Origin of the sequence: Nocardia takedensis NBRC 100417, from assembly GCF_000308695.1 — a bacterium.
In the GTDB taxonomy this organism is placed as follows: domain Bacteria; phylum Actinomycetota; class Actinomycetes; order Mycobacteriales; family Mycobacteriaceae; genus Nocardia; species Nocardia takedensis.
The window spans coordinates 1-55712 of record NZ_BAGG01000064.1 but is presented as its reverse complement, the minus strand read 5'-3'; the positions used below and the strand labels follow the sequence as shown (position 1 = coordinate 55712).

Genomic DNA, 55712 nt, shown 5'->3' with positions numbered 1-55712 from the left:
CTGAGCGCAAACCTGGCGCCACGGCGCGAAAGTCCGCACCATGCACGGATGCTCGAAACGCGGGACACGGCGACGACCGAGCGGCGAACCCCGCTCTACCGTCGCCCGGGGCTGCTGCGCGCCCTCGCCCCCATCGCCCTGTTGCTGATCTGGCAGATCGCCAGCACCAGCGGCTGGATCTCGGCCAAGAAACTGCCCGCCCCGTCGGTGGTGCTCGACGCGGGCCTCGAGATCCACCGCTCCGGACAACTCGGGGAGGCCCTGCTCGTCTCCGGGCAGCGCGCCCTGCTCGGATTCGCGCTCGGCGCGGGACTCGCGTTGATCCTGGCCACCGTCGCCGCGCTCGGCAAGGTCGGCGAATACGCGCTGGACCCGCCGTTGCAGATGATCCGCACCATCCCGCTGTTCGGGCTGATCCCGCTGTTCATCATCTGGTTCGGCATCGGCGAGGAACCCAAGATCTATCTGATCGCGCTGGGCGTGTTCTTCCCCCTCTACCTCAACACCTACGCCGGAATACGCCAGCTCGACCCCAAACTCCTCGAACTGGGCCGCACACTGCAGCTGAGCCTGGTCGAACGCCTGCGTCTGCTGATCGTGCCGGGCGCGCTGCCGCAGATCCTGGTCGGTGTGCGACAGAGCCTGGGCATCGCCTGGCTCTCGCTGGTGGTCGCCGAACAGATCAACGCCAGCGCGGGCCTGGGCTTCGTGGTCAACAACGCCCGCGAGTTCCTGCGCACCGACATCGTCATCTTCGGCCTGCTGATCTACAGCCTGCTCGGACTGCTCACCGACGCGATCGTCCGCGCGCTCGAACTCCGCGCCCTGCGCCGGCGCACCGCCGTCGACCGAAGGACCAGCCGATGACGACCACCACCGAGCAGACCGCCACCCGCGCGTTCGCCGCGCGCATCACCGGACTCGGCAAGAGCTTCGGCCCGAATACCGTGCTGGAGGGCATCGACCTCGACATCGCCGCGGGCGAGATCGTGGCGATGGTGGGCCGCTCCGGCTCCGGCAAGTCGACGCTGCTGCGCATCCTCGGCGGTCTGGCGAGCGCCGACCGCGGCACCGTCACCGTGGACGATCAGCCCACCCTGGTCTTCCAGGAGGCCCGGCTGATCCCGTGGCTGCCGGTGGTGCGCAATGTGGCGCTGGGCCGTCCGCGACCGCGCAGTCGCCGTCGCGACGAAGAAGTGGCGCGCGGCCTGCTCGAGCAGGTCGGTCTGCGCGAGCGCGCCGACGCCTGGCCGCTGACCTTGTCCGGCGGCGAAGCCCAGCGCGTGGCACTGGCCAGGGCACTGGTCGCGCACCCGAGCCTGCTGTTGCTCGACGAACCGTTCGGCGCGCTCGACGCGCTGACCCGGCTGTCCATGCACGACCTGCTGCTCGGCCTGCACGCCGAACACGGCTTCGGCGTGCTGCTGGTCACCCACGACGTCGCCGAAGCGGTCACCCTCGCCGACCGCGTCCTCGTCCTCGACGGCGGCCGCATCGCCGAGGAGGTACGCGTGGAAACCTCGCGGCCTCGCGCGCATGCCGCGCCCGAAGCGGCCGAATACACCACCCGCCTTCTGGCGCTGCTCGGCGTCCGCGCCTGAAACCTCTCCCGTTCCGTTCGACGCAGGAAAGCAGTACTCGTGAAACGATTCTCGATATCCCGACTCGCCGGCGCGGCCGTGGTGGCCGCCGCTCTGTTCGCCACCGCGGCCTGCGGCGGCGACTCCGAGCCCGCCGCGGACGGCGGCCCGGTGGATCTCAGCACCGTGACGCTGAAAGTCGGTGACCAGAAGGCGATTTCGATCGAGGTGTTGCTGCGGGCGTCGGGGCAGTTGGAGAACCTGCCGTACAAGATCGAGTTCTCCACCTTCACCGCGGGCCCGCCGCTGGTCGAGGCCGCCGGTGCGGGCGGCATCGACCTGGCCCAGGTCGGCAACACCCCGGTGATCTTCGGCGCGGCGGCCAACGCCGACATCAAGATCGTCGGCGCGCTGTCCGCGACCGGCAAGGGCGACGCGATCCTGGTCGGCAAGGATTCCGCGGTCGCCTCGGTCGCCGACCTGAAGGGCAAGAAAGTCGCGGTCACCAAGGGCAGTTCCGCGAACGCGAACCTGCTGCTGCAATTGCAGAAGGCCGGACTCGGTCTCGAGGACGTCGAACCGGTCTACCTCGCCCCCGCAGACGGCTACGCCGCGCTGACCAGGGGCGATGTCCAAGCCTGGGCCGTGTGGGACCCCTACACCGCGATCGCGGAGAAGGAGGTCGGCGCCAAGACCATCGCGACCGCCGACCAGGCCGCCAACGGCTACAACTTCTGGGTCGCCTCGAACAAGGCGGTCGGGGACGCGGGCAAGTCCGCCGCCATCCGGGACTTCTTCACCCGCTACGCCGCCGCCACCAAGTGGTCCTCGGACAACCTGGACCTGTGGTCGACCAAGTACGCCGAACTCACCTCGATCCCGATCGACGCCTCCCGCATCACCTGGACCCGCTCCATCAAGGAGCCGATCCCGCTCGACAGCAAGGTGATCGACTCCGAACAGCAGATCGCCGACGCCTTCACCAAGGCCAAGGCCATCCCCGGCAAGGTCACCTTCGCCGACTTCGTGGACACCCGTTTCGACCAGAAGTAACGTCCCCGCGCCCGAGCGGCCCCGCTTCCCTGGGAGGTGGGGCCGCTCCGCGTCCGGGACCCGGGCTCATGGGTGTCGCGGGTCTCGCGTCGGCGAGCCGGAAGTCGGTGCGGCTCAGGCGTTGCCGGAGCAGGCCACGCCCGCGCCGAGTCCGATGATCAGCGCGCCGCCGGTGCCGCCCACGGCTTCGAGGCGGCGCGGGGAGCGGGCGAACCAACCGCGGGCGGTGGCGGCGGCCACCGCCCAGACGCTGTCCGACAGCAGTTGGATGCCGAGGAAGATCGCGCCCAGGATCAGCAGTTGCAGCGGCAGCGGGCCGGCGTCGGAGGCGGTGAACTGCGGAAGTACGGCGGCGAAGAAGACGGCGGTCTTCGGGTTGGTGGCGCCCACGACGAATCCCTGGCCGAAGGACCGTCGCCCGGGAACGTCCGGGATCGCCGCGAGCGAGAGGTGCCTGCGGTCGCGAATCGCGGTGACACCCAGATAGATCAGGTAGAGCGCGCCGACGATCTTGACGATCGTGAACAGCAGCGTCGAGGTCATCAGCAGAGCGCCCAGGCCCACGGCCACCGCGAGCAACGGCACGGTCGACCCGGCGACGCCGCCGAGCACCGACAGCAGCGCCGAGCGGCGGCCCAGTGTCAGCGCCCGCCCGATCGCGAACAGCACGTTCGGCCCCGGGATGACGATGATGACCAACGCCGCCAAGGCGAACGCGGCGGCGTGCGGAAGAAGCGTCATCCCCGGAACCTAGCAAGGATCGCGCGCGTTTGGGATGGACCGCGTGGGCTACCCGGGCGGCGACGCGCTCGTTCCAGTGGTGGAGATGTCCCGATGACCCGAAACGCGAATCCCGTGGCCGACGACGATGTCGTGGCGATCCCCGTCGCGACCGCCGTGCTCACCGAGGAGGAGGGGACGATGTCCGGCGAACTGGACGTCACGGTCGGCGCCGAGGGTCGGGGTCTGGTGCGGTACCGCGACACCGAGGACTGGTTCACCATCGGCAATCTCGAGGGCGATCCGCCGCGCGCGTGGACGTCGGTCACCGAACTCGCGGCGGCCGTGGAAGCCGACGCGGGCAAGCGCGACGCCGCGGGGAACACCGTGCCGTTCGCGGCGTGAGCCGCGCTCAGTAGTAGTGGCGACGGCCGCCGACCGCGCGGCCCATCGAGCCCAGGAGCATCAGCACCAAGCCGACGACCAGGACGACCAATCCGATGGTCCACAGGATCGGGATACCGAAGATCAATCCCACGACTAGCAAAATGAGTCCGATGATGATCATGACCGCTTCTTGACTTCGAAGGTTGTCCGAGGCATCCGGCCTCGGCGCTCGTCCCCGACAGCGCGCGGCGCCGGCCGCCCGCGATATCGCCCGAGGCCGTGCGTCGTACCGTCCGACCTGCGGGTTCGATCCAGTCAACTCCGCCTGCCGTGGCGCTGTCAACGTCGGTGCCCTCACCACGCTTGGATCAGCGGGACGTCGGGGCGCTGTCGCAGCCACGCGTCGGTGAGACGCGCGAGCCGCTGCGGACTGGAGACGCCGTGCACGGCGGCGATCCGGTCCTCGCGCGTCTGCAGGATCACCGCGCCCAGGACACGGCCGTCCAGGACGGCGAGCATGGCCGGACACCCGTTGACGACGGCGGCGTGCAGGGCGGGTGAACCGCCCAGCAGGCGACGTTTCGTCGCCGTCATGGTGAAGCCGACCCGCAGCGCGGCCGCGATCCGCTCGGGCGATTCGTGGTGGATCAGCTTCTTGGCGGGGCGCAGTCCCGCGCCGTCGGAGACGCTGGTCGCGTCGACGGTCAGCAGCGCCACCAACTCCTCGACACGTCCCGAGGAGGCCGCCGCCACGAACGCCTCGACCACCCGCCGCGCGGCCGCCTGATCGATGACCGCGCCGCGGCCGTTCGCGGTCACCCGGCGACGGGCCCGGTGCAGATGCTGCTGACTGGCCGCCTCGGAGATGTCGAGGATCCCGGCGATCTCGGCGTGGCTGTGCGCGAACGCCTCCCGCAGCACGTAGACGGCCCGTTCGACCGGCGAGAGCCGTTCCATCAGCGTCAACACGGCCATGGTCACCGATTCGCGCTGCTCGACGGTGTCGGCGGGCCCCAGCATCGGGTCGCCGTCGAGCAGCGGTTCGGGCATCCACGCCCCCGCGGCGCGCTCGTGGCGCACCTTGGCCGACCGCAACCGGTCCAGGGCCAGATTCGTGACGATCTTGGTCAACCACGCCTCGGGCACCTCGACGTAGGCGCGATCGGCGGCCTCCCACCGCAGGAACGCGTCCTGCACGGTGTCCTCGGCGTCGGCCGCCGAACCGAGCAGGCGGTAGGCCAACGAGGCCAGCCTGGGGCGGCCGGCCTCGAACAGCGCCACGGAGGCAGCGTCCATGCGCACGACTCTAGGCGGCGACCGACTGTTTCCCGCCGGCGACGGCCCGGTACCGGCGGGTGGGCCGCCCGAAGCTCGGGTGGCTCAGATTCCAAGCGGCCGAGGCGAGAATCGCGGACTTCACCCGGGCGGCTGCGCGGCCGCGCAGCGCCCACGACTTCGACCGGGCGTCACCGTCGACCACCTGGAAGATGGCGTCGTCGCGGCCGAGGCTGATGTGGTTGCCGACGTAGGCCAGCGCGGTCTTCGAGATCGCGCGCCCGGTGCGGTCGCCGATGATGGCGGCCGTGGCCTGCATCGCCGTGAACCCGGCCGACGCACAGGACATCGGCAGCGGACGACCGTTGTCCCCGAGGACGAAAACGCTGTCACCGGCGACGTAGACGTCCGGATGCGACACCGAGCGCATCTGCCGGTCGACGGCGATCCGTCCCTCCTCGGTCACCGCGAGGCCGCTCGCGGCCGCGATCGGGTGCACGGCGAAACCGGCCGCCCAGACGATCGCGTCCGCCGCGAGCGCGGCGCCGCCCGCGAGCGCGCCCGTCGCCTCGACCCGCTCGACGGTCGTGTGCTCGCGGACGGCGATGCCCAACCGGTCGAAGGCCCGCAGCAGATGACGACGAGCCCCTTCCCCGAGCCATCCGCCCAGTTCGCCGCTGGTGGCCAACTCGACGCGCAACTCCGGCCGGGAGTCGGCGATCTCGGTGGCCGCCTCGATCGCGGTCAGATTGCCGCCGACGACCAGTACCTTCCCGCTGTCGCCCAGTTCGTCCAGGCGTGCGCGCAGACGCAACGCGGCAGGGCGGGCGGCGACGTGGAAGGCGTACTCGGCGACCCCCGGAACGCCGTGGTCGGCGGCAGTGCTCCCGAGCGCGTAGAGCAGCGTGTCGTAGGTCAGGCGGTCGAGGCCAGCGGCCTCGGTGATCGTGACGGTCCGACTGTCCGGGTCGACCTCGGTCACCCGCGCGACCCGCACTCGGATGCCGGTGCCCGCGAAGATCTCCGTCAGCGGACGGTGGCGCAGATCCCGACCGGCCGCCAGTTGATGCAGGCGCAACCGCTCCACGAAATCGGATTCGCCGTTGATCACGGTGATCTCGAAATCGTCCGGATGCAGTCGACGGGCCAGGAGACCGGCGGAGAAGGCGCCGGCGTATCCGGCCCCGAGGACGACGATGCGGTGCGGCATGGTTCGCTCCTGTCTGTTCGCGTGCTCCTTGAACGAGACAGACCCCGCATCCCTGACACCCTCGCGAGTGAGCCGGGTCACATATCGCTTCGGTGGGCCGGGACCGCACGGAAAGAAGGGTCGGCCGTCGGCACGCTACTTGTCCGGCTTGCGCGGCTTGTTCTTGTCGTTGCCGTTCCCCGGATGGCCGTCGCCGGAATTGCCGGTGGCGTTCCCGTTGCCGGAATTGCTGTGCTTCGGACTGTTCCCCGGCCCCGAACCGCTGCCGTCACGCCCCACGCGCACCTCCCCCGGAACAGCCGCGACCGGCTGTGCCGGAATCCGCGCCCACACCGCGCCGTCGCCGAATCCGGTGCACCGCAGCGAGACTCCGTCGTCCGAGAAGCCCGCGCCGTTGACCGCCGGATCGCAGGGCTGACCGAGCACCGGCGCGATCGGCGCGGGCCGCCGCGCGATCGGCGCCGCCGTCGGCACGGTCGTGATCGGCGCGAACTGCGTCGTCGGCGTGACGGATTCGGCCTCAACGGACTCCGGTTCACCGACCCACAGCGCCCCGGCGATCACCGCGACGAGCCCGCCCGAGGCGGCCAACGCGAGTCGCGACCGATTCGACGGCCCCCGCCCACCGTCGAAAGGCCGTGTCGGTGCGGGGCCCCGCAACGATTCCCGGAACCCGGCGCGACCGGTCCCGCGCGTCGGGCCTGGTCGGCCTGCCACCTGCGCGGCAGCCGCCGCCGTGCCTGCGGCCCGAACGATCGCCGCCGGGTCTTCGGCCGGCCACGCAGCGGAAACCGGTGCCGTCGACGCGAACGACGTCCCGGCGGGATCGCCGTCGAGCACCGTTCCCTTCGGCGCGAGGTCGACGGTCGGCATCTCCTGTCCGCGCACGGCGCGATAGGCGGCGGCCGCGAAATCGCCGGCGCCGGCCCAGCGGTGGGTGGGGTCTTTGGCCATGGCTCGGATGATCGCGGCGTCGAGGTCGGCGGGCACCTCGGGGGCGAGCGCGCTCGCGGCGGGCGGCGCGGTCATCAGGTGGGCGCGCATCTGCTGCGGCGAGTCGCCGTCGCCGAACGGCCGACGGCCGGTGAGCAGTTCGTACAGCACGCACCCGAGCGAGTACTGATCCGAGCGAGCGTCGGCGGTTCCGGCGAACCGCTCGGGAGCCATGTAGCCGAGCGTGCCGACCACGTGCCCGGTGGCGGTGATCGAGGGCTGCCCCGCGTGTCCGGCGATGCCGAAATCGATCAGTCGGACACCGCCGTCGGGTGTCACCATGAGATTGGACGGCTTCACGTCCCGGTGCACCACCCCGGCGCGGTGCGCGGCGTCCAAGGCGGTGGCGGCCTGCACGACCAGACGGACCGCCGCCTCGGGGGCGAGTCGTCCCTCCCGCCGCAGCAACTCGGCGCCGTCGACGCCGTCGACGAATTCCATGTCCAGATAGAGCCGACCGTCCAACTCGCCGAAACCGTGCACCCGCACCGTGTGCGGCCCGCGCAGTCGGGCGGCCGCGCGAGCCTCCCGGAGGAAACGCTGCCGGTAGGCGGGGTCGGCGTCCGCCTCCGCCGTGAGTACCTTCAAAGCCACCCGGCGACCGGCGCGGGTGTCGTAGGCGAGCCGGACCCGGCCCGTCGCGCCGCTGCCGAGTAGTCGCTCCAGGCGGTAGTGACCGAACCACATCTCGCCCATGCGCGAACCCTCCCGCCAACCGCTGTCCCTGAGCATCTACCCAGACCGCGCCCCGCTACGCAATCCGCTAATCGTGCGAGCGCTGCGAAGTCCCCCGCCGCGACAGCGTGATCTGCCTGCGGGGAGCGCGTTCTCAGATATGGAGGTCCTCGGCCAGGAAGGGTGTGAGGATCGCCAGGAGTTCGTCGGGTCGGTCGAGCGGGATGATGTGGCCGCAGTCGGACAGGAGGTGGGCGGTGAGGCCCGATCCGGCCTCCGCGACGTGTACGCGGATGCCGTTGCTGTTGACCTCGCGCAGTGTCACGGACGGGCCGAGGGTCGACATGGCGATACCTTTCGGGATGATGGTCACCAATGGTTACCGCCCGACCGTAGGCGGCGACCGACGACCGGCCAAGACGGCACTTTCCGAACAGGTGGTGAGCTCCAGGTGACCGCGACACCGCATCCCGACCGCGCCCGCGGCGACCTCTTCTCTCCCGACTGTCCCACCCGGCGCCTACTGGACCGCATCGGCTCCAAATGGGTGTCGATGGCGATCCGGGTGCTCGCCGCGGCCTCCCCGGCGGAGATCCGCTTCGCCGAACTCCGCCGCCGCATCCCCGGGATCTCGCAGAAGATGCTCTCGGTCACCCTGCGCGACCTGGTCGCCGACGGCTTGGTGGCGCGCCGCGTCGAGCCCACCGTCCCGCCGCGGGTGCACTACCGCCTCACCGACCTCGGGATGTCGCTGGAAATCCCGCTCGCGGCCCTGCGGAACTGGGCCGAAGAACACATCGTCGAGATGACGGCGTCCCGGTCCGGGGACCGGTGATCAGTCGGCGACCGGGACGACGCGCCGGGCTCGGCGCAGCAGATGGGGGTCGTGGGCGTTGATCAGCAGGAGTTCCGGCCCGCTCGCGGCGAGCAGTTCGGCCAGGCGTTCGTGGTTGGCGCGGACCCGACGATAGTCGTGGGCGATGAAGCGTTCCATGGCGGTCAGCGTCCGGGGCGGACGGCCACCGGGCCGCAGTTGGGTCTCGCGGTAGAAGGCGTCGCCCGCGTGCAGGATCCATCGGTCCCCGAGGTCGACCGCGACGGCGGCGTGGCCACGACTGTGGCCGGGCAGACTGATCAGCGCGAGGCCGGGCGCGACGTCGCCGAGGTCGGTGACGGCGGTGAAACCGCGCCACGGTTCGCCTTCCTCGACGGGATGACGGACCAGGATCGGGTCGTGGTCGCGCTGACTCGGCAGATAGCGCCCACGCTCGCCGAAGCCGCGGGGATGCAGGGCAGCGTCGGCTTCGTTCGAGGTGAGATGCACTCGCGCCCAGGGAAAGTCGGCGATGCCGCCGGTGTGATCGGCATCGAAGTGGGTGAGCACGATGTCTCGGACGTCGCGCGGGTCGTGACCGAGGCTTGTCAGTCGGCTGACGGCGGCTTCGGCAGGATCGAAGACCGGGCGCACGAAATGGCGCGCCGGGCCGAATCGGGTCGCGGGGTCGGCGGCGTCGCGCAGGCCGAGTCCGCTGTCGACCAGCACCAGGCCGGTGGGAGCCTCCAGCAGCAATACGTGACAGACCAGCCCGTCGGGGGTGCCGGGCGGATGCATGGTGCCGCAGTTCAGATGGTGAACCTTCATCCGAAAACCTTCCACCCGATGGGTTCTCGACACGATAGCCGACCGTCGATCCGCGCCACCCGCCGGACGGTGTCGACTTCCACGGCCGCCGCACGCATTTCAGCGCGCATCCGGTTGCAGCAGCGCCGCGACGCACCGTCGCGCCGGATCGTCGCTCCCGTGTGTCGTCGGATCACAGACACCGACCGCCGCGGAACCGTCGGCGCGGGCGGCCGCGAACAGCTCGAATCCCGGTCCGCCACCGCCGTGTCCGACGATCGAGGGCGGGAATCCGTCGGTCATGAGTCCCGAGCCGTAACCCGGTTCGGCGAAGGCGTGGCCCGGAGCGTCGACCGGATGGGTCACGCGCATCGCGGCCGGGAGATCGTGACCGAGCGCGCCGCCCAGCAAACGCGCCAGACCGGCGGCGGTATCCGCGACATCGGCGCAGAACGTGCCCGTGTACACCCAGCGCGGATCGTACTCGCGCAATCGCTCGGAGATCGGGACCGTGCAATGGTCCCAATCCGTTCGGTCCGCGAAAGGCCGGGCCGGGATCTCCAGCGGTGCGAGCACCGTCGTGTCGAGAACGGTGAAGAAGTCCGCGCCCGCGGATTGCTCGAGCGCGCGCCGCAACAACAGATAACCGGGATTGGCATATCTGAAGACACCGGGCTCCGCGAGTTCCACCCGATCCAGGATCACCTCGTCCGGCCAAGCCTCCTCGCGCGCCGCCACAGCGTCCCGATACTCCGGCCACCGACCGTAATCGCCCAGCCCCGAACGGTGCTTCAACAGGTCGCCGACGGTCAACCGCGACAATCGCGCGGGCGTCGAAACCACTTCGCCGATCCGCCGCCCCGGATCGAACCGACGCAACACCGCGGCGGCGGTGAAGATCTTCGCGATGCTGTAGACCGGGGTCACCACTGACACGGCCGCCGAGTGTAGTCACCCCATCCGCTGTAGCGGGCGCTCGTGCGCGCCCGCCGCACGGAAACGCGCCGGGCGCCCGCCGAAATCGCCTGGATAACCCGGACACGCGGGCCTACCGTTGGCAGTTCGACGCGATCTCCCGAAAGGATGTCCTGTGAGCGCTGCCGGAGTCGTTCCGCTGCTCGATGTCGTGGCCACCGCCGTCTCGGCGGCGATCGCGCGAGTCCGCCCCGAGGCGGCGGGAACCGACCCGATGGTGCGCCGATCCGACCGCGCCGATTTCCGATCCGACGCTGCCCTGCCGTTGGCGAGGAGATCCGGCACGAATCCCGGCGAACTCGCCGAACGACTCGTCGCGCATTTCGTCCCGGGCGAATCGGTGGAGCGGGTGGCGGTTTCCGGTCCGGGATTCCTCAACACCGCCGTTGCCGACACCGCGCTGTGGAAGCAAGTCGCCGCCCGTCTGGACAATCCCCGTCTGGGAGTGCCCGCGAACCGGACCGGGCAGCGGGTCGTGGTCGACTACTCAGGACCGAACGTGGCCAAGGAAATGCACGTCGGGCACCTGCGGACCACCATCATCGGCGACAGCCTGGTCCGCGTCCTCGGATTCCTCGGCGCCGAGGTCGTGCGCGTGAACCACCTGGGCGACTGGGGAACCCAGTTCGGCATGTTGATCCAGTACCTGGACGAGCACCCCGATCGGCCGTGGCGTTCCGGGGAGTCGACCGTATCCGCGCTCGACGGCCTCTACAAAGCGGCCCGCGCGCGGTTCGACACCGACCTCGCGTTCGCCGACCGCGCCCGCGCCCGGGTCGTGGCCCTGCAATCCGGTGACGAGGCGACAACCGCCCGCTGGCGGGAGATCGTCGCCGAGTCGGCGCGGGCGTTCGACGCGATCTACACCCGCCTCGGGGTGCTGCTCACCGCCGACGACCGAGTCGGCGAATCCTTTTACAATCCGATGCTGCCAGAGACGGTCGCGGCGCTGCTGGAGGTGGGCGTCGCCGAGTACAGCGCGGGCGCGGTGGTCGTGGCTTCGCGGGAGGTCAACGGCCCCGACGGAACACCGGCCGTGCTCATCGCCCATAAGAGCGACGGCGGCTGCGGCTACGACAGCACCGATCTGGCCACCCTGCGCCACCGCGTCACAACGCTGGCCGCGCACCGCCTGCTGTACGTGACCGATTCCCGTCAAGCACTGCATTTCCGGTTGGTCTTCGAGGCCGCGCATCGCGCCGGGTGGCTCACCGACGCGGTGTCGGCCGAACACGTCACCTACGGCACGATCCTCGGCCCCGACAACAAACCCTTCAAGACCCGTGCGGGTGGAACGGTCCGGTTGACCGACCTGCTCGACGCGGCCGTCGCCGCCGCGGCCGCCGTGGTCGCCGAGAAGAACCCCGATCTGCCCGCCGCGGACCTCGCCGCCATCGCCGAACAAGCCGGGATCGGCGCGGTCAAGTACGCCGACCTGTCCACCGGTCGGGTCAAGGACTACGTCTTCGACCCCGTCCGGATGACCGCCTTCAGCGGAAACACCGGCGTTTACCTGCAATACGCGCACGCCCGCATCCAAGGCATCCTCGTTAGAGCCGGCGACCCCGCGCGCACCCCCGTCGACCCCACCGTCGCCCTCGCCTCGGCCGAACGCGCGCTCGTACTGACCCTCGACGCGCACGGGGCCGTGATCGCCGACGTGGCAACCACTCTCGAACCCCACCGCCTCGCGGGCCACCTCTACGACCTGGCCCGCGCGTTCACCGCCTTCTACGACACCTGTCCCGTCCTCACCGCCCCCGAACCCGTCCGCGCCAACCGCCTCGCCCTGTGTCGCCTGACCGCCGCCACCCTCGCCAACGGACTGGACCTGCTCGGCATCGCCGCGCCCACCCGCATGTAGCCGCCTTCGATGGTCCAGTCCAGAAACGTACTGCGACGGCGATCGGGAAGACACCGCTCACGAAATCGCGCGGCACTTTCGTGGCCCGCGCCGCCGAGGAGCATGTGTTCTCCGCCTGCCAGGATGGCGATATGAGCTCGGTCCCAGAAGATTTCGCAGCCGCCGTCCCGGCGAAGGCAAACGATTACGACAGTTTCGCGGGCGAGTACACGGCGGAGAACGAGAACAATCTCTACAACGCCTACTACGAGCGTCCCGCGATGCTCGACCTGGCGGGTGAGGTCAGCGGCAGGCGAATTCTCGACGCGGGATGCGGTTCCGGCCCGCTCACGATGGCGCTGCGCGAGCGGGGAGCGATCGTGTCCGGTGTCGACTCGAGTCGGGAGATGCTCGCGCTGGCCCGCGAACGACTCGGTTCCGACACCGACTTGCGCGTCGCCGACCTCGCCGCACCGCTGCCGTTTGCCGACAACTCTTTCGACGACGTCGTCGCATCGCTGGTCCTGCACTATCTGCGGGACTGGGGGCCCACGCTCACCGAGGTGCGGCGGGTCCTGAAACCCGGCGGACGCCTGCTCGTGTCGGTCGACCACCCCTTCGTCGCCTACGGCTTCCAACGCCTGGCCGGACTCGAACCCGACTATTCCGCCACCTACACCTGGAATTTCCACTGGACCATGGGCGAGAAGACCGCGCCGATGAGCTTCTGGGTGCGCCCCCTGCACGCGATGACCGACGCTTTCACCGCCGCCGGATTCCGTGTGTCGGTCCTCAGCGAACCGCAACCTCTCCCGGCCGCCCGCGACCTGTTCCCCGACGAATACCGCGCCCTCGCCACCAGCCCCGCCTTCCTGTTCTTAGTCCTGCATGCCTGAACCGATACGGCGACCGAGGATCCGGGTGGCCGCCTACGTCCTGCGCCACCACCGTGGCCCGGAACTGCTGGTGTTCGACCACGTGGGAATTCCCGAGGCGGGCACCCAGATCCCGGCGGGCGGCGTGCACCCGGGCGAGGACCTCGAGGGCGCGGTCCGCCGCGAGACCGCCGAGGAAACCGGCCTGTTCGACCTCGAGGTGATCGCACGCCTGACCGTCGACCACCGCCCGCACCCGGAATCGGGTCACCCCCGCCACACCACGTTCTTCCACCTACGCGCCCGTCCGGAAACCCCCGACTCCTGGACCCACCGCGTAGCCGGAACCGACACGGACGCCAGCCTCGAATTCGCCTGCCACTTCACCCCCCTCCCCTTGACCACCCCCTTGGCCGACAACCAACACGCCTGGCTCCACCTCCTCCACCCCTGAATCCCGGAAACGCGGAGAAAATCGGTGGATCGGGGGGCTGGTGGCCGGCGATGATTGCCCACATGAGCTTGTCGTCGTATTGGCCGTTGGCCGACTTGCGTGTGCGGACACCGCGACTCGAATTGCGGATGCCCGGTATGGCGGAGTTGGGGGCGCTGGCGGGTGTGGCGGCGGAGGGGGTGCACGATCCGGCGGTGCAGCCTTTCACGGCGGAGTGGACCGACGCGGACCCGGACGAGCGGGCGCGGCGGGTTCTGCGGTGGCACTGGGGATGTTGGGCGGACTGGCGGACGGACGCGTGGACGCTGAATCTGGTCGTCCTGCAGGACGGTGTGGTGGTGGGGACGCAGTCGGTCGGCGCGAAGGATTTCGCGGTCTGCGCGGAGGTGAACACCGGTTCGTGGCTGGGCCGGGCCCACCACGGCCGCGGGATCGGCACGGAGATGCGGGCGGCGGTGCTCGAGGTGGCCTTCGTCCACCTCGCGGCGGCCACGGCGGTTTCGGGTGCTTTCGAGGACAATCCGGCCTCGCACGGCGTGGCCCGCACACTCGGATACGAGCCGGATGGGATCGAGGTGCACGCGGTGCGGGGGAAGCCCGCGGTGCTGCGGAGGTTGCGGCTGACTCGCGCGCGGTGGGAGGCGCATCGCCGCGTGCCGGTGCGGGTGAGTGGTTTAGCGGAATGCCTGCCCCTGTTCGGGAGCCGAACCCCTTGACTCTCACAGCGTCTGCGAGACTCGTCCACAACGGAAGGGGGCGCCGGTGATTCCCGAATGGGCGAGGCAGAGCGGCTCGGGAGTTCGACTGGATTGGGGGTTGACCGGCGCGCGGGCGCTCGGTCCCGGCAGCGCCGCCCTCGTCGTGGTCGACGTACTGTCCTTCACGACCTCGGTGACGGTGGCGGTCGAGGCGGGCACGCGGGTCCTGCCCTATCGGTGGCGCGACGAGACCGCCGCGGAGTTCGCGGTCGCCAGGGACGCGCGGTTGGCGGTGGGGCGCAGCGCCGTCTGCGCGGAGCAGCCGTGGTCGCTCTCGCCCGCGGCGTTGCGGCGCGCGCCCGCTCCGGCCCGCCTGGTGCTGCCGTCGCCGAACGGGTCGGCTATCTCGGCGGCCGTCGACGGCGTGCCGGTGCTCGCGGCCTGCCTGCGCAACGCGTCCGCGGTCGCGCGCTGGATCGTCGCGCAGGGCTGGGGCACCGCGCACCGACCTGTCTCGGTGATCGCCGCCGGTGAGCATTGGCCGGGCCAGGACGTGGTGCGCCCCGCGGTCGAGGACTGGCTGGGCGCCGCCGCCGTGATCGCCGCGCTGGCCGATCTGGGCGCGGGTCCGCTGTCGCCGGAAGCCGTGGTCGCGAAGGCGAGCCACGACGGCGTCGCCGACCTTGCCGCGTTGCTCGGCGACTGCGCGTCGGCGCGCGAACTGACGGCCATCGGGTTCGCCGACGACGTGGCGGTGGCCGTCGAGGTCGATGCCAGCGCGGTGGTTCCGCTTCTGGTCGACCGGGCCTTCACCGATGCCGCAGGCGACAGCGCGGGCACCGCCGATCGGCTACCCGAAGCCGACGACGCCTCCGACCCATCGATCGTCGGTGACCGTCGTCACGGCTGATTGCCTCGCCGATGTCGGGGTACGCCGGAAGGGACAGTTCATTTCCGACGGGAGGTCACACAGTGCCCGAACATGGCAACGGAGTTCGTGAAGGTGTCGAAGGCGTCGTCGAGGACGTGAAAGGCAAGGCCAAAGAGGCCGCGGGCCTGGTCACCGGCCACAACGATCTGAAAGAGGAAGGCCGCGCCCAGCAGGACAAGGCCGAATCCCAGCGTGAGGCCGCGCAGAAGGAAGCCGCCGCGGAGAAGGCGCGCGCCGAGGCCGACGTGGACGAGGCGCGCCAGGCCGCGCATCAGAACGACCGCTGACCGGCCAGAACGATACTTCTCGAGGTGGTCGGGCCGCAGGGCTCGACCACCTCGGTCGCGTTCGAACCGTCTGCGCTCAGGGGGTGACGATGGCGAAATCCGGATCGGGGGCGTCGAGCAGGGCGAACAGACGCTTCAGCACCGTCGGGTCGCCGGTGTGGTCGATGCCGTCGAGTCCCTTACCCGCCAGGACGCCGAGCAGTTGCGCGTGGGTGAGGTTCACCGTGAGATCGACCGGCACCTTCGACCGCGGGTCCGGGGTCTGGATCAGCACGCCGTTGGACAGGGTCAGCCGTACCACGGTGTCCAGATCGGTGAAGTTCCATTCGATCCGGAACGACTCCCGCGCCGCTCGCGGCCCGTTCACCCGGATCGCCACGGTGTCGAACAGTTGCTCCACCGACAGGGCCGCCGCCATGCCCGAGCCGAGGTTCAGCGGGGTCGACTGGATTCCCGTGCGCAGTTCGCGCGCGCCGGTGAGGTAGAAGCCGCGCCAGGTGGCGTTCTCCGCACCGATACCGAGACGCTGATAGACCTGGGCGAGCGCTTCTTTCGCAGTCGCGTTGTCCGGTTCGGCGAACACCGCGTGGGTGAGCAGTTCGGCGGCGAAGCGCAGGTCGCCGGAGTCGGCGTAGGCGCGCCCCTTCTCGATGACGGCCTCGACGCCGCCGATCGTCTCGACGTAGCGCGCGGCCTTCGCCTCGCGCGGATGCTCCCAGAGCGAGGTGGGATGGCCGTCGAACCAGCCGAGATAGCGCTGGTAGATCGCCTTGACGTTGTGGCTGACCGACCCGTAGTACCCGCGCACGCTCCACGCCGCGTCCAGGCCGGGCGAGAGTTGGATCGACTCGGCGATCTCCGCGCCGTTCATTCCGCTGTTCATCATGCGCACGGTCTGGTCGTGCAGGTACATGTACATGTCGCGCTGCTCGGACAGGTAGGACACGATGTTGTCGACGCCCCAGGTCGGCCAGTGATGCGAGGCGAAAGCGACCTCGGCGTCGATGGCGAACATCTCGATGGCCTGGTCGATGTAGCGCGACCAGACGCGCGGGTCGCGGACCTGGGCGCCGCGCAGGGTCAGCAAGTTGTGCAGGTTGTGAGTGGCGTTCTCGGCCACGCACAGCGCGCGGTGGCGCGGGAAGTAGAAGTTCATCTCGGCGGGGGCTTCGGTGCCGGGCGTCATCTGGAACACGATCGGGACGCCGTCGACGGTTTCGCGCTGACCCGTGTGCGTGATGTCCAGGGTCGGCGCGATCAGGCCCACCGTTCCCGTGGACGCCTGGATGCCGAGGCCGGTGCTGCACTGTCCTTCGGGCCCCGGCGTCATGCCCATGCCGTACATGTAGGTGCCGCGCCGGGTCATCGCCACACCCGCGTACACATTCTCCGCGACCGCTTCCGCCATGAAACCCGCGGGCGCGAGGATCGGCACGTCGCCGCGGCCGTCGGGCAGGACGCCGCCGACGCCGCCGAAGTGGTCGCCGTGCGAATGCGTGTAGATCACCGCGGTGACGGGCCGGTCCCCGCGCTCCTGGCGATACAGCGCCAAGCCTGCCGCCGCGCATTCGGCCGAGATGAGCGGATCGATCACGATCACACCGGTCTCGCCCTCGACGATGGTCATGTTGGAGATGTCGAAACCGCGGATCTGGTAGATCCCCTCGACGACCTCGTAGAGTCCGTTCCGCGCGCACAGTTGCGCCTGCCGGAACAGACTCGGGTCGATCGTGTCCGGGCAAGGCCCGTCGAGGAACGCGTACCCGGTGGTGTCGAAGACCACCGTGCCGTCGGCCCCGGTGATCCGCATCGGCGTCAGGGTCTTGATGAACCCGCGATCCGCGTTCTCGAAATCGGTGCGATCGTCGTAGTCCAGCGCCATCGGGGATCAGCTCCTCAGCTCGGTTCGACTCGTCCCCCCGATGCTCGACACCCCCTGCTCGCCGCACTTCACCCGTAGGGGGTGAAGTGCGGGCCACGGGCCGATCCCCGGTTCGGATACGATTCGGCTGCCTCGGTCCGTCCCGACGACCGCGGAGTCCATCGCGGCCCCAGGGGTCGTCCGGATCGCGTTCGCAGGCCCACCGACCCACGCCGGCCCCTCGGCGCCGCTCGGGGACGGGCTTGCCGAACCGAAAGCAGGACGAGCAGTGAGCACACCCGTCAGCCGGACGTCGTTCGTCGGGCGCTTCACCGTGCAGACCTGGTTCCAACTGGTGCTGGCGGTGATGACGATCGTGGTCGTCATCGGCGCGGGTGCGGGCGCGCAGGTCATCGCCAACACCAACGACGCCACCGACCGCGTGCTGAACCACACCCAACCCGCGCTGACCCGCGCCTACGAGTTGCAGGCGGCGCTGGTCAACCAGGAGACCGGCATCCGCGGCTACGCCATCACCGGCGACCGCCAGTTCCTGCAGCCGTATCTGGACGGGCAACCGACCGCGACCGAGGCCGCCGACCGCATCGCGGTGCTGGTCGACGGGCACCCCGATCTGCTGGCCGATCTGGACGCGGTCCGCACCGCCGCCGACGCCTGGCGCGCCGAGTTCGCGGGCCCGATCGCGTCCTCCGCCACCCCGACGACACCGGATTCGGCGCGGGGCAAGGCCCTGTTCGACGCGGTGCGGGCGAGTTCCGCCACCCAGAACGCCCATCTCACGGCCGCGATCGCCGCCGACCGCGCCGCCCTCGACGACGCCAGGACCGTGCGCAACGCGGTCCTCTCGATCATGGTCGCGGTGTTCCTCTTGACCGGACTGGTGTTGACGATATTGGCCCGCCGCCTGGTCGCGCGTCCGCTCTCGGTGCTGACCGACGCGTCGCTGCGGGTGGCGGGCGGCGATTTCGAGCACCGCATCGATGTCACCGGCCCGGTCGACGTCACCACGGTCGCGGCGGCCGTGGAACGCATGCGGCAGCGCATCGTCGCCGATCTGGCGGCCTCGCGCTCGGCCGAAGCCGCCATGGCCGAGCAGAAGGCCGACCTGGACCTGCAGACCGAGGAACTGCGCCGCTCCAACACCGAGCTCGAACAGTTCGCCTACGTCGCCTCGCACGATCTCCAGGAACCGTTGCGCAAGGTCGCCTCGTTCTGTCAGCTGATCGAGAAGCGCTACGGCGACAAACTCGACGCGCGCGGCAAGCAGTACATCGATTACGCGGTCGACGGCGCCAAGCGCATGCAGACCCTGATCAACGATCTGCTCGCCTACTCCCGCGTCGGCCGGCTGACCGAACGCGCCGAACGGGTCGGACTCGGCACCACCCTGGACGCCGCCCTGACCAATATCTCCTCGGTCATCGAGAACAGCCACGCCCGGATCGAACTGCCCGCCCGGCTGCCCGAGATCGTCGGCGACCCCACGCTGTTGACCATGCTGTGGCAGAACCTGATCGCCAACGCCATCAAATTCGCGGCGCCCGATGTCCCGCCGCGGATCAGCGTGGACGCCGAACTCGACGCCGACACCGGCATGTGGCAACTGGCGCTCAGCGACAACGGCATCGGCATCGCCCCCGAATTCGCCGAGCAGGTCTTCGTCATCTTCCAACGCCTGCACTCCCGCGACGAATACGGTGGCACCGGCATCGGCTTGGCCGTCTGCAAGAAGATCGTCGAGTACCACGGCGGCAAGATCTGGATCGACACCGACTATCAGGGCGGCACCCGCTTCCGGTTCACCCTGCCCGCGCCGGCGTCCTCCGACTCCGACGCCCACCAGGACGCGGCCGGCATCTGACCGCCGAGTCCACGCCCGCCCGCTCGGCCGAGCGGATCGTCTGGCATGCTGGAGGGCGAGCACGGATTGTTGCAGTGATCGTCCGGCTCACTACAGGAAGTCATAGACAAACTCATGTCACAAGGCAGTGTGAAGTGGTTCAACGGCGAGAAGGGCTTCGGTTTCATCGCCCAGGATGCGGGCGGCCCTGACGTCTTCGTCCACTACTCCGAGATCTCCGGCTCCGGCTACAAGTCCCTCGAGGAGGGCCAGCGCGTCGAGTTCGAGATCGGCCAAGGCCAGAAGGGCCCGCAGGCCCAAGGTGTCCGCGTCATCTGAATGAGCTGACCCACCGGAGAACCCGCGTCATCGACGCGGGTTCTCTGCTTTTCCGGATGATCGCCGACACGGTGGATTGGGGTGGTTCGGCGCGGGTATGTCGGAGCCGAACGCACGCACCGCCCGGTGCGGCAGGCTCGGAAAGGAACACCCGCGATGCTCGGACTCGGAATCATCGGCTGGATCATCATCGGCGGCCTGGCCGGCTGGATCGCCAGCAAGATCATGAAAACCGATGCGCAGCAGGGCATCCTGCTCAACATCGTGGTGGGTATCGTCGGCGGTCTGCTCGGCGGCTTCCTGCTGAAGCTGTTCGGCGTCGACGTCGAGGGCGGCGGCCTCTGGTTCAGCTTCTTCACCTGCCTGGGCGGCGCGGTCGTGCTGCTGTTCCTGGTCCAGTTGGTCACCGGTCGTCGGCGCGCGCTGCGCTGATCCCCGCACAGCAAGAGAGGGCAGTCGCTTTCCGCGACTGCCCTCTCTTGCTGTGCGCGGTCGGCCGGTCACACCTCGACCGACCCACCCACTTCGCGCGCCAGCAGGTAGGTGCGCACGTAGTCGCGCGGAGTGTCGGCGGCGTCGAGCACCGCGACGGCATCGATGTAGTCGCGACTGCCGTGCTGCACGGCGTGCGGACCGGTGTCGCCGAGAGTGACCAGGGCGCGGGCGATCTCGGGGTCCGCGGGCGGTGTGGGCGCGTCCGCGGCCAGATCCAGCGCCCCGCACGCCGCCGCCCACCCGCGGACCCGCATCCCGGCGGCTTCGACCACCGCCAGCGGCTGATCGGCGGCCACGCGCATCGCGTAGGCCAGCAGGGAAAGGTCCGGGTTCAGGCACAGCACGGGGCCCGCCGCGTACTGTGTGCCGGGTTCGAGGGTGTGACCGGTGGCGAAGGCCGACAGCAACAGATCGTCGGGACGGATCGGTTGGCGGCTCAGCAGGGTGCGCATGCTCCAGTTGTCGTGTCCGGCGAGCCACCGGATGGCCATGGCCTCCGGTGCCGGTTCGTCGGCGCTGATCCAGGCGTATCGCATAGCCCCACCCGATACCCCCGCGATCGGCCCGCCTCCGTGACCCGCCACGGTGAGACCCGATCGAAACCGAGGAGAAATACGCTGAGACACCGCGTCCATCGCACGGTGACAACCTTCTCGTCCGGACGCTGTCGATTTCGGCGGTGGTCGTTCGTGTAGAGGGTGAGGTCGACACGGTGTCGGCCCCGAACGGAGGAGCCGCGATGAAGAACTACCTGCTCGCCCTGCACCAACCTGTCGGTGACCCGCCCCCGCCGGAGGTGCTCGGGCCGATCATGGACGATCTGCGCGCCGTGGAGGAGGAGATGAAGGCGGCAGGCGTGTGGGTCTTCTCCGGCGGCCTGCACGGACCGGAGGCTTCGACGGTGGTGCGGATGCGCGAAGGCGATGTGCTCACCACCGACGGCCCGTACGCCGAGGGCAAGGAACATCTCGGCGGGATCGTCGTGATCGCGGTGGCGGATCTGGACGAGGCGCTCGCCTGGGCGGCCAAGCAGGCCGCGGCCGTGCGGGTCCTGCCGATCGAGGTCCGCCCGTTCCAGGGCGAGGCCCGGAACTGAGCGCACCGTGACCCCGTCGTCCGCCGACATCGCCCGTGTCTTCCGCCGGGAGTACGGGCGGGCGGTCGCGGTCTTGGTCCGCCGCTTCGGCGATATCGAACTCGCCGAGGAGGCGGTCCAGGACGCGTTCGCGGCGGCGGTCGACCACTGGCCGCGCACCGGCACACCGCCGAGTCCGGCGGGCTGGATCATCACCACGGCCGGACATCGGGCCCTCGACCGCCTCCGCCGGGAGGCCGTGGGCCGGAACCGACAGACCGAAGCGGCGGCGTTGTCTCCGCCGGAGGCCGACGACCCTGTCGAGGAGGGCCCGGTGCCCGACGACCGACTCCGCCTGATCTTCACCTGCTGCCACCCCGCGCTCGCGCCGGAGGCCCGCGTCGCGTTGACGTTGCGTCTGCTCGGCGGGTTGTCGACCGCCGAGATCGCGCGCGCGTTCCTGGTGCCGGAGCCGACCATGGCCCAGCGCCTGGTCCGCGCCAAACGCAAGATCCGCGACGCCCGCATCCCCTACCGCGTCCCGCGCGACGCGGATCTCCCCGATCGCCTGCGGGCGGTCGCGGCCGTGCTCTACCTGATCTTCACCGAGGGGCACACCGCGAGTTCGGGCCCCGATCTGGCCCGCACCGACCTCACGGACGAGGCCATCCGGCTCGCCAGGCTGCTCGCGGCGCTGATGCCGGACGAACCGGAGGCGCTGGGTCTACTCGCCCTCATGCTGCTCGTCGACGCGCGCCGCGCCACACGCACGGACACCGAGGGCGCACTGGTGCTGCTCGCGGACCAGGATCGCGGCCGCTGGGATCGCGACCTCATCGCCGAGGGCCAAGCTCTCGTGCGCCGCTGTCTGCGCGAGAACCGGCCCGGCCCGTACCAGATCCAGGCCGCCGTCAACGCCGTGCACAGCGACGCGCCGAGTGCCGCCGCCACCGACTGGACGCAGATCCTCGCCCTCTACGACCAGCTCACGGCCATCGCGCCGAGCCCCGTCGTCACTCTCAACCGCGCGGTCGCTGTCGCCGAGATCCACGGCCCCCGAACAGCACTCGAACAAGTCGACGCCCTCGGCCTGGTCGACTTCCACGTCTACCACGCCGTCCGTGCCGCGCTGCTGGCCCGCCTCGGCCGCGACACCGAAGCCGTGGCCGCCTACGACCGCGCCCTGGCCCGCACGAACAACACCGTCGAACAGGACTATCTGCGTCGCGCCCGAAACGCGTTGCGCGCGTGATCATCACCGTATGAGCGACCGGATCGCCGGAGGCGGAACGGTTCTCGACGGGCCGCTCCGATGGATACCCACCCCCTTCACCCGCGCGTGCGACGCGGCCCGTTCACAGACTGTTCAGCGCCTCGACGGCGGTCGTGAGGTCCGCGCCGTCGAGCAGTTCCAGGTCGGGGGCGGCCAGCCACAGCACCGCCACTCCCTGGAACAGGGTGAAGACGAGTTTGCCGAGGGCGCGGGCCTGTTCGTCGGTGAGGTCCGGGTAGGTGTCGCGCAGGCTCCGGGTCAGGTCGGCGTAGGCGTGTTCGGAGGCTTCGGCCATGTAGGCGCGCGATTGCTCCGAGCGGGCGACGCGCACCAGGTGTTCCATGCTGAGCGTCATGCCCTCGCGGTTGTCGCGCAGGATCGCGAGCAGTCGCGTCCAGATCTCGCCCATTCCGTGGCTCAGGGGGTGCTCGCCCGCGCGGATCACCTCGTCCATCCGGTCCCCGATGCCGCCGCCGAGACCTTCGGTCAGCGCCTGGGTGATCAACTGCTCCTTGGAGCCGAAGTGGTAGCCGATGGCGGCCAGGCTCACGCCGGCCGCGGTGGCGATGTCGCGGGCGGTGACCTTGGCCAGGCCGCGTTCGAGGATGGCCTTGCGCGCCCCGTCCAGCAGGTCTTCCCGGTTTCCCATGCCTCGACCCTAGCAGCGTCTTAGACGTTTGTTCTAGACAAGCGTGCCAACCGTCTGTTAGACATTTGTCTAAGACATTCGTTCCACGAGAGGTAACGGCCATGGAAACCACCGATCTCCACATCCTCGTCAGCGGCGGCGGCATAGCCGGGAACGCCGTTGCGCTGCAACTGATCCGGGCCGGCTTCCGGGTGACGGTCGTCGAGCGGGCAGTCGGACCGCGACCGGGCGGCCAAGCGGTCGACCTGCGCGGCCCGAGCCGCGAAGTGGCCGAGCGGATGGGTCTGCTCCCCGGCATCCGGGCGCGCCAACTGGACGAACGCGGCATGGCCTACGTCGACCGCGACGGGCGGGAGTACGCGCGGATGCCCACGGCGATCTTCGAGGGCAAAGGCCCGGTCGCGGATATCGAGATCACCCGCGGCGACCTCGCCGAGGTCCTGCTCGCGGCGCTCGCCGAGGCCGGAGGCGATCTCGACTACCGCTTCGGCGACCACATCGAGGCGCTCGACCAGGACGCGGCGGGCGTCGAAGTCGCCTTCGCCTCCGGCCGACGGGAACGGTTCGACCTGGTGATCGGCGCCGACGGCGTGCACTCGGCGACCCGCCGCCTGGCGTTCGGGCCGGAGGAGCGCTTCTCGACCTACCTCGGCGGCTACACCTCCTATTTCACGATGCCCGCGCCCGCCGACATCGAACCCGGCTGGATGACGATGCACTCACTGCCGGGCGTCACGATCGGCCTGCGCCCGGACGTCGACCCCGCCACCTGCAAAGCCTTCGTCGTCCTGCGGGTCCCGGCCGATCCCGCGCTGCGCCGCGACGTCGCGGCGCAGCAGGCCCTGCTGCGCGCCGAGTTGGCGGATGCGGGCTGGCGGGCCCCGGAGATCCTGGCCGCCCTGCCCGACGCCGCCGATTTCTACTTCGACGAACTCGCCCGCATCGACGTGCCGGAACTGGCCGCTGGCCGCGTGACCCTGGTCGGCGACGCCGGATACTGCGGTTCGCCCCTGTCCGGGATGGGCACCGCGATGGCACTGGTCGGCGCCTATCTGCTCGCGGGTGCGCTGACCGCCGACCCGAACGACCTCGTCGGCGCGGTGCGACGCTACGCCCGCGACATCACGCCGTTCCTCGACCAGGCCAAGAAACTGCCCGGCGGCGGTATCGCGATGATGGTGCCCGCGAGCGGATTCGGGGTGCGGATGGCCAAGGTCATGGCGCGGGCGATGGTCTCCAAGCCGATGCGCCCGCTGGTGATCAAGATGATGAGCCACACCGACGACTTCGAGCTCCCGACCTATCCCACCGCCGCCACTCCCCCGGCCTGACCGGCGCGCCACCGGCGTGTTTTGCACGAAACGGCATGTGGCCGGTGCGCACGCTCGTACAGTTCGTCGCACAGTCCGCTGGTTTGGAACCCCGAACGAGCGGGTAGCGCGGAGACCCGCGAGTTCCACGAGCGACTCGGCGGAAGCAGCAGAGAGACGACAGCGAGGAATTCTCGATGATCGACGATTCGCAGCGCGGCGATGACAGCACCGACGACCGGCCCGTCATCTGGCCCGACCCCAGTCCGCTGAGCGGTTGGTGGGAGAAGGTCATGGGAATGGACGCCCGCCCGACCCCACGGTCCGAAGCGGCCTGACACACGAGACGGGGCCGTGTTCGGGCGATCGCCCGCCGCAACACGACCCCGTCGACGTGGTGTCAGAGGCGTTCGATGATGGTGGCGTTGGCGAGTCCGCCCGCCTCGCACATGGTCTGGAGACCGTAGCGTCCGCCGGTCTGCTCGAGGTGGTTGAGCAGGGTGGCCAGGATGCGGGTGCCCGACGCGCCGAGGGGGTGACCCAGGGCGATCGCGCCGCCGCGCGGGTTGAGCTTGGCCGGGTCGGCGTTGAGATCCTGCTGCCACACCAGCGGCACCGGGGCGAAGGCCTCGTTCACTTCGTAGGCGTCGATGTCCTCGATGGACAGACCGACGCGCGCCAGGGCCTTGCGGGTGGCGGGGATGACGGCGGTCAGCATCAGCAGCGGATCGTCACCGGTCACGGCGAAGGAGTGGAAACGGGCGCGCGGACGCAGGCCGAGTTGGTTGGCCTTCTCCTCGCTCATGATCAGCGTGGCGGACGCGCCGTCGGTCAGCGGTGAGGAGTTGCCCGGGGTGATGGACCACTCGATCTCGGGATAGCGGGCCTTGAACTCGTCGGAGGCGAAGGCGGGACGCAGTCCGGCCAGGCCCTCGGGGCTGGTGGTGGGGCGGATGGTCTCGTCGGCGGTCAGCGTGCCCGCGGCGACGAGTTCGTTGTCGAAGCCGCCCGCGGCGGCGGTCTCGGCGGCGAGGCGGTGCGAGCGCGCGGCGAAGGCGTCGAGGGTCTCGCGGTCCAACTTCCAGCGCTGGGTGATGATCTCGGCCGCGATGCCCTGGCTGATCAGCCCTTCGGGGAAGCGGTGGGCCAGCGGCGCGCGGTTGGCGTCCTTGCCCTGGGCGTTGGAGAACATCGGCGCGCGGCTCATCGATTCGACGCCGCAGGCGATGGCGATGTCGTAGGCGCCGGCGAGCACGCCCTGGGCGGCGAAGTGCGCGGCCTGCTGGCTGGACCCGCACTGGCGGTCGACGGTGGTGGCGGGCACCGACTCCGGGAAGCCCGCGGCCAGCACGGCGGTGCGGGAGATGTTGAGCGCCTGCTCGCCGCTCTGGGTGACGCAACCGCCGATCACATCGTCGACCAGCGCCGGGTCCAGGTCGTTGCGTTCGACGAGATCTTTCAGCACCCCCGACAGCAGCGTGGCGGGATGCACATCGGCCAGACCGCCGCCGGCTTTACCTTTGCCGGACGGGGTGCGAATGGCGTCGACGATGACCGCGGAAGTCATGGATGCTCCTTTTCATACCGGAAATCACCATGCGAATGATGATTAACTTAATTCACTGTACGCCGAAGGGCCCCGACGAGGGAACCGCGCCCCCGCGCGACCCGCCCGCCCGTCTCGACGCGCCGACGCGCGCACCGGTTCTGCGCGAACCTGCCACGACGCCGCCGAACGCGGACGTAGCATGACCGGCGTGGCCGATCCGAATCGTTCCACCGCACTGCGAGTGCTGGTCTACAGCAACGACGCCGACACCCGTCGTCAGGTCGTGCTGGCCCTGGGCAGACATCCGCATCCGGCATTGCCGAGTTTCGAGTACGTGGAGATCGCCACCGCCCCGGTGGTGATCGAGCACATGGACGCGGGCGGCGTGGATCTGGCGATCCTCGACGGCGAATCCGCGCCCGCGGGCGGTCTCGGCATCGCCAAGCAACTCAAGGATGAGATCGCCGCGTGCCCACCGGTTCTCGTCCTGACCGGACGGCCGGACGACGCCTGGTTGGCGAAGTGGTCGCGCGCCGAGGCGGCGGTGGCCCATCCGATCGATCCGTTGCGTCTGACCGAAGCGGTCGTGGAACTGCTGCGCACTCATATGGCCGCCTGAGCGATAGCCGATTGGCATCGCCCGCTCGGCCTCTGTTCGGCGACCCACCAATTAGCAGTCGTCACGAATGCACCTCCACGCATATCACCGGTCGGGCCGGCACGCCGCCGAAACGGCGTGATCACGCGGGCGCGAGGGCTCGGCTGTAGCGAACGACCCGCACATCGCATCAAGATCATCCGCATATAAGTCACGTGACGTGATCGGCTGATTACCCCCGTTTCGCTCATGAATGGCAGTCGCGAATTCGATCAAACACCCCAGGAAAATGGCGCGGCGACCCTCTTGCGCGGCGGTAGGCTGTGCTGTAGCTCACACGCGAGCGGGCGTCACATGACAGCCTTCGCGGCCGGATTCCCGGCCGCCGCCCGCCGCGTCGAGCCAGGCCGAGGGGCGAGTCTGGCCACGGCGGACAACGACGTCAGCCGCCTCGAAAGCTGCACCAGCCGACACCGAGCCCCCGCTCCGCGCGCAGGGCTCTCGCAAGGAGGGCAAGCGCAGTCGTGAACACGGAGTTCCCCACCCTCGTCCTCGGCGCGATAGCCGCCGCGTTCGCGATCTTCTCGGTGCTCATGGCGTCGCTGATCGGTCCCAAGCGCTACAACCGCGCCAAACTCGAAGCCTACGAATGCGGTATCGAACCCACCCCGCACGCGATCGCGGGCGGACCGGGAAACGTGACCGGTCAACGGTTCCCGGTGAAGTACTACCTGACCGCGATGCTGTTCATCATCTTCGACATCGAGATCGTGTTCCTCTACCCGTGGGCGGTCCACTTCGACGCGCTCGGTGTCTTCGGCTTCGCCGCGATGGCGCTGTTCATCGTCAACGTCTCGGTGGCCTACGCCTACGAGTGGCGACGCGGGGGGCTCAGCTGGGACTGACCCCCGTGCCGAACCGGTTCACCAGCCCCACGTTTCGAGAGTGAGAAGTAGTCGGATGGGTCTCGAGGAAAAACTGCCCAGCGGATTCCTGCTCAGCACCGTCGAGGATTTCGCCGGATATCTGCGCAAGGGTTCGCTGTGGCCCGCCACCTTCGGTCTGGCCTGCTGCGCCATCGAGATGATGGCCACCGGCGCGGGCCGATTCGATATCGCCCGCTTCGGGATGGAAGCCTTCCGCGCCTCCCCCCGCCAGGCCGATCTGATGATCGTCGCGGGCCGGGTCAGCCAGAAGATGGCCCCCGTGCTGCGTCAGGTCTACGACCAGATGACCGAACCCAAATGGGTGCTCGCCATGGGGGTCTGCGCCTCCTCCGGCGGCATGTTCAACAACTACGCCGTCGTGCAGGGCGTCGACCACGTGGTGCCGGTCGACATCTACCTGCCCGGCTGCCCGCCGCGCCCGGAGATGCTGCTCAACGCGATTCTGGCACTGCACGAAAAGATTCAGCAGATGCCGCTGGGCGTCAACCGCGAGGAAGCGGTGCGCGCCGCCGAGGCCGCCGCGCTGGCCAGTACACCGACCATCCGGATGGAGGGTCTGCTGCGATGACATTCGACACCCCCGAGACCCGGACCTCCCGCACCGAGACCGACGCCGCGGCCACCGCCGGACCCGAAGGCACCCCGCCGCCGGAGAACGTGGACCCGCCCGCGGGCGAGGAGGTCATCGGCGTGCGCCGCGGCATGTTCGGCATCAACGGCACCGGCGACACCTCCGGCTACGGCCGCCTGGTCCGTCAGGTGACGTTGCCCGGCGGCACCCCGCCGCCCTACGGCGGCTACTTCGACGACATCGCCGAAACCCTGCGCGCCGCACTGGCCGCGCAGCGGATCCCCCTGACGCGGGCCGTGGAGAAGGTCGTCGTCTTCCGCGGCGAACTCACCCTGCACGTGCGGCGCGAACATCTGGTCGCGGTGGCGCGGGCGCTGCGCGACGACCCCGACCTGCGTTTCGAGTTGTGCCTGGGCGTGAGCGGCGTGCACTATCCCGCCGACGCCGGGCGCGAACTGCACGCCGTGTACGCGCTGATGTCGATCACCCACGGCCGCAGATTGCGGTTGGAGGTCTCGGTCGCCGACGCCGACCCGCACATCCCCTCGCTCTACGAGGTCTATCCCACGACCGACTGGCACGAGCGCGAGACCTACGACTTCTTCGGCATCCTCTTCGACGGGCACCCCTCGCTGACCCGCATCACCATGCCGGACGACTGGCGGGGCCATCCGCAGCGCAAGGACTACCCGCTCGGCGGGATCCCGGTCGAATACAAGGGCGCGCGCATCCCGCCGCCCGACGAGCGGAGGGCGTACAGCTAGTGAGCGACATCGATACCAGGCCCGGCGTGCGCGATTCCGGGTCCGAACCGACCGTGGTCACCGTCGCCGGACAGGACTGGGACCAGGTGAGCGAGGCGCTCGCGGGCGAGGAACGCATCGTCGTCAACATGGGTCCGCAGCACCCCTCGACGCACGGCGTGCTGCGCCTGATCCTCGAGATCGAGGGCGAGACGGTCACCGAGGCCCGCTGCGGCATCGGCTACCTGCACACCGGCATCGAGAAGAATCTCGAATTCCGCACCTGGACACAGGGTGTGACGTTCGTGACGCGCATGGACTACCTGTCGCCGTTCTTCAACGAGACCGCCTACTGCCTGGGCGTGGAGAAACTGCTCGACATCACCGAGCAGATCCCCGAGCGCGCCACCGTCATCCGGGTGCTGCTGATGGAGCTCAACCGGATCTCCTCGCATCTGGTGGCTTTGGCCACCGGCGGGATGGAGATGGGCGCGCTCACCCCGATGCTGTTCGGGTTCCGGGAACGCGAACTGATCCTGGACGTCTTCGAGACGATCACCGGGTTGCGGATGAACCACGCCTTCGTGCGCCCCGGCGGTCTGGCCCAGGATCTGCCCGACGACGGTGTGACCAAGGTCCGCGAACTGCTCGACCTGATGCCGAAGCGGTTGCGGGACATGGAGCAACTGCTCACCGCCAACCCGATCTGGAAGGCCCGCACCCAGGATGTCGGCTACCTGGACCTGACCGGTTGCATGGCGCTGGGCATCACCGGACCGGTGTTGCGCGCCACGGGACTGCCGCACGATCTGCGCCGCGCGCAACCGTATTGCGGTTACGAGAACTACGAATTCGACATCCCGACCACCGTGGGCTGCGACTGCTACGGGCGCTACGTCATCCGGGTGGAGGAGATGAAGGAATCGCTCAAGATCGTCGAGCAGTGCCTGGACAAGTTGCGTCCCGGCCCGGTGATGATCGATGACAAGAAGATCGCCTGGCCCGCCGACCTGGAACTCGGGTCGGACGGACTCGGCAACTCCCCCCGCCACATCGGGCGCATCATGGGCACCTCGATGGAAGGGCTGATCCACCACTTCAAGCTGGTCACCGAGGGAATCCGGGTGCCTGCCGGTCAGGTCTACGAGGCGGTGGAATCCCCGCGCGGCGAATTGGGCGTGCACATGGTCAGCGACGGCGGCACCCGCCCGTTCCGCGTGCACTACCGCGATCCTTCGTTCACGAATCTGCAAGCCGTCGCGGCGATGTGCGAGGGCGGCATGGTCGCCGACGTCATCGCCTCGGTGGCCAGCATCGACCCCGTGATGGGTGGTGTCGACCGATGACCGAGATCCTGCTGAAGCTCACCACGCGGCCCGAACCGTTCCCGCCCTATGTGCGCGAACGCCTCGAGGACGACGCGGCGCGGATCATCGCCCGCTATCCGCACCCGCGCTCGGCGTTGCTGCCGCTGCTGCACCTGATGCAAGCCGAGCAGGGGTACGTGACCGGGACCGGGATCGAGTTCTGCGCGGATCTGCTCGGATTGACCGGCGCGGAGGTGACGGCGGTCGCGACCTTCTACTCCATGTTCCGCGCCACCCCGACCGGGGACTATCACGTCGGGGTCTGCACCAACACGCTGTGCGCGGTGATGGGCGGCGACGCGATCCTGGCCGCGCTGGAACAGCATCTCGGCATCGGCCACGGCGAGACCACCGAGGACGGGTCGCTGACCCTCGAGCACATCGAATGCAACGCGGCCTGCGACTACGCGCCGGTGGTGATGGTGAACTGGGAGTTCTTCGACAACCAGACCCCGGAGTCGGCGCGTCTGCTGGTCGACGCGCTGCGGGCGGGTCAGCGGGTCACCCCGAGTCGGGGCGCGCCGCTGTGCACGTTCAAGCAGACCGCGCGGATTCTGGCCGGTTTCCCCGACGAACGTCCCGGCGTTCTCGACGGCGAGGCCGGGCCCGCGTCGCTGGCCGGTCTGAAGGTGGCGCGCGAGCGGAACATGACCGCGCCGGATCCGGAGGGGACGCGATGACGCTGACACCGGTACTGACCGAACACTGGGACGATCCGCGCGCCTGGACCATCGACACCTACCGCCGCAACGGCGGCTACCTCGGGGTGCGCAAGGCCCTTGGTCTGGAACCGGATCAGGTCATCCAGATCGTCAAGGACGCCGGATTGCGCGGACGCGGCGGCGCGGGCTTCCCCACCGGCATGAAGTGGGGATTCATCCCGCAGGGCCCCGGCCCGGACGGGGTCACGCGCCCGCACTACCTGGTGGTCAACGCCGACGAGTCGGAACCGGGGACCTGCAAGGACATCCCGCTGATGATGGCCAACCCGCACAGTCTGGTCGAGGGCGTGATCATCGCCGCCTACGCGATCCGGGCCGCGACGGCGTTCATCTACGTGCGCGGCGAGGTCGTTCCGGTGCTGCGCCGGTTGCAGGCCGCTGTCGCGCAGGCGTATTCGGCCGGACTGCTGGGCCGCGACATCCTGGGGTCGGGCTTCGACCTGGACGTGGTCGTGCACGCGGGCGCGGGCGCCTACATCTGCGGCGAGGAGACCGCGCTGCTGGATTCGCTGGAGGGCAGGCGCGGTCAGCCGCGGTTGCGTCCGCCGTTCCCCGCGGTCGCCGGACTCTACGCGTGCCCGACCGTGGTCAACAACGTCGAGTCCATCGCCAGCGTCGGCCCGATCCTGCGCCACGGGCCGGATTGGTTCCGCGGCATGGGCAGCGAGAAATCGCCCGGCTTCACGCTGTATTCGCTGTCCGGGCACGTCCGCACGCCCGGACAGTACGAAGCGCCGCTGGGCATCACGCTGCGCGAACTGCTCGAGTACGCGGGCGGCGTGCGCACCGGACACCGGGTGAAGTTCTGGACCCCGGGCGGGTCCTCGACGCCGCTGTTCACCGAGGAGCACCTCGACGTGCCGTTGGACTACGAAGGGGTCGCCGGCGCCGGTTCGATGCTGGGCACCAAGGCGTTGCAGATCTTCGACGAGACCACCTGCGTGGTGCGGGCGGTGCTGCGCTGGACCGAGTTCTACGCCCACGAATCCTGCGGAAAATGCACTCCGTGCCGCGAGGGCACCTACTGGTTGGTGCAGTTGCTGCGACGAATCGAAGCCGGTCGGGGCGTCGAGGGCGATCTGGACAAACTGCTCGACATCAGCGACAGCATCAACGGCAAATCGTTCTGCGCGCTCGGCGACGGCGCGGCCAGCCCGATCCTGTCCTCGCTGAAGTACTTCCGCGACGAATACCTCGATCATCTGCTCGGGGGATGTCCGTTCGACCCGGCGCGCTCGACCGCGTGGGCGGAGCCGGAATTCGCGTCGACGAACGGCGCAGGAGGGCCACGATGAATCCCGTACCCCGCAGCGACACCGGCACCGCCGAACCAGTCCGCGCCCCCGCACCGGAGTTGGTCACCCTCACCATCGACGGCGCCGAGGTCGCGGTGCCGCCGGGGACGCTGGTGATCCGCGCGGCCGAACTCGTCGGCATCCAGATCCCGCGCTTCTGCGACCATCCGCTGCTCGACCCGGTCGGGGCGTGCCGCCAATGCCTGGTCGAGGTGGAGGGCCAGCGCAAACCGGTCGCCTCCTGCACCCAGACCGTCGCCGAGGGCATGGTGGTGCGCACCCAGCTGACCTCGCCCGCCGCGGGCCGCGCGCAGGAAGGGGTGATGGAGTTGCTGCTCATCAATCACCCGCTGGACTGCCCGGTGTGCGACAAGGGCGGGGAATGCCCGCTGCAGAACCAGGCGATGTCGACCGGGCGACCCGAGACCCGCTTCGAGGGCGTCAAACGCACCTATCCCAAACCGATCCCGCTGTCGAGCGCGGTCCTGCTGGACCGGGAGCGGTGTGTGCTGTGCGCGCGCTGCACCCGCTTCGCCCAGCAGGTCGCGGGCGACCCGTTCATCGAGTTGATGGACCGCGGCGCGCTCGAACAGGTCGGCACCGCGCAGGCCGAACCGTTCGACTCCTACTTCGCGGGCAACACCGTGCAGATCTGCCCGGTCGGCGCTCTGACCGGCACCAGCTACCGTTTCCGCGCCCGCCCGTTCGACCTGGTGTCGAGCCCGAGCGTCTGCGAGCACTGCGCGTCGGGTTGCGCCCAGCGCACCGACCACCGCCGCGGAAAGGTGCTGCGCCGCTTGGCCGGTGACGATCCGCAGGTCAACGAGGAATGGAACTGCGACAAGGGCCGCTGGGCCTTCGCCTACACCACCGAACCCGACCGGATCACCACGCCGCTGGTGCGCGGTTGGGACGGCACGCTGCATCCGGCGTCCTGGTCGGAGGCCCTGGCCGCGGCCGCGGAAGGGTTGGCCGCCGCGTTCGGCAACGCGGGCGTGCTGGTCGGCGGGCGGGTCACCGAGGAGGACGCCTACGCCTACGCGAAGTTCGCGCGAATCGCGTTGGGCACCAACGACGTCGACTTCCGGGCGCGCGCGCATTCCGCCGAGGAGGCCGAATTCCTGGCCGCCCGCGTCGCGGGACGCGAGGTCGAGGTCGACTACGACGCCCTCGAGCACGCGCCGATGGTGCTGTTGGCCGGGTTCGAGCCCGAGGAGGAGTCGCCGATCATCTATCTGCGGTTGCGCAAGGCCGCGCGCCGCTACGGACTTCCGGTGTTCTCGATCGCCCCGTTCGCCACCCGCGGCCTGGAACGGATGTCGGGTCGACTGCTGCCCGCGGCCCCCGGTGGCGAACCTTATGTGCTGGACGCGTTGACCGCCGCCGCCTCGGGCGCGGACGACGGCCCCTCGGCCGCGGCGGCGCGACTGCTGCGATCCCCGGGCGCGGTCATCCTGGTCGGCGAACGATTGGCGGCGATCCCCGGCGCGCTGTCGGCGGCGGTCCGCGCCGCCGAGACGAGCGGGGCACGGTTGGCGTGGGTGCCCCGGCGCGCCGGCGAACGCGGAGCGGTCGAAGCGGGCGCGCTGCCCGGTCTGCTGCCCGGTGGACGTCCGGCCGACGATCCCTCGGCGCGCCAGGAGGTCCGAATCCTCTGGAACGTGCCCGATCTGCCCGTCGCGACCGGTCGTGACACCGCGGCGATCCTGGACGCCGCGCCCGGACTGGGCGCGTTGGTGATCGGCGGTGTCGACCTGGCCGATCTGCCCGATCCGGCCGCGGCGCTGTCGGCGATCGACTCGGCCCGGTTCGTGGTGGGGCTCGAGTTGCGGCACAGTCCGGTCACCGAACGCGCCGACGTGGTGTTCCCGGTGGCCGCCGCCCCCGAGAAAGAAGGCACCTTCCGTACCTGGGAGGGCCGCCCTCGGCGTTTCGAGGCCGCCCTCGGGGCGTCCACGGTGCGGCGCGAAGCGGCGAAACTGTCCGATCACCGTGTGCTGCACGCCATCGCCGCGGAGATGAACGTGCGCCTGGGCCTGCCCGACGCCGCGTCCGCCCGCGCCGAGATGGCCGAACTCGGCAAGTGGCGGGGGCCGCGCGTCGCCGCGCCCGCGCACCGCCCGTACCCCGTCCCGCATCCCGATCAGGGCAACGCGCTGCTCGCCACCTGGCGGATGCTGCTGGACCGGGGACGAGCCCAGGACGGCGAACCGAATCTGGCCGGTGTCGCGCGCCCGCCGGTCGCGCGGATGGGCGCGGCCACCGCCGCCGAGATCGGCGCGGAGGACAACCATCTGGTCACCGTCGCCACCCGCCGCGGATCGATCACGCTGCCGCTGATGATCACCGATATGCCCGAACGGGTGGTCTGGCTGCCGATGAACTCGCCCGACTGCTCGGTGCCCGAACAACTCGCCGCCCACCTCGGCGGCGTGGTGCAGATCCGGTGCGCCGACGAGAGGATGAAGGAACACCGCCATGAGTGATCCCACCGCGTTGCTGGCCCAGGCCGATCTGTCGCTGTTCGGGCGCGACCCGTTCTGGCTCATCGTGGTCAAGGCGCTGGCGATCTTCGTCTTCCTGCTGCTGACCCCGATGATCGCGGTGGTGGCCGAACGAAAGATCGTGGCGCGCATGCAGATGCGCATCGGCCCGAACCGGGTGGGTCCGGGCGGATCACTGCAAGCGGTGGCCGACGGGGTGAAGATGGCCCTCAAGGAGGACATCGTCCCGGCCATCGTCGACAAGCCGATCTACATCCTCGCCCCGATCATCGCGGTCGTGCCCGCCTACATGGCCTTCGCGGTGATCCCGTTCGGCGGCGAGGTCTCCATCGGCGGCCACACCACCGCGTTGCAGTTGACCGATATGCCGGTCGCGGTGCTCTACATCCTGGCCATCACCTCCATCGGCGTCTACGGCATCGTGCTGGCCGGTTGGTCCTCGGGATCGACCTACCCGCTGCTGGGCGGGCTGCGCTCGACCGCGCAGGTGATCTCCTACGAGATCGCGATGGCCCTGTGTTTCGCGGCGGTCTTCCTGCACGCGGGCACCATGGCCACCTCGGGCATCGTGGCCGCCCAGGACAGCACCTGGTATGTGTTCCTGCTGCTGCCCTCGTTCCTGATCTACTGCGTGGCGATGGTCGGCGAGACCAACCGCGCGCCCTTCGACCTGCCCGAGGCCGAGGGCGAACTCGTCGGCGGTTTCCACACCGAGTACTCCTCGCTGAAGTTCGCGATGTTCATGCTCGCCGAATACATCAACATGGCCACGGTCTCGGCGTTGGCGACCACCCTGTTCCTGGGCGGCTGGCACGCGCCGTGGCCGATCTCGCTGTGGTCGGGCGCGAACACCGGATGGTGGGGTCTGCTGTGGTTCACCGCCAAGGTGTGGACGTTCCTGTTCGTGTTCATCTGGCTGCGCGGCACCCTGCCGCGACTGCGCTACGACCAGTTCATGGCGCTGGGCTGGAAACTGCTCATCCCGGTCTCGCTGCTGTGGGTGATGCTGGTCGCGGGCGCGCGCGTGCTCGAGGCCGAGGGTCTGCCGGTCGAGACGCCCGCGCTGGTCGTCGGCGGGCTCGTCCTGTCCGCGCTGATGGTGTGGCTGTTCCTGCGGGCCGGACGCGCGAGCGGCGCGCCACCCGAGCCAGAACCCGAAACGCCGCGGCGCGAGGAGGTCTTCCTCGGTTTCCCCACCCCGCCGCTGCCACCGCGCACCGAGACCGCCGCGACACCCGGACTGCTCGACCCGCTGGCCGGTTTCGCCGTCACCGCGCTGACGATGTTCAAGACGCCCAACACCGAGTACTACCCGGAACAGAAGGTGCCGACCGCGCCGCGCTACCACGGCCGCCATCAGCTCAACCGCTACGCGGACGGGTTGGAGAAGTGCATCGGCTGCGAACTGTGCGCGTGGGCCTGCCCGGCGGACGCGATCTTCGTCGAGGGCGCGGACAACACCGAGGAGGAGCGCTTCTCCCCCGGTGAACGCTACGGGCGGGTCTACCAGATCAACTACCTGCGCTGCATCGGTTGCGGGCTGTGCATCGAGGCGTGCCCGACCCGCGCGCTGACCATGACCAACGACTACGAACTCACCGACGACAACCGCGCGGGCCTGATCTACGAGAAGGACCGGTTGCTGGCCCCGTTGACGCCCGGTATGCAGCCACCGCCGCACGCGATGGTCCCCGGCGCGACCGAGGGCGACTACTACCGGGGCGCGGTGGTCGCCGACGACTCCGCGGACCGCGAGACGGTCGGCGTCGAAGGGAGTCTGCGATGAGCGCACTGCTGGCCGCCGAACCGCTGGTGTCGACGTCGAATTCCGAGGCCGCGCTGTTCTGGGTGCTGGCCCCGGTGGCCGTGGCCGGGGCGCTGGGCATGGTCTTCGCCCGCAAGGCCGTGCATTCGGCGCTGTGCCTGGCCGCGACCATGATCACCCTGGCCGCCTTCTACATCGCCCAGGACGCGGTGTTCCTCGGTGTCGTGCAGATCGTGGTCTACACCGGCGCGGTGATGATGCTGTTCCTGTTCGTGCTCATGCTGGTCGGCGTCGACTCCACCGAATCGCTGACCGAGACGTTGCGCGGACAGCGCCTGGCCGCCGCCGCGATCGGCGTCGGGTTCGGCATCCTGTTGATGACGGGGATCTCGCGCGGGGTACGCGAATCCTCGATCACTTTCCCCGCCACCGGATTCCCGGGACGCGACGTCATCGCCGAACTGGCCGAGCTGATCTTCCTGCGCTACGTGTGGGCCTTCGAGCTGACCGGCGCGCTGCTGATCACCGCGACCATCGGCGCGATGGTGTTGGCGCACCGGGAGAAGTTCGGACCGCGCCTGGACCAGCGGGAGATGTCACGCCGCCGCTTCCGTGAGCCGGGACACCGCGCCACACCGCTGCCGACCCCCGGCGTGTACGCGCGCCACAACGCGGTCGACGTCCCGGCGCGACTGCCCGACGGCGCTTTCGAGGAACTGTCGGTGAGCACCATCCTGCGCCACCGCCGGAACCGCGCCCTGACCGAGGCCGCGGTCCTCTCGGTCGGCAGCGTCGAGCCCGTCGAACGCACGGCCCCCGAGTCCGCCGATGAGGAAGGCAACCGGTGAATCCCCAGAACTACCTGTTCCTGTCCGCCCTGCTGTTCACCATCGGCGCGGCCGGAGTGCTGTTGCGGCGCAACGCGATCGTGGTGTTCATGTGCGTGGAGCTCATGCTCAACGCGGTCAACCTGGCCTTCGTCACCTTCGCCAGGATGCACGCGAATCTCGACGGCCAGGTGTTCGCGTTCTTCACGATGGTGGTCGCCGCGGCCGAAGTGGTCGTCGGACTGGCCATCATCATGACCATCTTCCGCGCCCGTCGCTCGACCTCGGTCGACGACGCCAACCTGCTGAAGTTCTGACATGGACACGGCAACGCTCTGGCTGCTGCCCGCCCTGCCCTTGGCGGTGGCGGCGTTCCTGCTGCTGATCGGCCGATTCGGCGACCGGTGGGGTCATTGGCTCGGCTGTGCGGGCGCGCTCGCCTCCTTCGGCGTCGCGGTGTGGGCCTTCTTCGCGATGCTCGGTCGCGACGACGCCGCGCGCCCGGTGGCGCTCGACCTGTTCAGCTGGGTTCCGGTGTCGGGCTTGCAGGTCGACTTCGGTCTGCGCCTGGATCAGCTGTCGATCTGCTTCGCGCTGCTCATCACCGGCGTCGGGTCGTTGATCCACCTGTACTCGGTCGGGTACATGGCCGAGGACAAGGCGCGGCGGCGGTTCTTCGCCTACTTGCAACTGTTCCTGGCGGCCATGCTGCTGCTGGTGCTGGCGAACAACTACCTGGTGCTCTACCTGGGCTGGGAGGGCGTCGGTCTGGCCTCCTACCTGCTCATCGGATTCTGGTCGCACAAGCCGTCGGCCGCCACCGCCGCCAAGAAGGCGTTCGTGGTCAACCGGGTCGGCGACATGGGCCTGGCGATCGCGATGATGGTCATGTTCGCCACCTTCGGCTCGCTGAACTTCGGGCCGGTCTTCGCCGCCGCCCCGGGGGCCGGCGAGGGCACCATGACCGCGATCGGTCTGCTGCTGTTGCTGGCCGCCTGCGGCAAATCCGCGCAGGTGCCGTTGCAGTCCTGGCTCGGGGACGCGATGGAAGGCCCCACACCGGTTTCCGCGCTCATCCACGCGGCGACGATGGTGACCGCGGGCGTGTACCTGATCGCGCGCTCCAACCCGATCTTCGACCTCGCCCCGAACGCGCGGTTCGCGGTCGTCCTGGTCGGCGCGGTGACGTTGCTGTTCGGCGCGATCATCGGCTGCGCCAAGGACGACATCAAGAAGGCGCTGGCCGCCTCGACCATGAGTCAGATCGGCTACATGGTGCTGGCCGCCGGACTCGGCCCCGCGGGCTACGCCTTCGCGATCATGCACCTGCTGACCCACGGCTTCTTCAAGGCCGGCCTGTTCCTCGGCGCGGGCTCGGTCATGCACGCCATGGACGACGAGACCGACATGCGCCGCTACGGCGGACTCCGCACACTGCTGCCGATCACCTACGTCACCTTCGGCCTCGGCTACCTGGCGATCATCGGCGTCCCGCCGTTCGCGGGCTTCTTCTCCAAGGACAAGATCATCGAGACCGCGTTCGACCAAGGCGGCGGCGCGGGTTTGGCGCTCGGGGCGATCACCCTGTTCGGCGCGGGCCTGACCGCCTACTACATGACGCGGGTCATGCTGATGACCTTCTTCGGCGAGCGGCGCTGGAAGCCCGACACCCACCCGCACGAATCACCGGTCGTGATGACCGGTCCGATGATCCTGCTCGCGGTGGGTTCGGTGTTCTCCGGTCTCCTGCTGGTCCTGGGCTCGTCGTTGCAGAACTGGCTCGAACCGGTCGTCGGCGCACACCACGGCGAGGAGGTCGTACCCGCCGCGGTGGTCACCATGCTCGCGCTGCTGGTCGTCGCCCTCGGCGTCGGTTTCGCCTACTACCAGTACGCGCAACGCGGCGTCCCCGAGACCGCGCCCGAGGGCGTCGGCCCGCTGACCGTCGCCGCGCGCCGCGACCTCTACGGTGACGCGGTCAACGAAGGCGTGTTGATGCGTCCCGGCCGGCACCTGACGCGCTCGCTGGTGTTCGTCGACAACCGCGGCATCGACGGACTCGTCAACGGCGCCGCCGCGTTGATCGGCGGGCTCTCGGCCCGCGTCCGCCGGGTCCAGACCGGTTTCGTGCGGTCCTACGCCCTGTCCATGTTGACCGGCGCGGCCCTGGTGGTCGCCGCCCTGCTGGCAGTGAGGCTCTGGTGAGCGACTTTCCCTGGTTGACGACACTGTGGGCGGTGCCGGTGGTCGGCGCGCTGGCCGTGATGGCGGTCCCCGCCCGACTGCGCACGCTTGCCCGCACGGTCGGGTTGCTGTTCGCGGTGGGCACTCTCGCGGTCGCCGGCGTCATCGCGGCGCAGTTCACGCCGGGCGGCGAGCAGTTCCAATTCGTCGAATCCCGGCAGTGGATCCCGGCTTTCGGGGCCGGCTACACCCTCGGCGTCGACGGGATCGCGCTGGTGCTGGTGCTGCTGACCGCCGCGCTGGTGCCGCTGCTGATCCTCGCGGGCTGGCACGACGAACGCGGGACCGAGGACGGCGCGCCCACCCGGCACGCCCACGGCTACGTCGCGTTGATCCTGCTGGTCGAGGCGATGGTGCTGATCTCGTTCGTCTCCCTCGACATCCTGCTGTTCTACGTCTTCTTCGAGGCGATGCTGATCCCGATGTATTTCATCATCGGCGGCTTCGGCCCCCGGATCGGCGACGCGGCGGCGCGCGCGCAACGCTCCCGCGCCGCGGTGAAGTTCCTGCTCTACAACCTGTTCGGCGGACTGATCATGCTCGCGGCGGTGATCGGGCTCTATGTGCTGACCGCGCGCGAGGAACTCGGCGCGGACGGCGGCGGCACCTTCGACCTGCGCACGGTCATGGCCGCCGCCAACTCCGGTCAGCTCGGCGCGGGTCCGGTCGTGCTCAACGCGCTGTTCCTCGGTTTCCTGTTCGCCTTCGCCGTCAAAGCGCCGCTGTGGCCGCTGCACACCTGGCTGCCCGACGCCGCCGTGGCCTCCACCCCGGCCGGCGCGGTGCTGATGATGGCCGTGGTCGACAAGGTCGGCACCTTCGGGATGCTGCGCTACTGTCTGCTGCTGTTCCCCACCGCGTCGAGCACCTACGCGCCGCTGGTGATCACGCTCGCGGTCATCGGCATCGTCTACGGCGCGCTGCTGGCCATCGGGCAGACCGATGTCATGCGACTGATCGCCTACACCTCGATCTCGCACTTCGGGTTCATCATCCTGGGCATCTTCGCCATGACCAGCCAGGGCCAGACCGGCGCCACCCTCTACATGGTCAACCACGGCATCTCCACCGCCGCGCTGTTCCTGATCGCCGGATTCCTGGTCTCGCGCCGGGGAACTCGCGTCATCGCCGAATACGGCGGGGTGCAGAAGGTCGCGCCCGTGCTGGCGGGCACGTTCTTCGTCGCGGGGCTGGCGACGCTGTCGCTGCCCGGTCTGGCGCCGTTCGTCAGCGAATTCCTGGTCCTGATCGGCACCTACAGCCGCTACCAGGTCGCGGCGGTGATCGCCTCGGTCGCGCTGGTGCTCGCCGCGCTCTACGTGCTGTGGCTCTACCAGCGGATGATGACCGGTCCGGTGAAGAAGGGCAACGAACACCTCTACGACCTGGTGCCGCGCGAACTCGCGGTGGTCGCCCCGCTCATCGCCGCGCTGATCTTCTTCGGCGTCTACCCCAAACCGGTTCTGGACGTGGTCGATCCGGCGGTGAGTCAGACGTTGACCACGATCGGCAAGACCGATCCGAAACCCTCGACGCCGGTGCGGCCCGAGGCCGCCGACACCGCGGACGGTGGTCACCGGTGAACCCGCTCCGCGTTCCGCTGCTGCTCGCCCCGGCCACCCGGGTCCTTCCGACAAGGACGGCATAAGTGACTACCCACTACACGAGCGTGCTCGCGGCCACCGTGCCCGCGCCGAGTATCGAATACCGCTTGCTGGCGCCGATGTTGATCGTGTTCGGCGTCGCGGTGGCCGGCGTACTGGTCGAGGCGTTCCTGCCGCGACGAGCGCGCTTCGGCACACAGGTGGTCCTGGCGGTGCTGGGCTGCGCGGGCGCGCTGGCGGCGGTGATCTCGCTGTCGGGAACCTCGCGCACCGCCGTCTCGGGCGCGGTCGCGATCGACGGTGTCACGCTGTTCGTGCAGGGCACGATCCTGGTGGTCGCGATCCTGTCGTTGCTGTTCATGGCCGAACGCGGAGTGGAACGGGTCGTGCGGGAAGGCCCCGGCACCCGCAGTCTGGCCGCGGCAACCGTTGGGCGCGGGGCCGACGCCTTCACCCCGCAGGCCGCGGCGGTGCCCGGCAGCGCCGACGAGGCCGCCGCGATCCGCGCGGGCGTGGCCACCACCGAGGTGTTCCCGCTGACCATGCTCACGGTGGGCGGACTGCTGCTGTTCCCGGCCTCCAACGATCTGCTCACCATGTTCGTCGCGCTCGAGGTGCTGTCGCTGCCGCTGTACCTGCTGTGCGGGTTGGCGCGGCGCAAACGATTGCTCTCCCAGGAAGCGGCGCTGAAATACTTCCTGCTCGGCGCGTTCTCCTCGGCCTTCTTCCTCTACGGCATCGCCCTGCTCTACGGGCAGGCGGGCACCGTGGAACTGCGCGGGATCGCCGACTCGATCGCCGAACGCCCCGAGGAATCGGTACTCGGCCTGCTCGGCGTCGCGCTGCTCGCGGTCGGATTGCTGTTCAAGATCGGCGCGGTGCCGTTCCAATCGTGGGTGCCCGACGTCTACCAGGGCGCGCCCACACCGGTCACCGCGTTCATGGCCGCGGCCACCAAGATCGCGGCACTCGGCGCGCTGATGCGCGTCCTGCAAGTCGCGGTCCCGGGGCTGAGCCAGGACTGGCGGCCGATCCTGGCGGCGGTGGCGATCGCGACGATGGTCGCGGGCGCGGTCATGGCCGTCACCCAGACCGACGTCAAACGCATGCTGGCCTATTCGTCGGTCGCGCACGCCGGATTCCTGCTCACCGGACTGGTCGCCGCCGACGAGACCGGCGTGGCGGCGATCCTGTTCTATCTGGTCGCCTACGGACTCGGCACCGTCGGCGCGTTCGCCGTGGTGTCGCTGGTCCGTGACGCCGACGGGTCCGAGGCCACCGGACTCGACCGCTGGGCCGGACTCGGACGCACCAGTCCGCTGCCCGCCGGTCTGTTCGCGCTGCTGCTGCTCTCCTTCGCTGGCCTGCCGCTGACCAGTGGTTTCGTCGCGAAGTTCGCGGTGTTCGAGGCGGCGGCCTCGGCCGGGGCGAGCTACCTGGTGGTCGTGGGCGTGGTGTGCAGCGCGATCGCCGCGTTCTTCTACGTGCGGGTCATCGTGTTGATGTTCTTCACCGACCCGCCCGCCGACGCGCCCGTGGTGCGCACCCCCGTGCTCACCTCGGCGGTGGTGGCCTGCACCACCGCCGCGACGTTGGTGCTGGGCATCCTGCCCCAGCCCCTGCTGGATCTGGCCGAGCGTGCCGCGACTTTCACCCGCTGAGCGCTCGGTCGCGACGGATCGCTCAGTCCAGACAGAATTCGTTGTCCTCCGGATCGGCCATCACGATGTGGCCGAACATCATCGGCGGCGCGGGTTCGTGCCGTTCGAGGCGGCGCGCGCCCAACGCGGTCAGGCGCGCGCACTCCTTCTCCAACGCCTCCATGCGCTCGTCACCGGTCAGGCCCGGCGCGGCCCGCACGTCGAGGTGCACCCGGTTCTTCGCCGCCTTGCCCTCGGGCACCTTCTGGAAGAACAGCCGCGGACCCGCTCCCGCCGGATCGATCACACCCGAGGCGTCGTTGCGACGCTCGGGCGGGATGTTCATCGCTTCCAGCGCCTCGTCCCAGGTCGCGAAACCCGGCGGCGGCTGCTGGAGTTCGTAGCCGAGGACTTCGGCCCAGAAGGCCGACAGCGCCGCCGGATCGGCGCAATCGAAGGTCACCTGGATGTCGCGGGCCATGGGCTACCGTCCTTTCCCTCTGCCCCGCCGCGGTGGCAGGGCGCGATTCAGCCCTCACCCTGCCACGGGGTTGGGACAGTTCCTGTCCTAGCGCCGCCGAGAATCGCGCCGAATTCCGCGGCTCGCCACGCCCGGAGACCGCTCAGTTCTGAACGAGTTGCGCGCCTTCGGGGAATTCGCAGAGTTCCACCACGATGCCGTCCGGGCCGTTCACCAGCAGCACGCGCTCACCCCATTCCTGTTCGGTGACCGGGAGCAGGAAATCCACGCCCTCCGCTTCCAGGCGGCGCGCCTCGCCGTCGAGATCCTCGACATGGAACGCGAGCAACACGCCCGAGGTCGCCTGCCCGCGGAAGCCCTCGGGCAGGATCTCCAGTCCGCGCCGGTGCAGCGCGATCTGCGTGCCCGCGTCCTCGCGGCCCAGTGACGCGAACCCCTCGGCGGCGAACAGTTCTCGGTACCCGAAGTGGTTCGCGAAGAACGCGGCGGCCGCGGGCACGTCGTCGACGTTGAAGCAGGCCACCGATTCGATGATCTTCATACATCCTCCTTTTCTCCGTACATTGTACAGAGTATCGGTGGCGAGATCGTCGTGCCCCAGCGGATGCGCGAGATCCTGAGCGGCGCGTCGCCGCACGGCTTGTCGACTCACATGGCGGAACCGGAGAAGTCGTTGCTGCCCGGGGTGGTCTTGGCGCGGTAGGTGATCCGGCCCGCGCGGCGCAGTCGGCGCATTCGGCGGCCGAGCAGGAAGAAGCCCAGGGCGAACGCCGCGGAGACGCCGATCGGGATCGCGATCGCCAGGAACAGGAGCGTCGAATCGCTCATGGGGTCATCGTTGGGGTTCGATGTCTGCGGTGCGCGGCCCGAGCGGCGAGGGATTCCACGATGCGCCGCCAGGCGGGCGAGGTCTCGGCGATCCGGGAGACGGTCAATTCACGTGTGCCCGCGCCGATGTCGGAGCCCTCGTGGGCGACCTCCCAGGCATCGAGGTCCTCGATGAGCCGATCCAGGCGCGGATCATCGGCCGCCCAGTCGACAGCGCGGTCGCAGGCCGAGTAGAGCCGCGTGGTCTCGGGATCGTCCAATGCCGCGTTCTTCTCGCGTAACCGGTCCGGCACGGCGTGCGGGTCCATCGCGCGCATCAGGATCCACGCGTCACGTTCGAGCAGCACCCGACGCTCGCTGATGCCCAGCCCGCGCATCCGGTCCAGAACGGCGACCACTTCGGCGGGGAGGACGAGTCGCTCGCCGCTGTCCAAGGCGGCGATCCGGCGGCGGCTCTCCGCGAGTTCCCCGAACCGGCGACCCAACTCCGCATCGATGTCGATGATCGCCGCAGCGAATTCTCCCGGTCGGGCGTGCAGAAGCGCGTCGATGCGGGCCAAGGGGACGCCGGCGTCGGCGAGGATGCGAATCCGGAGCAGGTCGACCACCGTGCGCGCGCTGTAACGACGATAGCCGGAGGCGTCGCGCTCGGGTTCCGGCAGCAGTCCCACGTGGTGGTAGTGGCGCACCCTGCGCACACTCACCCCCGCGGTCGCCGCGAGCTGGCAGCCACCGCTCGGTGTCCTTCGCCTCGACCAGCGCGCGCCGGAGAGGGTCCGGGTAGTCGGCGAGCAGTTCTTCGCGCATCGCGCGCAACGCCGGGCGCATCCGTTCGAGCCGCCGCGCGTCCGGGGACATCCGCTCGATCGCCGCCAGACTCGCCGCGTCGGGCATGACCGCGTTCCAGTCAGGGTGCAGCGCGTCCAACCAGACCAGTCCGGCGACCTCGTCCGGGAACAGTTGCGCGAACCTGTGCGCGTAGAAGCCGCCGAGGGAGTGCGCGGCGAGGACATGGGGTGCGGGAATCTCCAGACCGCGCAGCAGGTCGCGTAATTCGGTCGCGACGGCGGCGGCCGTGCGCGGCAGGGGGAGGGTGTCGCTGTAACCCGTGCCGCCGCGGTCGTAGACCATCGCGGTGGTGAACCGCGAAACCTCCCGCTGGACACCGAAATAGTCCAGACCCACCGCGCTCGCGCCCGGCAGGAACACGACGGCCGGACCGCCGCTGCCCGAACGGTGCAGGAAGAGGCGACGTCCGTCGATCTCGTGCAACCCTCCGACCGGCGGTGCGAGCCGCGCCGAGGGGATGCTGTCGTCGATCACGCGACAAGCGTGCGACCCTGACGCAGGGTCAAGGTCAACCCCTGCGTGATCATTGCGTGGACCCGACTCAGCCGACGTTCTCCCACGCGAACCCGTCCGGGTCCACGAACTGCCCCAGGCCGCCGGCGAACACGATTCGCGACGATCCGCTCCCCTCGGCGGGCACACCCGCGTCCTTGGCCGCGGCCCGGCGACCGTAGAGGGCGAGTTTGACCGGCGACGTGCCGGCGTCGAATTCGACATACTTGCTGCCGAAGCTCTTCGCCACGGTCAACCCGCGCTCCACGTAGAACTGCTTGGTCGCCTTGACCTTGTCGACGCCGAGCAGCACGACGAAATCGTCGATCGCGCGGGTCGCCGGGCCGGTGTCCTTCTTCGCGGAGGTCGCGATCTTCCACAGCGCGCCGTCCGGCGCCCGGCACGACCCCGCCGTACCCCCAGAAACTCTTCGTCGCGGGTTTGATCGTCTCGGCGCCCGCCGCGACGGCCGAGCCGATCAGACTGTCGACGGTGCTCGGCTGCGAGACGACCAGCGACAGGACGAATCCGCGGAATCCGGTGGTCGGCGCGTCCCCGGCGCGCACGCGCAGGCGGTCACCGAGGTCGAACGCCTCGGCGTAGAAGTGGGTGGCGGCGTCGGCGTCGGCCGCTTCCAGGGTGACGGTCTCGAGGGTGCGCTGTTCAGTGGTGATGTTCATGACGACAACGCTACGACCAGGCACTATCCCGACGCTTCTCGATTCCTGACCGCTTCGTCGGAGGTTCGGTTCGAGCCGATCGCCACGGTTCGCCGGGCCGTTCAGGCGGTGCGGTTGCGCCACGGCATGGCGCGGGTCAGCACGAGTTGGACCAGGCCGCAGAACACGAGCAGACCGAGCGTGTCCCACCACAGTCCGTAGGCGGAGACTCCGGTGAACAGCGTGCGCAGGGCGTCGGAGGCCAGCGCGGCCGGGTTGTAGGGGCCCGCAGCCACCAACCAGTCGGGGAGGCGGTCCGGTGGGACGAGGACCGGCCCGATCGCGGTCAGGACGACGGTGGCGGCCAGACTCAGGCCCGACGCCTGGTTGACCGAGGTACACGCGGTGCCGATGGCCGCGCCGATGCCCGCGAACGCGGCGGTGGCGAGCACCACGGGCACGAGCGCCGGATAGCTCGGGGCGAAGTCCAACTCGAAGACCGTGCCACCGACCAGCGCCGTCACCACCAGCGCGGGCAGGGCCAGCAGCAGGAACGCGGCGAGGGTGCCGCCGATCATCGCCTCGCGGCGCAGCGGGAGCGAGGCGAAGAACTCGAACGCGCCCGTGTCCTTCATGTGGGAGAAGTTGGCGGCGATCTTGTTCTGCATCTCGAACAGCAGGGCGATGGTCAGCGCGCCGGAGAAGATGTAGGCGTCCGAACCGCGCACGTCGGAGAACGTGCCGAGGGCGAGCAGGGTCATGATCGGGGTGAGCATGCCCGTCAGCACCATCGACGGCCACGACCACCGCCAGTTGGTGAGTTGGATGCGCAGCACTTCGCCGAGGTGGTTCATCGCGCGACCCGCTCGGCGAGCGTGCTGAGGTAGATCTCCTCGAGTCCGAGCGGCGCGATCGAGTAGTCGCGGATGCCGTGGCCGTCGAGAACTCGCACGATCGCCGCCACCGCCTCGGGTTCGGTGTGCGCGAGCACCGCGTCGTAGCCCACGCTGACCTCCGCGCTCCACTGTCGCAGCACCTCGAGCAGATCCTCGGCCGCGAGCGGCAGGTCGTCGAGGCCGACCCGCACGCGCAGCCTGTCCCCCGCCCCGGCGCGCAACTGCGCCGGACTACCACCGCGCACCACCGTGCCCGCGTCGAAGATCGCCACCTTGCTGAGCACCCGCTCGGCCTCGGCCGGATTGTGGGTGACCATCACGATCGTGCGCCTCTCGTCGCGGTTGAGCCGCCACAGCAGTTCCCACACCGCGCGGCGGCGGATCGGGTCCATCTCGTTGGTCGGTTCGTCCAGGACCAGCACGGGCGGGTCGGCCGTCATCGCGACGCCGAGTTGCAGCAGTCGCCGCTGACCACCCGACAGTCGTTGCGCCGACCGGCCGACGAAGGCGTCCATGCCGAGCAGATCGATGATCCGGTCCCGGTCGGCGCGCGCCGCCGCCCGGCGCAGACCCTTTATCCGTGCCGTGTAGAACAGCGCTTCGGCGACGGTGAGACTGTTGAGCGCGAACGCGGACTGCGGCATGTAGCCGACGTTCTCGACCACCCGCGACTTGCGATCGGCCACGTCCACGCCGCGGAAGCGAACCCGCCCCTCGGTCGGTTTCAGCAGTCCGAGAAGGATTTTCACCAGCGTGGTCTTGCCCGCGCCGTTGTTGCCGAGCAGTCCGAAGAACTCGCCCTCGGCGACGGTGAGGTCGATGCGGTCGTTGGCCAGGGTCGCGCCGAGGCGCTTGCTCACCGTGTCGACCTCGAAGACCGGGACGTCGGGACTCGGTGGGCTCGGCACCCGATCCATCGTGCCGGCGCGCTGCCGCCCCGGCCACCATCGACACCGCTGCCGACCGATCCCGCTCGGACGCGGCAGCCCAAGGGTTCCCGGTCGTCCCGACCACAATCGGAGGTGACTCCTCCGCTTTCAGGTACCGTGAAGTATGAGCCTGACCCGTCGGCAGTTGTGGCACCTCGGCACCGCCGGATCACTGGCACTGCTGGCGGGGACGTCCTCGATCAGCAGCGGTCGGTTCCGCGCACCACGCCTGTCCGACGATCCGTTCACCCTCGGCGTCGCCTCCGGTGACCCCACCCCCGACGGATTCGTGCTGTGGACCCGGCTCGCCCCCGACCCGTTCGCCCCCGACGGCGCGGGCGGAATGGGAAGCCGTCCGGTGACCGTCGACTACGAAGTCGCCGAGGACGAGCGGTTCGCCCGGGTGGTGCGGCGCGGATCGGCGGTGGCGACGCGGGAACTGGCCCACAGCGTGCACCCCGAGATCGCCGGATTGTCCGCGGACCGCTGGTATTACTACCGCTTCCGGGCGGGCTCGGCCGTCTCCCCCGTGGGTCGCACGCGCACCGCGCCCGCCCGCGACAGTCATCCGGATCGACTACGTTTCGTCTTCGCGTCCTGTCAGGCGTGGAACGACGGCTACTACACCGCCTACGACCACATCGCCGCCGAGGACATCGACCTGGTCGTGCACCTCGGCGACTACATCTACGAGGACGCCGTCACCGGCGCGCGCACCGGCCGATCCGTCGAATCCCACCTGCGCCCGGAGGCCCGCGACCTGGCCGGCTACCGACTGCGCTACGCGCTGTCCAAGGTCGAACACCCGCTGCGCCGCGCGCACGCGCTGTTCCCGTGGCTGGTCACCATGGACGATCACGAAGTCGACGACAACTGGGCGGCGGGCTCCTCGGGCCTGGATCTCGACATCGACATCGCGCCCGCCGTCTTCCGCGCCCGGCGGGCCGCCGCCTTCCGCGCCATGTACGAACATCAGCCGCTGCGGCTCGCGCAACGACCGACCGGCGCGGGCATCCACCTGCACCGCCGCTACCACTACGGCGACCTCGCCGACATCACCATGCTCGACACCCGCCAATACCGCACCCGCCAGAGCAGTCTCAACGGCGCGATCACCACCGACGACGACGGCAGGGCCGCCGCCACCCGCACGATTCTCGGTGCCGCGCAACGGGACTGGCTCATCGACGGATTCGCGCGCTCACGCGCCCGCTGGCAGATCATCGGCAACCAGGTCCCGCTGGGACAGACCGACCACGATTCCGGCCCCGCCACCGCCGTCTCCACCGACGCCTGGGACGGCTACGTCGCCGACCGCACCGCCCTGCTCACCGGGGCCGCCGACCGCGACGTCCGCAACCTCGTCGTCCTCACCGGCGACCGCCACGAGAACTACGCCTCCGACCTGCGCCGCGACTACGCCGACCCCGAATCCCCGATCCTCGGCAGCGAATTCACCGGAACCTCGGTGACCAGCGGCGGCGACGGCGTCGACATGTACGAGCACGGACGGCGCCTGCTCGACGCCAACCCCGACCTCAAATTCTTCAACGCCCAACGCGGATACGTGCGCGTCGAAGTGGATCGGTGGTTGTGGCGCACCGACTTCCGCGTCCTGCCCTACGTCGAACGGCCCGGCGCACCGGTTCACACGCGCGCGACCTACGTCGTGCGGGACGGGATACCCGGGGTCATCGAGACCTGGCGGCCCGAACATCCGCCCGCCGTCGAAGGCGATGCGACTCCGGAGGTCGAGGATCTCGCGCACGCCCCTGGAGGCGACCGCTGACGCTCGAATAACGGTCACCACTCGTGGCGGAGGCGGGCGCGTTCGTGGGCGGAGGCCAGGAGGGCGCGGACGGTCGCGTCGGTGTTCGGTCCGGGGTTGACGACGGACAGCCAACTCGCGCCGCCATAGACGGGGTGGGCTACCAGCGTGTCCGGTTGAGCGGGGTCCGCACCTCGTTCGGCGGTGTCGCGCGGGGCGTGACCGGTCCGGGCTCGGAATTCCTCCGTGGTCGCCGAGATGTTGAGACGGAAGGTGTTCGGGCGGTGCAGATGTGAGCGTTCGTCGTCGGGGTAGTCCTTGGTGACGATGGTCGCGAAGGGTTGGCCGCGGGTCGGGGTGCGGCCATCGGGGGCGTAGTAGAAGAAATAGTCGCCCCAGGCGATCTCCGGGGTGCCGTCTCCAGGGGCGGGCGCGAGAGTGTGGACGCCGCCGAGCGCGGCGAGGTGGGCGACGATCTCCTCGATGGTCATACTTCCAGCATTACATTGAAGTGCCGGCCCGCCGCGCGGTGGAGTTCATCGCGGCGGAACCCATTGCCGAGATTCGCGTTTCGGACGCGATGACGATCTCCGAACTCGCCCGAGCCCTCGGCGTCAGGACCTCGACCCTGCGACACTGGGAGACCGAGCACCTACTCGCACCGACCCGGGACCGTACCGCCCGCCGCTACTCCCCCGAAGACGTCCGCGACGCCCGGATCGTGCACCAAATGCGCCTCGCCGGCTATCGCGTCCCGGACCTGCGCTCCCTGATGCCCCGCCTACGCGTGGGCCGGGATATCGAAACACTGGCCGAGGGATTGGCGGCCCGCGACCGAATCCTGGACGGCCGATCGCAGGCGATGCTCGAAGCCGCGGCCGCACTGTCGGCCCTGCTGAAGTCGAGCGGTGCGGTGATGCCCACCGACAGCGCCGTCGCCCCTGTGGGAAAAGCCGACGACGACCGGCGGGCTTCTGCCGCTACCGAGGCCGTGCCGAGCTGACGGTATTTTGCGCGGTGACTCGAAGACCTACCGATAGCGCGACGCCGTGAAGTCGGCGCTTACGCAATCGTACGAGCTGGGGTTCACGCGGCGCTCGGACGCGATCGAATGGCAGGACTGGTTCGATTGTGCGCTCATGGACGACGACCTCTGATTGCCGATGTAGTCACCGTGGCAGCGGAGATCCGGGAGGCGCGTGGCCTTCCGGGGATCGGGGTGGGTTATTTCTGGCAGACGATGCCGTAGCGGCCGGGGATGTGCTGGCCGTTCATGAAGCCGCCTGCGAAGCCTTGGCCGCGGCAGAAGCCGGTGGCGGCGCGGGCGGCTTGGGACCAGGGGACCTCGTCGAGGCGGGGGGTGGCGAATCCCCAGCCGGTGGCGGCGATCTGGGCGTCGGTGACGTCGAACCACTGGGCGCCGCCGCGGTAGCAGAGGACGCCGTAGCGGCCGTCGCGCTGGTGGCCGGTGAAGTGGCCGCCCGCGTACTGACCGCCGTCGTTCAGACCGGCGCAGAGGCGTTCGGCGGCGCGGTTGGCCTGGGCCCAGGAGACGGTGTTCACGTCGGTGAAGGCCCAACCCGTGGCCGCGATGGCGGCGGCGTCGACGTCGAACCAGCGCTGATCTCCGGCGGCGCAGAGGATTCCGCTGCCGGTGCGGCCGTCGAGTTGCCCTTGGTGGCCGTCGTAGTGTCCGCCGGCGTAGCCGCGGGCGTAGCACATCGCGGCGGCGGCGCGCGCGGACTGCGCCCAACCCGCGGTGTTCACGTCGCCGACCGGCCACCGCACGCCCTCGCCCTCCGCGGGCGAGACCCACACGTTCGCGCCGGTCGAGCCGGGCTGCCACCGACTGGACAGGGCGGCGTGGATCCAGTCGCGGACCGCCGGGATCGCGACGGCGTGCGACCGCGCGCCCGAACACGCTCCGCCGGAGACGATTCCGGCCAGGTAGGCGCGGTTGTCGGGCGGGTTGAAGACGAACACCGGGCCGCCGCTGTCGCCGGGGAGTTGCAGTTGTCCGGCGGCGGTCGGCGTCATGCGCAGGTAGCGGCCGCCTTCGCGTTCGGTGAAGCGGGTCGAGGTGGCCGCGCCGTTGGGCCTGCTGGTGGGTTCGTAGCCGACGCCGGCGATGTCGACGGTGCCGGAGCGGTAGGTGCCCGCACCGGTGCCGTCGTAGGTGGGCGTGCACTGGATGGCCATGGTGTCGCCTTGGCCGTAGATGCTCGCGGTGCGCTCGCCCTGCCCGAGTTCGGCGAGGGTGCCGGGCCAGAAGCGGTCGCCGAAGACGCCGGGGTTGCCGGTGAAGGTGAGCGGTCGGGCCAGGTGCACGAGCGCCAGGTCGGCGCCGACCTCGTCGGCGAATCCGGCGAACAGATAGATCGCGTCGGCGGGCGAGGAACTCTCGGTGGGTGCGTCTTCGAGCATGGTGACCGTTAGCGCGGCGGGTGCGGTGCGGGTGGTGTCGACGCAGTGTCCGGCGGTGAGCGCCCAGTCGGCGGCGAGCAGCACCCCGGAGCAACTGGCGTCGCCGACGGTGAGGGTGACGACACCGAAGTCCTGCTGTTCGGTCTCGCCGATGGTGGTTCCGTTGGTGATCGCGGAGGCGGGCGTCGCGGTGCCGAGGCCGACGACCGCGGCCGCGGCCAGCACCGCCGATCCGAACCATCGCGACCTGCGGACGCCGCGGCGCGCCGGTCGCGACGGCGAGTCGAGCCGTGTCCTGATGATGTTCCGCATGGCGATGGTCCTTCCGGTCGTCGAGCACGTTGGGCGGGCGCGACGCCCGATCCCCCTGCGCCCCACTGTGCGGGGGCGGGCCAACGACTTTCTGACGGTTCACCAAGGGAAACGAGCGAACGCCCGACGCCGGGCGAGGGCATCGGGCGTTCGGGGGTCACTGGAGGGTGATGGCTCCGGAGGCGAGGTCGGACTTCACCTTGTCCATCGCGGCGGTGATCTCCGGGGTGGACTCGCAGAGCACGAGGTCGGTGGCGCCGGTGGCGGAGGCGAGACCGAAGCGGACCTGTTCGGCGGCGAAGGTGTCGTCCAGGACAGCTTGGACGGCGAATTCGAGTTCGGCGCCGGTGTCGCTCTTGACGTAGCCGGCGAAACCGGGTTCGGACCCGCACGGTTTGACCAGCGGTCCGCCGACCACCAACGCCTGCCCTTCGCGGGCGGCCTGGGCCAGGCCCTGGCGGCCGAGGTTGAGTTGTTGGCCGAACGCGCCCGCGCCCGCGCCGATGTCGGCCTGGGTGGCCTGCTTGGCCTTGGCGACGTCGTTGAAGTCGCCGACGTACTGGGCGGGCAGCACGGTGATCTCGGGGCGGACGTGGCGTGCGCCCTGCTCGAAGGCTTTGGCGGTCTTGACGATCGCGGGCAGTTCCATGCCGCCGACGAAGCCGACCTTGCCGGTGCGGGTGACCAGGGCGGCGTAGGCGCCCGCGAGGAAGCCGCCGTCGGCCTGGACCGGGTCGTAGTAGGCGAGGTTGGCCAGCGGGACGGCGTCGGCGGGGCCGCCGATCTCGACGAATTTCACGTCCGGGAAGGTGGGCGCGACCTGACGCAGCACGGAGTCGGTCTGGCCGCCGAAGGAGACGACCAGTTTCGAGGTGGCGGCCAGGCGGGTGAGGACCTGCTGGTAGTCGGCGGCGGCGACCTGTTCGACCTTGGTGAGCGAGACCTTGTCGGGCAGGTTCTTCTCGAGGCGCTGGTAGCCCTCGTAGCCGGATTGCATGAAGCCGTCGTCGGACAGCGAACCCGGGAACATCACGCCGACCTTCAGCGCGCCGCCCGCGGTGTCCTCGGCGCTCGAACAGGCGGTCACGGTCGCGGCCGCGAGGGTCAACAGTGCGGCGACTGCGAGTTTCTTCATGGGGGTGCTTTCCTTCGGAACAGAGCAAGTTAGTGGTATGCCATTAAGGTAGAAGTGCTGCGTTGCGCGGGCATTTCACGCAGGTATCACGGTGCGACCACCTCCGATCACCAGCGCGCGCGGCGGCCGGCTCACCACCGCCTCCGCCGCCGAACGCGCCGCGACGACCACCAGATCCGCGCGCGCTCCCACCGCGCCCCCGTGGGCGGGCAGACCCAGCACACTCGCCCCGTGCGCGGTCGCCGCGCGCAACGCCAGTTCGATCTGCGGATCGGCGTAGCACTGCGCGCGACTGGCCAACTGGTAGGCGCGGTGCAGCATGTCGCCGTCGCCGTAGGGCGACCACAGATCGCGGATCCCGTCGTTGCCCGCCGCGAGAACCGCGCCCGCCGCGGCCATCTCGCGCAGCGGCGCGACCGGGTCGTCGTGGGCGGCGCAGGTGGTCATCGAGATGCCCGCTTCGGCCAGTCCGGCGATCAGGCGGGTCCGATGCGCGGGATCGACGTCGCCGAGCGCGTAACCGTGGCTGATCGTCACCCGGTGCGCCATGCCCGTGGACAGCGTGCGTTCGATGATCGCCTCGAACTGCCACGCCCCGAGACCGCCGCGATCGTGCAGGTGGATGTCCACCGGCACCGCGTGTTCCAGGGCCAGACCGAACACGGTGTCGAGGTGGCGCACCGGATCGCGATCCACGCCCGCCGGATCGATGCCGCCGACGACCTGGGCCGCGCCCGAGCGCAGCGCGCGGTCCATCAATTCGACGGTGCCCGGGTTGGTCAACATGCCGAATTGCGGAAAGGCGACCTGCTGCACCGAGATCCGGCCCTCGAGGGTGTCGGCGGCGGCGCGGACGGCGGCGAATCCGTCGAGCCCGAGTTCGGGACAGACGTCGGTGTGGGTGCGCACCGCGGTGGTGCCCTGGGCGAGCACGTGCCGCAGCAGCGCGGCGATCCGCTCGGTGTCGGGCACCCCGAATTCGGCGCGCCGCCGTTGGACGTAGGCGATCTTGTCGCTGATCGCGCTGCCCGCCGTATTGGGCACCCACGGTCCGCCCCACAGGGTCTTGTCCAGGTGGCAGTGCGCGTCGACGAATCCGGGCAGGACCAGCGCGCCGTCGAGATCCCACGCGCCGTCCTCCGCCGGGCGCGGCGCGGGGACGCGAGCGTGTTCGACAGTGGTCGACGGTGTGATCGCGCTGACGCGACCGTCCGAAATCCGCACCTCGACCAGACCGGGCAACCCCCACACCCGGGCGTCGCGCAGCAGGATCTGCGTGTCTGGTGACTCCGTCATCCCGATCAGCTCGCCAACTCGATCTCGGTGCCCAACCCGCGCGTTCGGGCGGCGTCGATGAGCAGGCGCGCGGCGGCCAGATCCTGCAAGCCGATCCCGAGGGAGTTGTAGAGGGTGATCTGCGCGTCGTCGGCGCGCCCAGGTTTCGCGCCGACCACGATCTCGCCGATCTCGTCGGCGAAGTGCTCGGCCCCGATCGCGCCCTCGCGCAACGGGATCAGCACGTCACCGGATTCGTGGGCGGCGGTGAGCCTGCTGTCCACGACCACCCGCGCGCGGCGGATGCCCTCGGTGTCGATCTCGCGGTGGTCGGGGCGCGGGGGCGCGCCGACCGCGTTGACGTGCAGTCCCGGCGCGAACCACGCGCCGTGCACGACCGGTTCGCGCGCGGGGGTCAACGTGCACACCACGTCGGCGGTGCGCACCACCTTCTCCGCCGTCGAGACCATCTCGGCCCCCGTCGCTTCGGCGAAGGTCCGCGCGGTGGCCTCGGTGCGACTCCACACCAGCACCCGGTCGAATTCGCGCACCGACCGCAGCGCCGCGAGGTGGGCGTGGGCCAGCGCTCCCGCGCCGATGAAGCCCAGGGTCCGGCTGTCGGCGCGGGCGAGTTCGGCGGTGGCGACCGCGGAGGCCGCCGCGGTGCGCACCCTGGTCACGGCCGCGCCGTCGATGAGCGCCGCGCAGGACCCGTCCTCGGCCGAGACGGCCAGGATGGTGGAACGCTGCGCGGGCAGACCGCGTTCGCGGTTGTCGGGGATGTCGGCGAGCAGTTTCACCGCCGCCAGCCCGGCCGGACGCGAGGCCGCGACCATGGCCAAGAAGGT

The 55712-nt window shown here is 69.8% G+C and carries 57 protein-coding genes and 3 pseudogenes; 35 read left to right on the top strand and 25 right to left on the bottom strand.

The genetic code is table 11. The features are described 5' to 3' along the window. The first annotated feature begins 48 nt into the window (after window positions 1-48). From ON30_RS13870 to ON30_RS13860, 3 genes are read left to right on the top strand one after another with little or no spacing between them, the layout of a single operon-like run. Window positions 49-867, top strand: a complete 819-nt coding sequence (locus ON30_RS13870) for an ABC transporter permease (RefSeq protein ID WP_040707281.1) — start codon at window positions 49-51, stop codon at window positions 865-867. Continuing rightward, window positions 864-1601, top strand: a complete 738-nt coding sequence (locus ON30_RS13865) for an ABC transporter ATP-binding protein (protein WP_051029304.1) — start codon at window positions 864-866, stop codon at window positions 1599-1601. The genes ON30_RS13870 and ON30_RS13865 overlap by 4 nt, the downstream gene beginning before the upstream one ends. Window positions 1602-1655: 54 nt before the next feature. Next, window positions 1656-2633, top strand: a complete 978-nt coding sequence (locus ON30_RS13860) for an ABC transporter substrate-binding protein (protein WP_373282540.1) — start codon at window positions 1656-1658, stop codon at window positions 2631-2633. Window positions 2634-2747: 114 nt separating this feature from the next. On the opposite strand, the gene ON30_RS13855 is transcribed toward ON30_RS13860, so the two are convergent. After that, window positions 2748-3374, bottom strand: a complete 627-nt coding sequence (locus ON30_RS13855; protein WP_040707278.1) for a LysE family translocator — start codon at window positions 3372-3374, stop codon at window positions 2748-2750. A 93-nt stretch (window positions 3375-3467) separates the two neighbouring features. On the opposite strand from ON30_RS13855, the gene ON30_RS13850 reads away from it, so the two are divergent. Then, window positions 3468-3758, top strand: a complete 291-nt coding sequence (locus ON30_RS13850; protein WP_245554038.1) for a hypothetical protein — start codon at window positions 3468-3470, stop codon at window positions 3756-3758. A 7-nt stretch (window positions 3759-3765) separates the two neighbouring features. Here the strand turns inward: ON30_RS13850 and ON30_RS40115 are convergent, their stop codons facing one another. The 5 genes from ON30_RS40115 to ON30_RS40615 all read right to left on the bottom strand — a co-directional run bounded on the left by ON30_RS40115 (window position 3766) and on the right by ON30_RS40615 (window position 8266). Next, window positions 3766-3921, bottom strand: a complete 156-nt coding sequence (locus ON30_RS40115; RefSeq protein ID WP_085999330.1) for a DUF6131 family protein — start codon at window positions 3919-3921, stop codon at window positions 3766-3768. A 173-nt stretch (window positions 3922-4094) separates the two neighbouring features. Next, entirely contained in the window at window positions 4095-5036 is a 942-nt protein-coding gene (locus ON30_RS13845) for a sigma-70 family RNA polymerase sigma factor (RefSeq protein ID WP_040707277.1), read from the bottom strand. Between the two features lie 10 nt (window positions 5037-5046). Then, window positions 5047-6225 (bottom strand): NAD(P)/FAD-dependent oxidoreductase, encoded by a 1179-nt coding sequence (locus tag ON30_RS13840; RefSeq protein WP_040707275.1) that lies wholly within the window; start codon window positions 6223-6225, stop codon window positions 5047-5049. Between the two features lie 135 nt (window positions 6226-6360). Then, on the bottom strand, window positions 6361-7914 hold the full coding sequence (locus ON30_RS36100; RefSeq protein ID WP_051029303.1) for a serine/threonine-protein kinase: 1554 nt from the start codon (window positions 7912-7914) through the stop codon (window positions 6361-6363). 133 nt (window positions 7915-8047) lie between these two features. Next, on the bottom strand, window positions 8048-8266 hold the full coding sequence (locus ON30_RS40615) for an alpha/beta fold hydrolase (protein WP_040707274.1): 219 nt from the start codon (window positions 8264-8266) through the stop codon (window positions 8048-8050). 78 nt (window positions 8267-8344) lie between these two features. On the opposite strand from ON30_RS40615, the gene ON30_RS13825 reads away from it, so the two are divergent. Next, window positions 8345-8728 carry a winged helix-turn-helix transcriptional regulator gene (locus ON30_RS13825; protein WP_040707272.1) on the top strand — a complete coding sequence of 128 codons (384 nt, stop codon included), beginning with the start codon at window positions 8345-8347 and terminating at the stop codon, window positions 8726-8728. Here ON30_RS13825 and ON30_RS13820 read toward each other — a convergent pair whose 3' ends face one another. After that, complete coding sequence (locus tag ON30_RS13820; protein ID WP_040707376.1) at window positions 8729-9535, bottom strand: MBL fold metallo-hydrolase; 807 nt, start codon at window positions 9533-9535, stop codon at window positions 8729-8731. It lies immediately after the preceding gene. A 99-nt stretch (window positions 9536-9634) separates the two neighbouring features. Continuing rightward, entirely contained in the window at window positions 9635-10450 is an 816-nt protein-coding gene (locus tag ON30_RS13815) for a serine hydrolase (RefSeq protein WP_083911382.1), read from the bottom strand. Between the two features lie 154 nt (window positions 10451-10604). On the opposite strand from ON30_RS13815, the gene argS reads away from it, so the two are divergent. The 6 genes from argS (at window position 10605) to mbp1 (ending at window position 15577) form a co-directional block, all read left to right on the top strand. Next, complete coding sequence (gene argS, locus ON30_RS13810; protein ID WP_040707269.1) at window positions 10605-12353, top strand: arginine--tRNA ligase; 1749 nt, start codon at window positions 10605-10607, stop codon at window positions 12351-12353. A 131-nt stretch (window positions 12354-12484) separates the two neighbouring features. Continuing rightward, the gene (locus ON30_RS13805; protein ID WP_040707374.1) at window positions 12485-13228 is read left to right on the top strand and encodes a class I SAM-dependent methyltransferase; all 744 of its coding nucleotides are present in this window, start codon (window positions 12485-12487) and stop codon (window positions 13226-13228) included. Between the two features lie 25 nt (window positions 13229-13253). After that, the gene (locus tag ON30_RS13800; RefSeq protein WP_218006263.1) at window positions 13254-13661 is read left to right on the top strand and encodes an NUDIX hydrolase; all 408 of its coding nucleotides are present in this window, start codon (window positions 13254-13256) and stop codon (window positions 13659-13661) included. A gap of 62 nt (window positions 13662-13723) precedes the next feature. Further along, complete coding sequence (locus ON30_RS13795; protein WP_245554037.1) at window positions 13724-14377, top strand: GNAT family N-acetyltransferase; 654 nt, start codon at window positions 13724-13726, stop codon at window positions 14375-14377. A 49-nt stretch (window positions 14378-14426) separates the two neighbouring features. Then, on the top strand, window positions 14427-15269 hold the full coding sequence (locus ON30_RS13790; RefSeq protein WP_083911391.1) for a 2-phosphosulfolactate phosphatase: 843 nt from the start codon (window positions 14427-14429) through the stop codon (window positions 15267-15269). 62 nt (window positions 15270-15331) lie between these two features. Next, window positions 15332-15577 (top strand): microaggregate-binding protein 1, encoded by a 246-nt coding sequence (gene mbp1 / locus ON30_RS13785; RefSeq protein WP_040707267.1) that lies wholly within the window; start codon window positions 15332-15334, stop codon window positions 15575-15577. Window positions 15578-15653: 76 nt separating this feature from the next. Here mbp1 and ON30_RS13780 read toward each other — a convergent pair whose 3' ends face one another. After that, window positions 15654-17459: an alkyl/aryl-sulfatase gene (locus ON30_RS13780; RefSeq protein WP_040707265.1), complete on the bottom strand. Its 1806-nt coding sequence runs from the start codon at window positions 17457-17459 to the stop codon at window positions 15654-15656. A gap of 268 nt (window positions 17460-17727) precedes the next feature. On the opposite strand from ON30_RS13780, the gene ON30_RS13775 reads away from it, so the two are divergent. From ON30_RS13775 to ON30_RS13765, 3 genes are all read left to right on the top strand, one after another. Next, window positions 17728-19320 carry a sensor histidine kinase gene (locus tag ON30_RS13775; protein WP_306307379.1) on the top strand — a complete coding sequence of 531 codons (1593 nt, stop codon included), beginning with the start codon at window positions 17728-17730 and terminating at the stop codon, window positions 19318-19320. Between the two features lie 114 nt (window positions 19321-19434). Beyond that, the gene (locus ON30_RS13770) at window positions 19435-19638 is read left to right on the top strand and encodes a cold-shock protein (protein ID WP_040707264.1); all 204 of its coding nucleotides are present in this window, start codon (window positions 19435-19437) and stop codon (window positions 19636-19638) included. 156 nt (window positions 19639-19794) lie between these two features. Beyond that, window positions 19795-20070, top strand: a complete 276-nt coding sequence (locus ON30_RS13765; protein WP_040707263.1) for a GlsB/YeaQ/YmgE family stress response membrane protein — start codon at window positions 19795-19797, stop codon at window positions 20068-20070. Window positions 20071-20138: 68 nt separating this feature from the next. Here ON30_RS13765 and ON30_RS13760 read toward each other — a convergent pair whose 3' ends face one another. Next, window positions 20139-20669 (bottom strand): hypothetical protein, encoded by a 531-nt coding sequence (locus ON30_RS13760; protein WP_040707262.1) that lies wholly within the window; start codon window positions 20667-20669, stop codon window positions 20139-20141. A 203-nt stretch (window positions 20670-20872) separates the two neighbouring features. Between ON30_RS13760 and ON30_RS13755 the strand changes: the two genes are divergently transcribed. Together ON30_RS13755 and ON30_RS13750 are read left to right on the top strand one after the other, a co-directional pair. Then, window positions 20873-21229: a YciI family protein gene (locus ON30_RS13755; RefSeq protein ID WP_040707261.1), complete on the top strand. Its 357-nt coding sequence runs from the start codon at window positions 20873-20875 to the stop codon at window positions 21227-21229. Between the two features lie 7 nt (window positions 21230-21236). Continuing rightward, entirely contained in the window at window positions 21237-22460 is a 1224-nt protein-coding gene (locus tag ON30_RS13750) for an RNA polymerase sigma factor (protein ID WP_040707260.1), read from the top strand. A 103-nt stretch (window positions 22461-22563) separates the two neighbouring features. On the opposite strand, the gene ON30_RS13745 is transcribed toward ON30_RS13750, so the two are convergent. After that, the gene (locus ON30_RS13745) at window positions 22564-23130 is read right to left on the bottom strand and encodes a TetR/AcrR family transcriptional regulator (protein WP_040707259.1); all 567 of its coding nucleotides are present in this window, start codon (window positions 23128-23130) and stop codon (window positions 22564-22566) included. A 101-nt stretch (window positions 23131-23231) separates the two neighbouring features. Between ON30_RS13745 and ON30_RS13740 the strand changes: the two genes are divergently transcribed. Together ON30_RS13740 and ON30_RS39140 are read left to right on the top strand one after the other, a co-directional pair. After that, window positions 23232-24461, top strand: a complete 1230-nt coding sequence (locus ON30_RS13740; protein ID WP_040707258.1) for an FAD-dependent monooxygenase — start codon at window positions 23232-23234, stop codon at window positions 24459-24461. Between the two features lie 176 nt (window positions 24462-24637). Beyond that, window positions 24638-24778 (top strand): hypothetical protein, encoded by a 141-nt coding sequence (locus ON30_RS39140; protein WP_157183723.1) that lies wholly within the window; start codon window positions 24638-24640, stop codon window positions 24776-24778. A gap of 62 nt (window positions 24779-24840) precedes the next feature. Here the strand turns inward: ON30_RS39140 and ON30_RS13735 are convergent, their stop codons facing one another. Beyond that, on the bottom strand, window positions 24841-26007 hold the full coding sequence (locus ON30_RS13735) for a thiolase family protein (protein ID WP_040707256.1): 1167 nt from the start codon (window positions 26005-26007) through the stop codon (window positions 24841-24843). Between the two features lie 181 nt (window positions 26008-26188). Here ON30_RS13735 and ON30_RS13730 point away from each other — a divergent pair, with 181 nt between their 5' ends. From ON30_RS13730 to nuoN, 15 genes and pseudogenes are all read left to right on the top strand, one after another. Further along, window positions 26189-26608, top strand: a complete 420-nt coding sequence (locus ON30_RS13730; RefSeq protein WP_040707254.1) for an Rv3143 family two-component system response regulator — start codon at window positions 26189-26191, stop codon at window positions 26606-26608. 503 nt (window positions 26609-27111) lie between these two features. Next, window positions 27112-27492, top strand: coding sequence for an NADH-quinone oxidoreductase subunit A (locus ON30_RS13725; protein WP_040707252.1), 381 nt, complete (start codon window positions 27112-27114; stop codon window positions 27490-27492). 55 nt (window positions 27493-27547) lie between these two features. Continuing rightward, window positions 27548-28102, top strand: a complete 555-nt coding sequence (locus ON30_RS13720; protein WP_040707249.1) for a NuoB/complex I 20 kDa subunit family protein — start codon at window positions 27548-27550, stop codon at window positions 28100-28102. Then, window positions 28099-28869: an NADH-quinone oxidoreductase subunit C gene (locus ON30_RS13715; protein WP_040707248.1), complete on the top strand. Its 771-nt coding sequence runs from the start codon at window positions 28099-28101 to the stop codon at window positions 28867-28869. Before ON30_RS13720 ends, ON30_RS13715 begins: the two co-directional genes overlap by 4 nt. Continuing rightward, window positions 28869-30194: an NADH dehydrogenase (quinone) subunit D gene (gene nuoD / locus ON30_RS13710; RefSeq protein ID WP_373282539.1), complete on the top strand. Its 1326-nt coding sequence runs from the start codon at window positions 28869-28871 to the stop codon at window positions 30192-30194. The genes ON30_RS13715 and nuoD overlap by 1 nt, the downstream gene beginning before the upstream one ends. Continuing rightward, complete coding sequence (gene nuoE, locus ON30_RS13705; RefSeq protein ID WP_040707246.1) at window positions 30191-30895, top strand: NADH-quinone oxidoreductase subunit NuoE; 705 nt, start codon at window positions 30191-30193, stop codon at window positions 30893-30895. The genes nuoD and nuoE overlap by 4 nt, the downstream gene beginning before the upstream one ends. Next, a complete protein-coding gene (nuoF, locus tag ON30_RS13700) occupies window positions 30892-32232 on the top strand; it encodes an NADH-quinone oxidoreductase subunit NuoF (RefSeq protein ID WP_040707244.1) in 1341 nt (446 codons plus the stop codon). The genes nuoE and nuoF overlap by 4 nt, the downstream gene beginning before the upstream one ends. Beyond that, window positions 32229-34718: an NADH-quinone oxidoreductase subunit G gene (locus tag ON30_RS13695; protein ID WP_083911389.1), complete on the top strand. Its 2490-nt coding sequence runs from the start codon at window positions 32229-32231 to the stop codon at window positions 34716-34718. The genes nuoF and ON30_RS13695 overlap by 4 nt, the downstream gene beginning before the upstream one ends. Continuing rightward, a pseudogene (gene nuoH / locus ON30_RS13690) lies at window positions 34711-35955 on the top strand (NADH-quinone oxidoreductase subunit NuoH); the annotation flags it as partial. The gene ON30_RS13695 and the pseudogene nuoH, both read left to right, overlap by 8 nt. Then, the gene (gene nuoI, locus ON30_RS41070; RefSeq protein WP_281004725.1) at window positions 35941-36522 is read left to right on the top strand and encodes an NADH-quinone oxidoreductase subunit NuoI; all 582 of its coding nucleotides are present in this window, start codon (window positions 35941-35943) and stop codon (window positions 36520-36522) included. The pseudogene nuoH and the gene nuoI, both read left to right, overlap by 15 nt. After that, complete coding sequence (locus ON30_RS13685) at window positions 36519-37349, top strand: NADH-quinone oxidoreductase subunit J (RefSeq protein WP_040707242.1); 831 nt, start codon at window positions 36519-36521, stop codon at window positions 37347-37349. Before nuoI ends, ON30_RS13685 begins: the two co-directional genes overlap by 4 nt. Further along, window positions 37346-37645 carry an NADH-quinone oxidoreductase subunit NuoK gene (gene nuoK, locus ON30_RS13680; RefSeq protein WP_040707240.1) on the top strand — a complete coding sequence of 100 codons (300 nt, stop codon included), beginning with the start codon at window positions 37346-37348 and terminating at the stop codon, window positions 37643-37645. Before ON30_RS13685 ends, nuoK begins: the two co-directional genes overlap by 4 nt. A gap of 1 nt (window position 37646) precedes the next feature. Continuing rightward, the gene (gene nuoL / locus ON30_RS13675) at window positions 37647-39533 is read left to right on the top strand and encodes an NADH-quinone oxidoreductase subunit L (RefSeq protein WP_040707238.1); all 1887 of its coding nucleotides are present in this window, start codon (window positions 37647-37649) and stop codon (window positions 39531-39533) included. After that, complete coding sequence (locus ON30_RS13670; RefSeq protein WP_040707236.1) at window positions 39530-41155, top strand: NADH-quinone oxidoreductase subunit M; 1626 nt, start codon at window positions 39530-39532, stop codon at window positions 41153-41155. The genes nuoL and ON30_RS13670 overlap by 4 nt, the downstream gene beginning before the upstream one ends. Window positions 41156-41220: 65 nt before the next feature. After that, on the top strand, window positions 41221-42837 hold the full coding sequence (gene nuoN, locus ON30_RS13665) for an NADH-quinone oxidoreductase subunit NuoN (protein WP_051029301.1): 1617 nt from the start codon (window positions 41221-41223) through the stop codon (window positions 42835-42837). 22 nt (window positions 42838-42859) lie between these two features. Here nuoN and ON30_RS13660 read toward each other — a convergent pair whose 3' ends face one another. From ON30_RS13660 to ON30_RS13630, 8 genes and pseudogenes are all read right to left on the bottom strand, one after another. Further along, window positions 42860-43297, bottom strand: a complete 438-nt coding sequence (locus ON30_RS13660; RefSeq protein ID WP_040707232.1) for a VOC family protein — start codon at window positions 43295-43297, stop codon at window positions 42860-42862. A 142-nt stretch (window positions 43298-43439) separates the two neighbouring features. Continuing rightward, window positions 43440-43838, bottom strand: a complete 399-nt coding sequence (locus ON30_RS13655) for a VOC family protein (protein ID WP_040707230.1) — start codon at window positions 43836-43838, stop codon at window positions 43440-43442. 107 nt (window positions 43839-43945) lie between these two features. Further along, window positions 43946-44125, bottom strand: coding sequence for a hypothetical protein (locus tag ON30_RS13650; RefSeq protein ID WP_040707229.1), 180 nt, complete (start codon window positions 44123-44125; stop codon window positions 43946-43948). Further along, entirely contained in the window at window positions 44122-44829 is a 708-nt protein-coding gene (locus ON30_RS13645) for a helix-turn-helix domain-containing protein (RefSeq protein WP_051029300.1), read from the bottom strand. The genes ON30_RS13650 and ON30_RS13645 overlap by 4 nt, the downstream gene beginning before the upstream one ends. 190 nt (window positions 44830-45019) lie before the next feature. After that, window positions 45020-45334 (bottom strand): annotated as a pseudogene (locus ON30_RS41065) (alpha/beta fold hydrolase); the annotation flags it as partial. Window positions 45335-45515: 181 nt separating this feature from the next. Next, a pseudogene (locus tag ON30_RS13640) lies at window positions 45516-46146 on the bottom strand (VOC family protein). Between the two features lie 101 nt (window positions 46147-46247). Next, on the bottom strand, window positions 46248-46979 hold the full coding sequence (locus ON30_RS13635) for an ABC transporter permease (protein ID WP_040707227.1): 732 nt from the start codon (window positions 46977-46979) through the stop codon (window positions 46248-46250). Then, the gene (locus ON30_RS13630; RefSeq protein ID WP_157183722.1) at window positions 46976-47929 is read right to left on the bottom strand and encodes an ABC transporter ATP-binding protein; all 954 of its coding nucleotides are present in this window, start codon (window positions 47927-47929) and stop codon (window positions 46976-46978) included. Before ON30_RS13630 ends, ON30_RS13635 begins: the two co-directional genes overlap by 4 nt. A 145-nt stretch (window positions 47930-48074) precedes the next feature. On the opposite strand from ON30_RS13630, the gene ON30_RS13625 reads away from it, so the two are divergent. After that, window positions 48075-49739, top strand: coding sequence for an alkaline phosphatase D family protein (locus ON30_RS13625; RefSeq protein ID WP_040707226.1), 1665 nt, complete (start codon window positions 48075-48077; stop codon window positions 49737-49739). A 14-nt stretch (window positions 49740-49753) separates the two neighbouring features. Here ON30_RS13625 and ON30_RS13620 read toward each other — a convergent pair whose 3' ends face one another. Then, a complete protein-coding gene (locus ON30_RS13620) occupies window positions 49754-50209 on the bottom strand; it encodes a DUF6194 family protein (RefSeq protein ID WP_040707224.1) in 456 nt (151 codons plus the stop codon). Between the two features lie 89 nt (window positions 50210-50298). On the opposite strand from ON30_RS13620, the gene ON30_RS13615 reads away from it, so the two are divergent. After that, window positions 50299-50721 carry a MerR family transcriptional regulator gene (locus tag ON30_RS13615; protein WP_083911388.1) on the top strand — a complete coding sequence of 141 codons (423 nt, stop codon included), beginning with the start codon at window positions 50299-50301 and terminating at the stop codon, window positions 50719-50721. 221 nt (window positions 50722-50942) lie between these two features. Here ON30_RS13615 and ON30_RS13610 read toward each other — a convergent pair whose 3' ends face one another. From ON30_RS13610 to ON30_RS13595, 4 genes are all read right to left on the bottom strand, one after another. Then, entirely contained in the window at window positions 50943-52454 is a 1512-nt protein-coding gene (locus tag ON30_RS13610; RefSeq protein WP_040707223.1) for a trypsin-like serine protease, read from the bottom strand. 157 nt (window positions 52455-52611) lie between these two features. Continuing rightward, complete coding sequence (locus ON30_RS13605) at window positions 52612-53589, bottom strand: BMP family protein (protein ID WP_040707222.1); 978 nt, start codon at window positions 53587-53589, stop codon at window positions 52612-52614. Between the two features lie 75 nt (window positions 53590-53664). Continuing rightward, entirely contained in the window at window positions 53665-54885 is a 1221-nt protein-coding gene (locus tag ON30_RS13600) for an amidohydrolase (RefSeq protein ID WP_051029297.1), read from the bottom strand. A gap of 5 nt (window positions 54886-54890) precedes the next feature. Further along, a partial coding sequence (locus tag ON30_RS13595) for an ornithine cyclodeaminase family protein (RefSeq protein ID WP_040707221.1) occupies window positions 54891-55712 on the bottom strand: 822 nt, incomplete at its 5' end.

Coding starts and splice junctions, on each gene's coding strand:
- ON30_RS13870 (WP_040707281.1), top strand. CDS start 49: ATGCTCGAAACGCGGGACACGGCGACGACCGAGCGGCGAACCCCGCTC.
- ON30_RS13865 (WP_051029304.1), top strand. CDS start 864: ATGACGACCACCACCGAGCAGACCGCCACCCGCGCGTTCGCCGCGCGC.
- ON30_RS13855 (WP_040707278.1), bottom strand. CDS start 3,374: ATGACGCTTCTTCCGCACGCCGCCGCGTTCGCCTTGGCGGCGTTGGTC.
- ON30_RS13850 (WP_245554038.1), top strand. CDS start 3,468: ATGACCCGAAACGCGAATCCCGTGGCCGACGACGATGTCGTGGCGATC.
- ON30_RS40115 (WP_085999330.1), bottom strand. CDS start 3,921: ATGATCATCATCGGACTCATTTTGCTAGTCGTGGGATTGATCTTCGGT.
- ON30_RS13845 (WP_040707277.1), bottom strand. CDS start 5,036: ATGGACGCTGCCTCCGTGGCGCTGTTCGAGGCCGGCCGCCCCAGGCTG.
- ON30_RS13840 (WP_040707275.1), bottom strand. CDS start 6,225: ATGCCGCACCGCATCGTCGTCCTCGGGGCCGGATACGCCGGCGCCTTC.
- ON30_RS36100 (WP_051029303.1), bottom strand. CDS start 7,914: ATGGGCGAGATGTGGTTCGGTCACTACCGCCTGGAGCGACTACTCGGC.
- ON30_RS13820 (WP_040707376.1), bottom strand. CDS start 9,535: ATGAAGGTTCACCATCTGAACTGCGGCACCATGCATCCGCCCGGCACC.
- ON30_RS13805 (WP_040707374.1), top strand. CDS start 12,485: ATGAGCTCGGTCCCAGAAGATTTCGCAGCCGCCGTCCCGGCGAAGGCA.
- ON30_RS13795 (WP_245554037.1), top strand. CDS start 13,724: ATGAGCTTGTCGTCGTATTGGCCGTTGGCCGACTTGCGTGTGCGGACA.
- ON30_RS13780 (WP_040707265.1), bottom strand. CDS start 17,459: ATGGCGCTGGACTACGACGATCGCACCGATTTCGAGAACGCGGATCGC.
- ON30_RS13770 (WP_040707264.1), top strand. CDS start 19,435: ATGTCACAAGGCAGTGTGAAGTGGTTCAACGGCGAGAAGGGCTTCGGT.
- ON30_RS13765 (WP_040707263.1), top strand. CDS start 19,795: ATGCTCGGACTCGGAATCATCGGCTGGATCATCATCGGCGGCCTGGCC.
- ON30_RS13760 (WP_040707262.1), bottom strand. CDS start 20,669: ATGCGATACGCCTGGATCAGCGCCGACGAACCGGCACCGGAGGCCATG.
- ON30_RS13755 (WP_040707261.1), top strand. CDS start 20,873: ATGAAGAACTACCTGCTCGCCCTGCACCAACCTGTCGGTGACCCGCCC.
- ON30_RS13745 (WP_040707259.1), bottom strand. CDS start 23,130: ATGGGAAACCGGGAAGACCTGCTGGACGGGGCGCGCAAGGCCATCCTC.
- ON30_RS13740 (WP_040707258.1), top strand. CDS start 23,232: ATGGAAACCACCGATCTCCACATCCTCGTCAGCGGCGGCGGCATAGCC.
- ON30_RS39140 (WP_157183723.1), top strand. CDS start 24,638: ATGATCGACGATTCGCAGCGCGGCGATGACAGCACCGACGACCGGCCC.
- ON30_RS13735 (WP_040707256.1), bottom strand. CDS start 26,007: ATGACTTCCGCGGTCATCGTCGACGCCATTCGCACCCCGTCCGGCAAA.
- ON30_RS13730 (WP_040707254.1), top strand. CDS start 26,189: ATGACCGGCGTGGCCGATCCGAATCGTTCCACCGCACTGCGAGTGCTG.
- ON30_RS13720 (WP_040707249.1), top strand. CDS start 27,548: ATGGGTCTCGAGGAAAAACTGCCCAGCGGATTCCTGCTCAGCACCGTC.
- ON30_RS13715 (WP_040707248.1), top strand. CDS start 28,099: ATGACATTCGACACCCCCGAGACCCGGACCTCCCGCACCGAGACCGAC.
- nuoE (WP_040707246.1), top strand. CDS start 30,191: ATGACCGAGATCCTGCTGAAGCTCACCACGCGGCCCGAACCGTTCCCG.
- nuoF (WP_040707244.1), top strand. CDS start 30,892: ATGACGCTGACACCGGTACTGACCGAACACTGGGACGATCCGCGCGCC.
- ON30_RS13695 (WP_083911389.1), top strand. CDS start 32,229: ATGAATCCCGTACCCCGCAGCGACACCGGCACCGCCGAACCAGTCCGC.
- ON30_RS13685 (WP_040707242.1), top strand. CDS start 36,519: ATGAGCGCACTGCTGGCCGCCGAACCGCTGGTGTCGACGTCGAATTCC.
- nuoL (WP_040707238.1), top strand. CDS start 37,647: ATGGACACGGCAACGCTCTGGCTGCTGCCCGCCCTGCCCTTGGCGGTG.
- ON30_RS13660 (WP_040707232.1), bottom strand. CDS start 43,297: ATGGCCCGCGACATCCAGGTGACCTTCGATTGCGCCGATCCGGCGGCG.
- ON30_RS13655 (WP_040707230.1), bottom strand. CDS start 43,838: ATGAAGATCATCGAATCGGTGGCCTGCTTCAACGTCGACGACGTGCCC.
- ON30_RS13650 (WP_040707229.1), bottom strand. CDS start 44,125: ATGAGCGATTCGACGCTCCTGTTCCTGGCGATCGCGATCCCGATCGGC.
- ON30_RS13635 (WP_040707227.1), bottom strand. CDS start 46,979: ATGAACCACCTCGGCGAAGTGCTGCGCATCCAACTCACCAACTGGCGG.
- ON30_RS13625 (WP_040707226.1), top strand. CDS start 48,075: ATGAGCCTGACCCGTCGGCAGTTGTGGCACCTCGGCACCGCCGGATCA.
- ON30_RS13620 (WP_040707224.1), bottom strand. CDS start 50,209: ATGACCATCGAGGAGATCGTCGCCCACCTCGCCGCGCTCGGCGGCGTC.
- ON30_RS13615 (WP_083911388.1), top strand. CDS start 50,299: ATGACGATCTCCGAACTCGCCCGAGCCCTCGGCGTCAGGACCTCGACC.
- ON30_RS13610 (WP_040707223.1), bottom strand. CDS start 52,454: ATGCGGAACATCATCAGGACACGGCTCGACTCGCCGTCGCGACCGGCG.
- ON30_RS13605 (WP_040707222.1), bottom strand. CDS start 53,589: ATGAAGAAACTCGCAGTCGCCGCACTGTTGACCCTCGCGGCCGCGACC.
- ON30_RS13600 (WP_051029297.1), bottom strand. CDS start 54,885: ATGACGGAGTCACCAGACACGCAGATCCTGCTGCGCGACGCCCGGGTG.